Below are 57,551 nucleotides of genomic sequence, written 5' to 3'. Positions count from 1 at the left end.
ATAATTTTCGTGCCGTTCGATCCGCAATAGGATCCGCCCTTGATTTTATGGCAGATGCTCAAGGACGCTTGCCAGCCACAGCTGGCGAGCCCATCTGACAGACAAGACCACTGTCTGGCGCCGCGCCACAACCAAGTCGAGTACGATGGCGCTCAGGTTGCTGGATCCAATGCAACTCCAAAACAGCGTTGTTGCGCCACACCGGGCAACCCGATCGCGCCCATCTTCTGGGTGGATAGCGTCTTTTCTCGATGGTCGGCGCGATCCGGGGACATTCTTCTGCACCGATCTGTCGGAGCACCACGCATCATCCTGGAATTGTTCAACCGCAACTGGGAAATGAATACAGCTATGAAGAGAATCTGGCTGATCTCGGCATTAAAACCCCGCGACAGTAAGGCGATGCAGCGGTGGTCCGAACCGCCTTTACGTGGTTGGGTCTTTACTCATTGATTACGCTGTAAGTCCATCAGAATGCCGGCCGCGTCGCCCCGACGCGCCATCTGGTGTCCGAAAACAGCGCTCTTATTCGCCCACGCTTCGGCATGGTTGCACCAGCACCTGCGGTTCGAACAGACCGTCATGTCGCCCGCTGAAAGCGACGTGCTCAGAACACCGCCACCTCCTCCGACGGCCCGTCGACGTTGCTTCCTACGGGCAGCCCTTCCCTAATATCCATACCATTGCTGGACTTGTGAACCGGCTCCTAGCGAGACGACAATCCGAATTGCGCAAAGTCCATGACCACGTTCATGTAGCTACCTTTCAGGGCTGAACGATCCTGCCGGCTTCGTCGGTTCGCCGCCAATCGTCGATGATCGAGGCATCGCCCGCCAACCTCGCGACCGTATCCACCGCGTAGGTGCTGAGGGTGATCCTCTGCCCTCGCGTTATGGTCGCCGAACCCGACCGAGGCAGGCGCCCGTCCTTGGTCCAGCGCAGCCGTTCCCGGGCGGTGATGCCCAGCATTTCTTCGATCTGGCGGCAAGAGAATGGGCGCGTCGCGATTCGTTCGATCGCACCGTCGAGGTCGTCAAGAGCCGCCTGGGCAATCGCCACGGCCTCAGGCTTCGGTGCGAGCGTCAAGGAATGTGCCTGGGCCGGCCCTTCCAACGGTCCAAGCCGCTTCAGCACAGAACGGATCCGGCGGCGCAACTCCCGTTCCCGAGTCTTCAGGCCGAAGCATTCCTCCAGGCAGCGTTTATGGGACACGGCCACCGTGCGCCCGCATGGGCGGATGTCCAGAAAGCGGCTTGTCCAGATGCCGGTGCCATCGGCGAGCATGCTGCGGGTCCTCGATCAGGCCGGAAGGCGGGCGACCGGATAAGGTTCGAACCGGCTGAGACTTTCGTCAACCGCCACGGTGCGCCCAATCGGCGGAAAGGCGCGTTGCGGGCAGGCCGGACGTTCGCAAACCTTGCAGCCGGCTCCGATCGGCGTGGCGGCGTCCGGGTCGCCCAACGCCAGCCCGCGGGAATAGACCAACCGGCCGGCGTGCTGGATGTCGCAGCCGAGCCCGACCGCGAAGGCCTTCGCCGGCGCGCCGAAGCCGCTGCGGCCATGGGCCACCGTACGGGCGATCCACAGGTAGGCCCGCCCGTCCGGCATTCGCGCCAGCTGCGTCAGCACGCGGCCGGGTGCGGAGAAAGCTTCGTAGACGTTCCACAGCGGGCAGGTTCCGCCGACGCGGGAGAAATGGAAGCTGGTGGCGGACTGGCGCTTCGACATGTTGCCGGCCCGGTCGACGCGGACGAAGAAGAAGGGCACGCCGGGCGCGCCCGGCCGCTGTAGCGTGCTCAGCCGATGGCAGACGGTCTCGAAACCGGTGCCGAAGCGCTGACCCAGCAGATCGATGTCGTAGGCCAGAGCCTCCGCGGTTTCCAGGAAGGCACCATAGGGCATGACCAACGCCCCGGCATAATAGTTGGCGAGACCGATGCGGGCGAGCGAGCGGGCCTGTGGGCCGGAAAAGCGACCTTCCTCCACCAGCCGATGCAGGAGGTCCGGTTCCTGATGGAAGGCGAGTTGGGTCGCCATCTGGAAGGCGCGGCGTCCGGGCTCCAGCGACCGGGCGATCCGCAACGTCCGGCTGTCGTCATCATACTGGCGCAGCGCGCCCTCCGGCATGGCCACGTCGTCGGTTACCGCCGTGCGGATGCCGTGACGATCGGCCAGCAGCCGCTCCAGTCCGCGGTCCACCGTCCCGATCTCCAGCCCGGCCCCGGTGAACAGCCGTTCGGCGGCTTCGTCGAGTGCCGCGATGTGGTTGTGGTGGCGATAGAAGAAGTCGCGCACCTCCTCGTAGGGCATCGGCGGCGGCAGTGCCCGGTCCTCCCAGGACGGCAGCGCATCGGAGGCCAGTGCATCCAGCCGTTCGGCCAGCCCGCGCGAGCGCCGGTGCAGCGCCACCAGCGCCCGGCCGACCGCCGGCATGTTGGTGGCGAGCGCCTTGATTTCGGCCATGGCGATAGCCTCGCCGGTTCCGGCTTCCGTCAGCGCCTCGCGCAGATCGGCGACCAGCCGGGCCTCCTCATCCTCGGAGAAGATCTGCACGTCGACGCCGAAGGCAGCGTTGATTCGCAGCAGGAGCGGTACCGTCAGCGGCCGCTGGTTGCGTTCGAGCTGGTTCAGGTAGCTCGGTGAGATCTCCAGGATGCGGGCCAGCGCCGTCTGGGTCAGCCCCCGTTCCTCACGCAACCGCTGCAGCCGGACTCCCATGAACGCCTTGGCCATGTCCAACGCCCTATTTGCAAAATTCGCTGACCCGCTGCAATGGCCTCGCAAAACGTGGCAATTCCGGCAGTCATCCGAGAAATCGATCTGCGTATATTGCAAACTGTGCGAATGCCGGGCAAGTCTTGCCATCGGCTGGTTCAGGGGCGCGATGGCGAATTGGTCCGGCTCAGCGGTAGACGGGAAAAGCCCGCGTGAGCTGCCCGACCCGCTCGCGGACGCGGGCGTTCACCGCCTCGTCCTCGGGAGCCTCCAGCAGGTCGGCGATCAGACCGCCCACGATGCGGGCTTCCGCTTCCTTGAAGCCCCGCGTCGTCATGGCGGGCGTTCCCAGCCGGATGCCCGAGGTCACGAACGGCTTTTCCGGATCGTTGGGAATGGCGTTCTTGTTGACGGTGATGTGGGCGCGGCCCAGAACCGCCTCGGCCTGCTTGCCGGTGATCCGCTTGGCGCGCAGATCGACCAGCATGACGTGGCTCTCGGTCCGGCCGGAGACGATCCGCAGGCCGCGCCCGATCAGCGAGTCGGCGAGTGCGACCGCGTTGCGCACCACCTGCCCCTGGTAGGCCTGGAACTCCGGCGTCATCGCCTCCTTGAACGCGACCGCCTTGCCGGCGATCACATGCATCAGAGGCCCGCCCTGCAGGCCGGGGAAGACGGCGGAGTTGATCGCTTTCTCATGCTCGGCGCGCATCAGGATCACGCCGCCACGCGGGCCGCGCAGGCTCTTGTGGGTGGTGGTGGTGACGAAGTCGGCGTGCGGCACCGGGTTGGGATAGACGCCAGCGGCGATCAGCCCGGCGTAATGCGCCATGTCCACCATGAAGAAGGCCCCGACCGCCTTGGCCACCCGGGCGATCCGCTCGAAGTCGATGCGCAGGGCGAAGGCGGAGGCGCCGGCGATGATGAGCTTGGGCCGGTGCGCGTGGGCCTGTCGTTCCAGCGCCTCGTAGTCGATGTCCTCCCGGGCGTCGAGGCCGTAGCTGACGGCATTGAACCATTTGCCGCTTATGTTGAGCGCCATGCCGTGGCTCAGATGCCCGCCTTCGGCCAGGTTCATGCCGAGGATGGTATCGCCGGGCTTGAGCACGGCGAAGAACACCGCCTGGTTGGCCTGGCTGCCGGAGTTGGGCTGGACGTTGGCCGCCTCGGCCCCGTAGAGCTGCCGGACGCGGTCGATGGCGAGCCGTTCGACGACGTCGACGTGCTCGCAGCCGCCGTAGTAGCGCTTGCCGGGGTATCCCTCGGCATATTTGTTGGTGAGCTGCGACCCCTGCGCCGCCATCACCGCCGGTGATGTGTAGTTCTCCGACGCGATCAGCTCGATGTGGTCTTCCTGCCGGCGGTTCTCATCCTCGATCACTGCGAAAACCTCGGGGTCGATCCGGTCGATGGTGTGGCGGCTGCGCTCGAACATGGCGTGGTTTCCGAAAAATGCGTTGCGACGAGGCAAGGCGCGAAGGCAGGGAACGGAATCGGGGTGGTGGACGCGTGTGGGGAGGGGGTGCTTCCACCCCTCCCCACACCGCCGAACACGTCAGGCGACGGTGGCGCGCAATGTCTTCGCCGCGCTGACCATGTTGGTCAGGGCCGGGATCACCTCGTTCCACTGACGGGTCTTGAGACCGCAGTCCGGGTTGACCCACAGCCGTTCAGCCGGAATGCGCTCGGCCGCCTTCCTCATCAGCCCGACGATGTGCCCTTCGGTCGGGATGTTCGGCGAATGGATGTCGTAGACGCCGGGACCGATCTCGTTGGGGTACTTGAAGTCGTCGAAGGCGTCGAGCAGCTCCATGTCCGACCGCGAGGTCTCGATGGTGATGACGTCGGCATCCATGTCGGCGATCGAGGCGATGATGTCGTTGAACTCCGAATAGCACATATGGGTGTGGATCTGCGTTTCGTCCGCCACGCCGTTGGCGGTGATGCGGAACGATTCCACCGCCCAGTCCAGGTACGCCTGCCACTGCGACCGGCGCAGCGGCAGACCTTCACGCAGGGCCGCCTCGTCGATCTGGATGACGCCGACGCCGGCCGTCTCCAGATCCAGCACCTCCTCGCGAATGGCCAGCGCCAGCTGCCGGCAGGATTCCGAGCGCGGCTGGTCATCGCGCACGAATGACCAGTTGAGGATGGTTACCGGGCCGGTGAGCATGCCCTTCATCGGCTTGTCCGTCAGCGAGGCGGCGTAGGAAATCCACTCGACCGTCATCGCCTTGGGACGGCTGATGTCGCCGAACAGGATCGGCGGCTTGACGCAGCGCGAGCCGTAGGACTGGACCCAGCCGCCCTGGCTGAAGACGTAGCCGTCGAGCTGCTCGCCGAAATACTCGACCATGTCGTTGCGCTCGGCCTCGCCATGGACCAGCACGTCGAGCCCCAGCGCCTCCTGCTCGCGCACGCTGCGCGCGATCTCGTTGCGCATCGCTTCGGTGTAAGCCGTGGCGTCGAGAGTCCCCGCCTTGAACTGGCTGCGCGCCTGGCGGATCTCCTTGGTCTGCGGGAAGGAGCCGATGGTTGTGGTCGGGAACTTCGGCAGGTTCAGGCGGGCAGCCTGCTTGGCGGCGCGCTCGGCGAAGGGGCTCTTGCGACGGCCCAGCTGGGCGTCGATGGCGGCGACCGCCGCCTTCACCGCCGGGTTGTTGACCCGCGGCGAGGTGCGGCGGGCCTCGATGGCGGCGCGGTTGGCGTCCAGCTCCGCCGCGACCTCGACCCTACCTTGGGCCAGCGCGGTCGCCAAGACACGGATCTCCTCCAGCTTCTGCACCGCGAAGGCCAGCCAGGAACGGACCTCCTCGTCCAGCTTGCGCTCGTTGGCGAGGTCGACCGGCACGTGCAGCAGCGAGCAGGACGGCGCGATCCACAGCCGCTCGCCCAACGTCTTCGCCACCGGTTCCAGCCAGTCGAGCGTCGCGCCGAGGTCGGTCTTCCAGATGTTGCGGCCGTTGACGACGCCGAGCGAGACGACGCGGTCGGCCGGAAGCGCCGCGATCAGCGCCTCGACCTCGTCGCGGGCGTTGATCGCGTCGAGATGGACGCCCTGGACCGGCAGCGCACAGGCGAGCCACAGATTGTCCTGGAGCTGGCCGAAATAGGTGGCCAGCTGCAGCTTGACCGCACCGGTGTCGAGTGTCCGGTAGGCCTGGGCGAAGGCGTCCCGCCACGCCGGCTCCAACTCGGTCACCAGGATCGGCTCGTCGATCTGCACCCACTCGATGCCCTGGTCGGCCAGTGCCGTCAGCAGCTCGACATAGACGGGGAGCAGGCGGGGCAGCAGCGCCAGCTTGTCCGAACCGTCCTTCGCCTTGCCCAGCGCGAGGTAGGTGACTGGGCCGATGATCACCGGCTTGGCCTTGACGCCCTGTGCCTTGGCCTCGGCGAGCTGCTCCAGCAGGCGGGACGTGTCGAGTGCGAAGGACGTCGCCGCGTCGAACTCGGGGACGATGTAGTGGTAGTTGGTGTCGAACCACTTGGTCATCTCGCCGGCGGCAACGCCGCCGCAGCACCCGCCATGCTCCTCGGCGGTCTCGGCCGAACGGCCGCGCGCCACGCGGAAATAGTTGTCCAGGGCGTCGCCATGGAAGCCGCGCACGCGCTCAGGCAGGTTGCCGAGCGTGAAGCTCATGTCGAGGACCTGGTCATAGAAGGCGAAATCGCCCACGGGAACGAGGTCGAGCGCGGCTTGATCCTGCCAGTGGCGCTTGCGGAGGTCGGCGCCGACCTGGACCAGTTCGTCGCGGGAGGACGCCCCCTTCCAATAGGCCTCCAGGGCGAACTTCAACTCGCGCTTGGCGCCGATGCGGGGGAAACCGAGGGTATGGGTCGTTGCCATGGGGTTCGCCTTGAAAGGAGAAATCGGCTCGGACCATACGGACTTCATTCCATGAATGAAAAATGGTATGATTTCATCGTTCAATAAATTTCATTCATGGGTTTCTCTAGGCCGAGGTGAGCATCGTGGCGATCCTGGAACGCATCCATCTGTCGATCATCCGCGAGGTCGATCGCCATGGCTCGCTGACGGCGGCGGCCAGCCGGTTGAACCTGACCCAGCCGGCGTTGAGCCACGCCATCCGCAAGCTGGAGGAGCAGTTGGGCGTGGATGTGTGGTATCGCGAGGGGCGCAGGCTGCGACCGACCCAGGCCGGGGAGTGGTTGCTGGCGGTCGCCAACCGCCTTCTCCCGCAATTGGCCCATGCCGAAGAGCGCCTCCTGCAATTCGCCCAGGGCGAGCGTGGGACCCTGCGCATCGGGATGGAATGCCATCCGTGCTATCAGTGGCTCCTGAAGATCGTCGCACCCTATGTCGATGCTTGGCCAAGGGTCGATGTGGACGTCCGGCAGAGGTTCCAGTTCGGTGGCATCGGCGCGCTGTTCGGCCACGAGATCGACATGCTGGTAACACCCGACCCGCTCTTCAAGCCCGGGCTGTGCTTCGAGCCGGTGTTCGACTACGAGCAGGTTCTGGTGGTCGGGCCCCGGCACCGCCTGCGCGGTGCCGCGTTCGTCGAGCCGGAGCAGATGGCGGACGAGGTCCTGATCACCTACCCGGTGGCCCCCGACCGCCTCGACATCTATACCCAGTTCCTCATGCCGGCCGGGATCAGTCCGCGGCAGCACAAGCCGATCGAGACCACCGACATCATGCTGCTGATGGTGGCCCACGGTCGCGGCGTCGCCGCCTTGCCTCGCTGGCTCGTCGAGGAGCAGAGCGCCAAATTCGAGGTGCATCCGGTGCGTCTGGGCCGGGATGGCGTCGCCAAGCAGATTTTCCTTGGCTTCCGCGAGGCTGACGCGGAGATCGGTTATCTGCGTGGATTCATCGATCTGGCACTCGCCCATCGTAGCGACAGGCCGGACCAGGCATAACCCGGCGCTCGGCAGCCACCTGTCATCCACCCGGCCGGAAGCTGCCGATGGCGTTGCGCAGGCCGAGCGCGATAGTCCGGTGGTCCGCCGCGTCTCCGTCTGGTGTCAGCCAATGGTCGACGCCGCCGTCCTGGTGCAGCACGAATTCGGCGATGCAGGGGTTTGCTGGTTGGCCGGCTTCGGCGCGGGCCTGTTCGACAAGGGCGCGGGCGATCTCCCGCAGCGTGTCCGCCGCCGCGATCAGTCCGGTGGCGTCGAGCGGAGCCGACGTTCCACGCAGGGACCAGCGTCCCTCCGCCGCCGTCAGGACGAAGGGGGCCGACCGTTCGACGGGAGCCGGCGGCATTGGGCGCCGCCGGAACGCCAGACGGACGAGATTGGACGGACCGGACATCGGCTTGGACATCGGCTGCGGCACCCCTCGCTTCCCCAAGGACGACAATGGGGGCGGGAATGGGGACGGATACCGGCACGGCGCGGAAAACTCCGGCGCCGCCGCACCCGCCGGGACACCCCGCCCGACTCGTGTTCGACGGATCCGGCAGGTCTCCTGGCTCGCGGGTCACAGCAGGCACGTCCGGCCTTCCCAATGCCGACCCATCCCGGAACGGTGGGGGCATCAGTGACGCTGGAACGACGCACCTGCTCTCCGCTTACAGTTGCGGGGGCAGCGCCGGCCTCATCCATCCTCATGACGAGGATAGGGGTTCACCGGCTTCCCTCTTAGCCCCGGACGCCCTGAAGCGAACGGGGACCGTATCCGCCCGGAACGGTAGGGGGCGTGCCTTATGGCGTCAAGCACGAGCGTCACCTCGGGCATCTTTCGCAAACTTCGCAGAACCGCATGCGAGGCTTTGCCAATTTTTGCCAGTTTCCGCCTGATTCCCGCTGATCATCAGCGTATCTTGCGAATGCTCAGGACAGGATGAGGACTATCCCCAGCATGGACGACCGCCGAGACGACGCCGAGACGATCTTCGCCGCCGAGTTTCCCCCGGCGACGCGTGAGCAATGGCGGGCCCTCGTGGAGAGGGGGCTGAAGGGTGCGGCCTTCGAAAAGCGGCTGGTCACCCGGCTGTACGAGGGTATCGCCGTGCAGCCGCTCTATACGGTCGAGGATTGGGCAGCGGCCGGCGATCCCTCCGGTTTTCCGGGATTCGCCCCCTTCACGCGTGGTGGCCATGCCGGCGGGGCTGGGCCGGATGGCTGGGATATCCTGACCGAACATGACATCCCGGATCCCAAGGCGGCCAACGCCGCGATCCTGACCGACCTGCTGCGCGGAGCCACCGCCATCCGGTTGCGCTTCGATCAGCTGGATCGTCCAGGCATTGCCATCGACCGGCTGGACGATCTCGACCGCGCACTGGCGGACGTCTATCCGGAGATGGTGCCGCTGTCGCTGGACGCCGGGGCCGACGCCGTCGCCGCGGCGGTGCTGCTCACCGCCCTGTGGCGCCGCCGTTCGGTCTCTCCGGACAAGGCGCGCGGCGCCTTCAACGCCGACCCGATCGGGACACTGGCAGCGACCGGAGCGCTGCCGGGCAGCCTGGAAGCCGCCCTGGCCGGCACGGCGGCCTTGGCCGCCTGGACCGCAGGCAGCTTCCCGCAGGTGACTGCGGTCGGGGTGGACAGCTCCCCCTGGCACGACGCCGGGGCCACCGAGAGCCAGGACCTCGCCGCCGCCATGGCGACCGGCGTCGCCTATCTGCGCGCGCTGACGGCGGCTGGGATGGACATCGATACCGCCTTCCAGCAGATCGCCTTCACCCTGTCGGTCGGCTGCGACCAATTCCTCTCCATCGCCAAGCTGCGCGCGGCGCGGCGCCTGTGGGGGCGGATCGGCGAGGCGTCGGGTGCATCGGAAGCGGCCCGCGCCATGCATCTGACCGCCCGCACCGCGCGGCGCATCATGGCGCGGCGAGATCCTTGGGTGAACATGCTGCGCACAACGGTGGCGGGCTTCGCCGCCGGAGTCGGCGGGGCCGACGCGGTGGCGGTGCTGCCCTTCGACGCGGCGCTCGGCGCGCCGGACGAGTTCGCCCGTCGCATCGCCCGCAACAGCCAGATCCTGCTGAAGGAGGAATCGTCGCTGGCCCGGGTCGCCGATCCGGCCGGCGGCTCCTGGTACGTCGAGACGTTGACCGAACAGCTGGCGCAGGCAGCCTGGGCCGAGTTCCAGGACATCGAGCGGCGCGGCGGCATCGCCGTCGTGCTGGCCGACGGCAGCCTCGCCCGCGCCATCGCCGAGTCCTGGGCACAGCGCGAGGCCAACATCGCCCGCCGCAAGGACCCGCTGACCGGAGTCAGCGAGTTCCCCAACATCTTCGAACAGCCGGTCGTGCGCCCGGTGCCGGTAATACGCGAACGCACCGTCACTCCTCACACCCCGGCGGTCATCGGGTCCGGCTCCCTCGACGATCTGGTGGAGGCCGCTGCTGGTGGGACGACGCGGGCTGGGCTGACGGCGGCGTTGGCGCGGGGCGCTCCCGCCCGCGTCGAACCGTTGCCGCGCCATCGCCTGCACGAGAACTTCGACTCGCTACGCGACGCCGCCGATCGCCACAAGATGGCCAGCGGGTCCTGGCCGGCAATCTTCCTCGCCAACATCGGGCCGGTCGCCCAGCACACGGCGCGCGCCACCTACGCCAAAAATTTCTTCGAGGCCGGCGGCGTCCAGGCACTCGGCAACAGCGGCTTCGCGGATGCTGAAGCCGTGGCGGCGGCCTTCCGCGCTTCGGGGGCCCGCATCGCCGTGCTGTGCGGTTCCGACGCCCTCTACGAGGCCCATGCCGCGCCCTTCGCCCATGCCCTGAAGGCGGCGGGCGCCGAGTACCTGTTCCTGGCCGGCAACCCCGGCGACCGCCGCGGCGACTACGTGGCGGCCGGCATCGACGAGTTCGTGTCGGTCGGATGCGACGTTCTCTCGGTCCTGCGCGCGACCCTGGCCCGCTTGGGAGTGCCCCTGTGATGAGCAACCTGCCGGACTTCACCACGCTGTCCCTGGACGCCGCCGCTCCCAGCGCCTCTCCCGCCGACTGGAACCGCCGGTTCGCGGCGGAAACCGGGACCGACGCGGCCAAGGCGCTGTGGCGCACGCCGGAGGTGCTCGACGTCAAGCCGCTCTACACGGCGGCTGACCTCGACGGGCTCGACCATCTGGCGACCATGCCGGGAATGGCGCCCTTCCTGCGCGGTCCCTACCCGACGATGTACGTCGAGAAGCCGTGGACGGTGCGGCAGTACGCCGGCTTCTCGACCGCGCAGGAATCCAACGCCTTCTACCGCCGCAACCTCGCGGCCGGGCAGAAGGGGCTGTCGGTCGCCTTCGATCTCGCCACGCACCGCGGCTACGACAGCGACCACCCGCGCGTCGCCGGCGACGTCGGCATGGCCGGGGTGGCGATCGATTCCATCCTCGACATGAAGACGCTGTTCGACGGCATCCCGCTCGACCAGATGTCGGTGTCGATGACGATGAACGGAGCGGTGCTGCCGGTACTGGCCGGCTACATCGTCGCGGCGGAGGAGCAGGGGGTATCCGCCGACAAGCTGAGTGGCACCATCCAGAACGACATCCTCAAGGAGTTCATGGTCCGCAACACCTACATCTACCCGCCCAAGCCGTCGATGCGGATCATCTCCGACATCTTCGCCTACACCTCGCAGACCATGCCGAAGTTCAACTCGATCTCGATCTCCGGCTACCACCTGCAGGAGGCGGGGGCCACCGCCGACCTGGAACTGGCCTATACGCTGGCCGACGGGGTGGAATATGCGCGCGCCGGGCTGGCCGCCGGGCTGACCATCGATCAGTTCGCGCCGCGCCTATCCTTTTTCTGGGCCATCGGCATGAACTTTTTCATGGAGGTCGCCAAGATGCGCGCCGGGCGCATGCTGTGGGCCAAGCTGATCAAGGAGTTCGCCCCGAAGAGCGACAAGTCGCTGTCGCTGCGCACCCACTCCCAGACCTCGGGCTGGAGCCTGACGGCTCAGGACGTCTTCAACAACGTGACGCGCACCTGCATTGAGGCAATGGCCTCCACCCAGGGCCACACCCAGTCCCTGCACACCAACGCGCTGGACGAGGCACTGGCGCTGCCGACCGACTTCTCCGCCCGCATCGCCCGCAACACCCAGCTCTTCCTCCAGCAGGAGAGCGGCACCTGCCGGGTGATCGACCCGTGGGGCGGCAGCTACTACGTCGAGCGGCTGACCCGCGAGCTGGCCGCCCGCGCCTGGGGCCACATCCGCGAGGTCGAGGAGACCGGCGGCATGGCCAAGGCCATCGAGACCGGCATCCCCAAGATGCGCGTCGAGGAGGCCGCCGCCCGCACCCAGGCCCGCATCGATTCCGGCCGCCAGACCGTGGTCGGCGTCAACAAGTACCGGCTGGAGCGCGAGGAGGCCATCGAGGTGCTGAAGGTGGACAACTCCGCCGTGCGCGCCCAGCAGGTCGCCCAGCTCGAACGGCTGCGCGCAGAGCGCGATGCGGTGCGCTGCCGCCAGACGCTCGACGCGCTGACCAACGCGGCGGCGGCCGGCAGCGGCAACCTGCTGGCTCTGTCGGTGGACGCCATCCGCGCCCGCGCCACGGTCGGCGAGATCTCCGACGCGCTGGAAAAGGTCTTCGGCCGGCACAAGGCGGAGATCCGCACCATCACCGGCATCTACGCCGGCGAGGTCGGGCGGCAGTCCGATGCCATCGCCAAGGTCCGGACGCTGGTGGCGGAGTTCGCTGAGCAGGATGGCCGGCGCCCTCGCATCATGGTGGCGAAGATGGGTCAGGACGGCCATGACCGCGGCCAGAAGGTGATCGCAACCGCCTTCGCCGACCTCGGCTTCGACGTGGACGTCGGCCCGCTGTTCCAGACGCCGGAAGAAGCGGCGCGGCAGGCGGTGGAGAATGATTGCCACATCATCGGCGTCAGCTCGCTGGCGGCCGGCCACCTGACGCTGGTTCCGCAGCTGAAGGCGGAACTGGAGCGCCACGGGGCCGGCGACATCCTGATCGTCGTCGGCGGCGTGGTGCCGCCGCAGGATTACGACGCGCTCCATGCGGCCGGAGCCACGGCGATCTTCCCGCCGGGCACCGTCATCAGCGAAGCGGCGGTGGACTTGCTTCGCATCCTTAACGAGTGCCACGGCTATGCACCGAAAGCGGCTTAGACCAGGGGAGAGTTCGATCCGGGGTCCGTGGCCCTGACCCCCAGCATCCGGCAGACGGCGAGGGTCAGGTCTGAGCGGTTCAGCGTGTAGAAATGGAAGTCCCGGATGCCCTGGGCCTGGAGGGACTGACACTGCTTCGCCGCCATCGTCGCGGCGACGAGCTGGCGGGTCTCCGGATCGTCGTCCAGCCCCTCGAGGGTCTCGGCCAGCTTCGCCGGCATCGACGCACCGCACTTGCCGGCGAACTCCACCGCGCGGGCGAAGTTGGTGATCGGCAGGATGCCGGGGACGATCGGCACATGGATGCCGGCCGCCGCGCAGCGGTCGAGGAAGCGGAAATAGGCGTCGTTGTCGAAAAAGAACTGGGTGATGGCCCGGGTGGCGCCGGCATCGACCTTGCGCTTCAGGTTGTCCAGGTCGAACTGGGCGTTCGGCGCCTCCGGATGGCTTTCCGGATAGGCGGCGACCGAGATCTCGAAATCGGCGATGCGCTTCATCCCCGCCACCAGATCGGCGGCATAGGCGTAGCCGCCGGGGAACGGCTCGTACCGTCCGCCGACACCGCCCGTGGTCTCCGGCGGGTAGCCGCGCAGCGCCACCAGATGGCGGATGCCGGCATCCCAATAGGTACGGGCGATGGCGTCGATCTCGTGGCGGGTGGCGCCGACGCAGGTGAAGTGGGCGGCGGCCGGAATGCCGGTCTCGTCCTGGATGCGGCAGACGGTGGCATGAGCGCGCTCGCGAGTCGAGCCGCCGGCGCCGTAGGTCACCGACACGAAGCCGGGCGACAGCGGAGCCAGCCGGCGGATCGCCTGCCACAGGCTCTGTTCCATCCTCTCCGAGGGCAGCGCGATAAGTGTCAGCTAAACAACGCCGCCATTATCAACAAAACACAGTAAGGCGTAGCTCTTCCAGCGCTTACGTGCGACTCTCAGCCATCAAGCACGGAGGGGACGATGGGATCGGTGCTCGAAGAGCTGACGGCCATTCGGACCGTGGCGGAGATGACCGAAGCGTTCCGCGACGAGGCGCGGTGCCGCCGGCTGGTTGAGGCGATGGTGTGGCCGAACGGACGGTTCTGTCCGGCCTGCGGCTCGCGGCGTTCGATCACCCTGGCCGGGCGCGACATGGGACGACGGTCGCGGCCTGGGCTTTATCAGTGCTGCAATCCGGATTGCCGCTTCCAGTTCACCGTGACGACGCGAACCCCGTTGCATGGAACGAAACTGCCGTTGCGGACCTGGCTCATGGGGCTGTGGTTTATCCTGCAATCGGACAAGGTCATCTCGTCTATCCGTCTGGCCGAAGCACTCGGCGTCAGCCAGCCGACAGCATGGCGGATGGGTCACGTCCTGCGGCTCCTGGTGTTGCGCGACCATCCGCTGGGTGGGACGGTGGAGATCGACGAGTTCCACTTCGGCGCCAAGCCGCGCCGTGATCCCAACCCTCCCAAACTGGGGCGTGGACGCAAGGGCCAGCCCCGCACGACGAAGACACCAGCTCTCTCGGTCGTTCAACGGCCAAACGGTCGGGAGCCGGGCACACCGGCGGGCGAGGCCCGTGCCGCTGTGGTCACCGATCTGTCGCTCGACGAGGCCGAGCGGGTGCTGGAAGCCGCTGTCGATCCCGACGCGCACCTGATGAGCGACGAATGGAAGGCGTTCGTCGCCATCGGCAGCGCATTCGGTGCGCACGATACGGTTCGCCATTCCCAGCGCGAGTATGTTCGCGGCAGCGTGCATGCCAACTCAGCCGAGGGCTTCAACGATCGTGTCCGGCGCACGATCGCCGGCGTTTTCCATCACATCAGCCCTGACCACGCCGACCTGTATTTTGGCGAAATCGGCTTCCGCTGGTCCCAGCGCACGGTAACAGGTCAGGCCGAACGCCGGACCCGCAAGGGGCGGACGGTAATCCAAACCCTCTGGTCTCGTGTTCCCCCAGCCCTCCAGCTTCCGGCCGTTTTTCGTTACGCTGTCGGGCGTCAACTCCGGCGGTCCAAGGATGGCGGGATCAATATCCGCTCTGCTGTAGCTGTCTTTGGTTGATAATGGCGGCGTTGTTTAGCTGACACTTATCGCGCTGCCCTCTAGTTTGCGCAGCTCGCCGGCGAACTGGTCGAATGCGAAGGTGTTAGCATATTCCTGAAAACCGAGCACCTCGCCATCCAAATCCGCAATGATGAGATGTATGTGGGACTGGCGGGCAAGGCTGTCCAACCCGTCACGAGCGGCCTCGGAAAAAGGATCGAAGGCGAGCAGAAATTCATCCACCACCGACCCGTTGCCGCCGTCCGCCAGCTGTATCAGGACGAAAGCAATGACGGCGCCGTCAACTCTCACAACCCCACAGGTCGGATCGCAACGTAGGCGTTTCAACGAGCCGATCGCCCGTCCATGGGACGTCTCAGCATTGATCAGGAACGCGATCTCCGTCGGCATGGACGGCGAAAGCGTGAGCTGGAGAAAGCGTATGCCAGTGGTGCCCGGCTGGTTCAGGAAGCGATCGCCAAGGTTGACCTTGCCGTCTTTCCACGCCGTGTCAATGACCCCGGTAGCAGGTGCGGAGCCATCGGCGCTCCACGCCTCCAACTCGATGGGCCGCCCGCTCACATAGTTCTCAATCACCTGGAAGGTTCCGTCGATCAGATCAGTCCATTCTAAAACAAAGAGGCTGTCGGCGTCGCCTCCGCGAACGACGACGCAAACCTCCCGCGCGTAGTCGATTTTGGGCAGGTTCGCTGGTGGATCGATGATGGCGGTTCCGATGCCCCCATCCGCACCGATGTTGATGCAGGGCAGTAACCGGCCGGCGCGCAGCATTTCGTCGATCCCTCTGCGCAAATTCGACGCCAGGCACCCGCTGATCGCCGACCAGCTCGCCGGCGTCGCCGCCCTGCAGGCGCGGCGCAAGGTCAAACAGGCGGCGCCGATCCTGCCGGATCTGCTCAGGCGGCTCGTCGCCGCCCAGCCCGACAGCACCGCCGGACGGCGCAACGCCCAGCTACTGCTGCTCGGCTTCGGCGCAGCGACCCGGCGCAGCGAGTTGGTCGGGCTGGACGTCGGGGATGTGGTGGTGGTGCCAAGGCGGGGGTTGGAGGTCACCATCCGCGGCGGCAAGACCAAGCGCGGCCGTACCGCCGCCATTTGGGCTGCCGACGACCCGGCGGTCTGCCCGGTCGAGGCGCTGCGCCGCTGGCGCACCGTCTACACCGTGGAGGAGGCCGACGCGCCGCTGTTCGTGTCGGTGGGGAAGGGCGGGTCGTTTGGCGGTCGGCTCTCCGAGCGCACGGTGGACCGGCTGGTGCGCGAGACCAGTCAGGCCATCGGCGAAACCGACGCGGATCTGATCCGCTGGACCCAGGGGCCGGAGATGGCGCAGCGCCTGGGCAGCCGCTTCTCCGCCCACTCCTTGCGCAGCGGCTTCGCCACCGCCGCCGCTGAGGAGGAGGCGAGCCTGAAGAAAATCATGGAGCAGACCGGGCACCAGAGCAGCGACGTCGCGCTGAAGTACATCCGCCATGCCAACCGCTGGCGCGACAACCCCACCGAGCGCCTGTTCCGCCGCAAGCCCGACGCGGACTGACGGCGCACAGCGGGGGGGACAGGCCCCGCTCAGGAGCGAGCGGGGCCTGTCTCGCTGCTACGCCATCTCGTAGGCGCCCACATACAGGTAGCCGCCCCTGGTCCTGGCCATCGCGCGCAGACGCGGGTTGACCGGGTGCTCCAGGGTGTACGGCTGGTCGCCGTTGGGGTTGATCCAGGTCTGGTCGCACAGGGTCTTCAGCCAAGCGGTCACCTCGTTGTCCAGGAACGTCTGGAAGTCGGGGCTGAACGGGGCCTCGGCCGGGAGGAACGACTTGCGGTTGGAAAAGAACTCCAGCGTCTGGCGACCGTAGTGGCTCTGCAGAATGGCGCGCAGGCCAAAGGCGCCGCGGATCGGCGTGTTGTCCGGCGGCGGCAAGCCGAACCAGTGATCCTTCGGGGCAAAAAGCATCGGGTCTCCTGTGGTCGGCCGGGGGTTGGGGCCGGCGTCGCGCTGGGATATGGATCGGTTGGAAGCCGGGAAGGGGCTGGTCCGAAAATTTTTCGCAAATCGGTCCGGTCTGGTGCGCCAGGGGCCCGGAAGCCGTCGGTGCGACTTCAGCGTCGACCGGATGTCCATGCTGTGGCCCGACGAGGAGCAATGACGGTGGCGTATGACGACGTTCGGCCGTGACACCCCGGGAGGCATCCGCGCTACCGACGACGACATCAAGCATGCGGCTGGGGGCCTGCGTACCGCATACCCCGGAGATCCTAGCGCTGATTGAGGTCACTCCCGACCTCACGTTGGCCGAGATTGCGGCTCATCTGAAGAGCCAGCACGGGCTATGGTTTGCGGTAAGCACGGTCTGGCGTCTGCTGAACCGGCACGGCTTGACGGTCAAAAAACGCGCACGCCAGTGAGCAGCAGCGGCCGGACGTGCTGCGCAGTCGACGCGCGTGGTTCGACCTCCAACCCGGCGTCGATCGTGAATGCTTCGTGTTCATCGACGGAACCGGCGCCGAGTTGTGCTTCCTGCCGCCATACAGCCCCGACTTCAATTCGATCGAGATGGCCTTCTCCAAACTCAGAGCATTCCTGAGAAAGGCTCCGGCGCGGACGAAGGACGCTCTCTGGGAGGCCATTCAACAGAGCATCGACGCAATCACACCGACGGAGTGCGCAAACTTCTTCTCGGCCGCTGAATATGTCCGTGATTGAGAGGAAAATGCTCTAGCTGGCTTGATGAGTCGCCGCACGCAACGAGAAGGGGGATGGCCCCAATCGCTAACGCCCTTAAACCAATCATCTTTCCAGGTCCTCCCGTTCTTTCGGTCTTAGCATTGTTTACCGAAAAAATTTCGCAATATCCTTAAGTACAGCTCACAATACCTCCAGACTTTCATATGATAAAAGTCGAATGACACCGGTAAATTTAATATTGACAGACGCAAAATTGCCTATGCATCGTAAAGATTGTCTCGTGGGAATAAGCTATGGAGTGCCTTTCAGTGTAAAAGTAGAACTATTCGGAGGGAAAATGTCGCTCCAAGTCATAAAAAAGGATACCGAATACGTTTTCAACCATTGCACAAAGCTTCTCGCGCGCGACAACGAGGACGCGCGGCACAGCTTCTTCGGAACATACGACGGGCAGTCACGGCAGAGCATCAGCGAATGCTGGCGTCTTCCGATCATTGACGCCCACGACGGCGGAGGAGCCGACGCTGGCGAATGGAACGATGTGACGTTTGTCTACGCCCCGCCAGGAGGCGCCCGGCCCGAGGCCGTATCCCTGGTCTGCACGGCCCACCGCCTGAACGAGCCTTTGAGGCTGGAATCGTTGGACGGGAGCCGGTTCTTCGCGCTTTCGGCCAAGGTGCCGCGCGGGAGGCGGTTCCGCTACCTGTTCGTCGTTGACGACCGGGCTTCCCTGGACCCGATCAACCCCCAGGTCGAAACCCTGCCCAACGGCGACGTCTGGTCGAGCTTCTTCACTTGGTCGTACGCCCAGCCCGTGAGCTTCGAGCCGTGGGAGTACGCGATCCTAGACCGTCTGGTGCGGCACATACTCCCGTTCAATTCCGACGATGCCATCAACCTTCTCGCTCGCGGAGCCGACGAGAACAAGGTCGACCATCTATACAGGCTCGACATATCGGTCGGCGTCGCGAATTTCATCGACAAGCTGGTCGCGCGCGAGGAGAGGCATCGCCTCGACACTTACAAGACCTGCTTGGAGATGATCGACGGCATCCTCAGGCGACGTCACCAGGGCCGCGACCCGGCCTTGGTCGAGGAGTCCGCCTACGTCCAGCTCTACGGCGATCTAGCGGTGGGAGCCCCGTCGCTCTTCGAGGACGGATGGGACAGGGAGCGCTACGGCAATCCCTCGTATTTCCTCTGGCTTCTCCGCCGGCACGCGTGGACCGGGGCGTTCTCGCACCCGAAATACGGGGGCAATCCGGGGGGCATGGCATGGGACTATCTGGCCGAGCGGTTTCGCTCGACAGCGGACCCAGCCGTCACCGCCTTCGCTTGGCGGCAGGCGATCGAGCCTCCGCTTGGGACCAGCGCCGAGTACCGCGGCTGAGTCCAGGAAGGATTCTGTTCCATGGATGATACCTACGATGTCGTCATCATCGGCAGCGGCGCCGGCGGCGCCCCGATCGCGCACGACCTTGCGCGAAAAGGACGCAAGGTCCTGGTGATCGAGAAGGGACCCCTCCTGCGGACGCAGGACGAACGCCATCCCGGCTCCCTGTCCGACTTCAAGCGCGACGAGATGTTCAACGCCGGCGCCGAGCGGATCATCACGGTCCCCGGCATGAGGAACACGGGCGATTCGTTCTACGCAAGCCACATCGAGCCGGACCTGAACGACGAGCCCCATATCTTCTCCGACTTGGACGGCGGCAAGCCACGCGTGACCGTCGAAGGGTATACCGCGCAGGTCGTCGGCGGCGGCACGCAGTTGTACGGCGCCGTGTCGCTCCGGTTTGCCGAAAGGGACTTCCGCCTGAAGTCCGCCAACCAGGGCCGCCGGCTGGAGGACAACCCCGATGGCGACGCGATGCGGCACGTCCGCGATTGGCCGTTCGGGTACGACGTGATGGAGCCCTACTACGCCAAGGCGGAATCTCTCCTCGGACTCAACGGCACCGTCTCCGGGCAGGCGAAGCCGTTCCCCTCGGGAGACTGCTACCAGAAGCCACTCGCGCCGAACCCCATCAGCGAGTTCGCGCGGGTCGGGATGCACGCCCTCGGCTTCGAGACGTACCGGACCCCGCTCGCGGTCATCACCGAGGACCATGAACCGAGCGGGCGCAAGGCCGGATTCCCGGCGGTCGGCTACTTCAACCGGTACGGCGACCCCATGGGTTATAAGTCGAACACCTGGGTGGCCTTGCTCCGTCCCGCGCTGCGGAGTTGCAACACCCTCGAAGTCCGGCCGAACTGCAACGTGACGCATCTTTCAGCGGACGGACGGCAGGTCACACGCGTCCACTACCGGGACGCGGCCGGAGAGCGCCGGAGCGTGGTCGGGCGCACCGTCGTTGTCGCCTGCTCGGCCATCGAGTCCGTCCGCCTGCTGATGCTGTCCGCCGAGGAGGACAAGGGCGGGTTCGGCCGGGCAGTGCGCTATCGCGAGGACGGAAGCCTTCTCGGCCGCTTCTTCCTGACCCACGCCTTCGGGGGCGCGGAGGTGGCCGTCCCCGGGCAGAGGTTCGACAAGTCCGTCAGCCTCGACTCCGATTTCGCGACCGACGCCTGCGCCGCCGAACCGTTCCTCGACGAGAACCGGATCTGGGCGGCCGGGGCAATCTACAACAACACGTCGGACCAGTCCCTGCCCGTCACCCTGGCCAGGACCGACGGCAGCACGGATGGTGACACCTTTTGGGCGGGGTTCGCCGGCGACAGCGGCAAGCGCGGGGACGCCATCGTCAAGTGGCTGGAGAATGACTTCGGGACGCGGCTATCGGTCAGCTTCATGGCCAACCAGATCCCGAGGCTAGAGAACCGCATCGAACTCCACCCGGTCCGCGACAAATGGAACCGCCCCTGCGCGCACATCATCAAAGACTGGCACCCCCACGACGGCCGAGTCATGGCAGTCATGGCCACCGTCTGCCGCGACATCCTGGCGAGGGGAATACCGAGAGTGGAGCCGGCTGATATCGGGCATGGGTCCGTCTACGGGAACGCCGTCCGCATCGCCAACCACATCCTCGGCGGGATGCGGTTCGGCGACGATCCCGAAGATTCCGTCCTCGACCCCAACTGCCGCGTTTGGGGCCTCGACAATCTCTACGTGACCGATGGGTCGTTCATGCCGACCTCAGGCGGAGCCAATCCGACCTTGACGATTCAGGCGAACGCATTCCGCGTGGCCGACCACCTCGCCACGCTCTGACCGGAGACAGGCCATGGATCCGCGTTTCAGCCGAATGGTGACGGACCCTTGGAACCAAGTGTTCCAGGTCGTCTTCTTCCCCGACCGTATCTACCACGCTCAATACCTGAATGCGACGCGCAGCCCTAGGTACCGATACAACGTCCGGGAGGTGCGTGGAAAGGCGGACATTAACGTCCTCAAGGGCGATGTCCACATCGACGGTTCCAAGATGTCCAACTTCGTCCGCGTCGAGTACCGGGCCAGCCGGCTCACGGAGGCCGCCCGCGAAAGGGGACGATTCGTCCGCGATGGCGCACTGGCCTACGTGCAGCTGGTCACCCTCGACGGTGAGTCCGTCGGCGCGACGTGCCACATGCAGTACTGCCCGTGGATCGACGCGTTCCAAGTCGAGATCTGGCAGAGCCTCGAACCACCGCCCGGTCACCGTCATGACTTCCAGGTCACCGACATGATGGGGCACCGCGGGTCCATCACCTGCGTGCCCGCATTCGCTGGGGCGCTAGCGGACGTGTCGGCCATCGGCCGGGTCAATCTTGCCTTTCGCGAGAGCGACGTTCAAGGTCCGGGCGGGCGCCACCTGTCTGAGCAAGAGGCCCGCTGGGACAATTTCTTCGAGCGCAACATCCAGGTTCCGAACACGGACCATCCCAGCGACGACCGGAACACGGTCAAGACGCCGAACTACGGCGTCGACTTCCAGCGCGGGTGGTTCATCGACGACGTTCGGAGCGACGTGAAGCCCGTGCGCTACCAGAACGCGATGATGGAACGGGAGGACCCGAACTGGCGGCAGACGCCCAACATCGTCGAGATGCGCTGGATTCTGCAGCAGGAGTTCGGAGGCAGCCTCGTCTTCTTCCACGAGGTGAAGGTTCCGCCGAAGACCGTCGAAGGAACCCACAGGCACATCGGGAGCGAGGAGCTCTACTACATCACCGAGGGAGCCGGGGTCGCCTACCTGGGTGAACTGGACGATCCCAAGCTGGCCAACCACCCGACCGTGGATCGCCACGTGTACGGGTTCGGGATGAAGCGGTGCAAGATGGTCGAAGTCGGGCCGGGCAGCGTGATCTTCACCAAAAGCGGCGGCATCCACGGCATCGAGAACCGGTCCGAAGACAAGGACCTGCGCTTCGTCGCCTTCCTATACCACAGCGCCTGAGCCCCCCCCCGAAACCGTCAAGGGAGACCGCACCGATGCGCATCAACGACGGCGAAATCGAACTCGTCCGCCTAGTGGAGCCCGGGACCTCTCCGAACTACAACCGGAACAATCCGGTGTCGAAGGTGATCGGCTTGGTCGAGGGCGTCGATCTGGCGGCCGAGCGGCAGCACTATCTGGTCGACAGCCTACAATACCTGTTCGGGGTCGGGCGGATGTTCTTGTACGGACCTTCCGGCGGGGATTGGCAGGTCCGCGATCCCCGCCTCCAGGACAACAAGGACGATTTCCAGAAGCAGAACGTCGCCGGGTTCACCACCGCGGCCACGCAGATCATCCGGGGATACGCGAACGCCGGGGCGTGGACGGGGCCTGTCCTTCAGATCGCCTACACGGCGGCCCTCGGGTCTCCGCTCGCCGGGTCCGACGGCGTCTGCCGTTCGCCCTCGCTGAAGCTGTTCCTCAAGGTTGGCGCCGTCGAGGCCGACGGCCTGATCAGCGTTCCCTACAACGAGGCCACCGGACGCTATGAGGTCGAGCTCTGGGGTTATCCCGGCGAAGACCTCGCGAGCCACCTCTCCGGCAAGGGGTTGTCCTCCCATCGGCGGGGCGCCCTGCTCGTCCGCCCAGACTTGGTGCGCGGCGCATTGGAGGACTTTCAAGGACCCGGGTTCGACAAGGTCCGCGACGATGCCGGCCTGTCCGGTGTGGCGATGTTCGACTACCTGCCGGACCACGCGATGCACCCCGTCCGCCCGCTGCGGGTCGAGTTCGCCTGGGCGGACGAGGCGGGGGAGCGCTGGGACTCGCGGGACGGGAAGAACTACGTCTACGAGTTCGCGATGAGCTTTCGCGGCTGGGCGAACTATGTCGGCATCGGCCCCAGCTCCAATCCGCACGGCGGCCTTGGTCGGCTCGAGTACCGGAACCTCTACTCCAACTACTTCGGGCACGAGGCCCGCCGCCGCGAGGCGCTTGGCCCGTCCTGGCGCAGGGAGCTTGGCCGCGACCTAGATGCATGGAATTTCGACGCCGACCGGAACAAGCCGCCGGCTGTGGCCAGCGAACCGTTCATGGCCGTCGACTACATGGACCTGCACGTCCTCGAACCCGGGTGCTCCATCGGCATCCATCGGCATCGCGACAACCAGGAAGTCTTCCTGCTGCTGAACGGCAAGGCGCTGATGATCACGGGGGACTGGGCCGAGTATGACGGCCGCCAGCGCGCGATCGAGGTGCGCACGATGCGCGCCGGCGAGCTGGCGCTGGTCAAGGGCGGCCAGATGCACGCCTTGGTTAACAGCCTCGACGAGCCGTGTTCGCTCTTCATGTTCGGCGGGTACGACTGACCCGCAGGGCCGCCACCCCATCCGTTCCCGTCATTGCCGACGAGCCTCGACCATGCCGATTTCGCAGGAACACATTACCGACCGGACGCCGATGGGTGCGACTGTCGCGGAGGGCGGCGTCACATTCAGGGTCTGGGCCCCGGCTGCCCGTCGCGTCTACGTGGCGGCCGACCAGTCCAAGCCGACGGCCGGGAGGGATTGGACCCCGACGGAGGAGCATGCCCTTGTCCGGCGCGGCGGCATGTGGACCGGGTTCGCTGCGGGTCTGGGGGAGGGAGCGCTCTACCGGTTCTGGGTGGACGGCGAGGGCGGGTCCGGCTTCAAGCGCGACCCCTATGCCCGCGAGCTTGGAACGGACCCTGCGTTCCCAGACTGCGACTGCATCGTCAGGGCGTCCAATTCCTACCCTTGGCACGACCAGGGATACCGCCCCCCCGAATTCCGCGACCTTGTGATCTACCAGTTTCATTTCGGCGTTTACCAAGCCGGGGACGGATCGGCGGCCGGCGCGCGGGGGCCGTCGATGGGCAAGTTCCTCGACCTGCTCTTCCGCATCGACCATCTGAGGGATCTCGGCGTCAACGCGGTGCAGCCGCTCCCAATCCAAGAATACCCCTCGGAGTTCAGCATGGGGTACAATGGAACCGACTACTTCTCACCGGAGTCCGACTACCAAGTCGAGTCCGACGCGGATTTGGCGCGGTACATGGACGAGGCGAACCGGATTCTGGCCGCGCGCGGCCAAGGGCCGATCACCGTCCGGGATTTGCGACCCGGCCCCAACCAGCTCAAATGCGTGATCGATCTCTGCCATCTCAACGGCATCGCGGTGATCCTCGACGTCGTCTACAACCATGCCGGGGGCGGGTTTGATCCGCAGAGCATCTATTTCATGGACCGCCAACCCGCGACGACGAACAACAACAGCCTGTACTTCACGGAGCGGGACTGGGCGGGCGGCCTCGTGTTTGCCTTCTGGAAGGACGAGGTCCGGCAATTCCTGATCGACAACGCGATGTTCTTCCTGGACGAGTACCATGCCGACGGCTTCCGCTACGACGAGGTCACCGTCATACACCGCTACGGTGGATGGAGGTTCGCCCAGGACCTCGCCGCGACGGTCCGATACGCGAAGCCGAAGGCGATCCAGATCGCCGAGTACTGGGGTGACGAACGCGCGTTGGCCGTGTCCGCGCCGCCGCAGGGAATGGGATTCGACGCCGCGCTGTCCGACCGCCTGCGCGATTCCGTGCGCCACGCAATTCGCCAAGCCTCCTTCGGGTCCGATGCCCACGTCCCGATGGACGCCATCGCCGCCTCCCTGCACGCACCGCCGGGCTTCCCGGCAGCATGGCGGGCGGTGAACTGTGTGGAGAACCACGACGTGGTCCACGCGGGACGGGAACCACGGATCGCCGCCCTCGGAGATGGCCGCCCGGGCCGGAGTTGGTGGGGGAGGAGCCGCGCGCGGGCGGCGTCCGCCTTGCTGCTCACCGCGCCGGGCATCCCGATGCTGTTCATGGGCCAAGAGATCCTTGAGGACAAGCAGTGGAGTGACGATCCGCTCCACAGCCGCAACACGCTGATCTGGTGGGACGGCCTGCACACAGACCGCGCGATGCAGGACCACTTGGCCTTCATGCGCGACCTCGTCGCTTGCCGCCACCGCCATGCCGCGTTGCAGAGCGACTTCGTCAACGTGTCGACCGTCCACAACGAGAGCCGGATACTGGCCTTCCATCGCTGGACCGACAATGGCGAGGACGCGTTCGTAATCTTCAGCCTGAACGACGCGACTTTGACAGGCTACGAACTGGGGTTCCCTCGCGGCGGATGGTGGCGCGAGGTCTTCAACAGCGACTTTTACGACCACCTACCCAATCCATGGGTGTCCGGCAACGCGGGCGGCGTGTCTGCTGCCGGGCGAGCGATGCACGGGTTCGAACAGTCGGCGTCGGTTACTATTCCCGCCAACGCCGTCCTCGTGTTCGTCGGCTCCTAATCGGGTTCGAGTCGGTTTCGCGCCACTTGGCCGCTGGCGTGATGTTTGCTTTCAGGGTCATCTCTATCCACGAGGTGACCAATGCACTGCGCACGCAGTTCCGTCGCCGAGCCTGCGGGCGCTGTTTCATAGCGTGTTTGTGTGAAACGGCGCGCGGCTGGGGTTCATCCGCGCATTCGGTGCTGAGGTGGCATAGGCCGCAGTAATGGCCGGCGTGGCAGTCGTCAGGCGGTGCATAAGACGCGCTGACGGAGCAGATCGAACTTGGCGCGGCCGAACATCTGCCGCTTGATGAGCTTCAGGCGGTTGATCTGCCCTTCGACCGGGCCATTGCTCCAGGGCTCCTGGAGAGCCGCTTGCAACGCGTTGAGATCGGCGGCCAGACCTTGAGCGAAGTTGCGCAGCGCTGTCGCGGAGGCCGCCTCCAGCCACGCGGCGAGGGACCTCGCGCTCTGCCGGCGGAGGAGTTTGCCAAAGTCGTTGATGAGGTCTGCCACCTCACGGATGCTTGGCGCGATCGCCCTCACGGTGTCGACGAACCAGCGGTCGGCACGGCTCAGCGTGGTCGGGTCACTCGTCAGCAGGCGGGCCGCGCGGCGGCTGGATGGCACCCGCCACGACGGCAGGGGAGCATCAGGTCGCTCAGCATCGGCCATTCGCCGCCGTTTGGCCCAGCGGCGCACGATGTCAAGCCGCCCTCGAACCCCTGCTCGACAAGGGCGCGCCAGATGGCGGCGGCGTTGCGCCGTCCACTGCGCCATGCGGCCTCGGCGAAGGACGTGTAGCGATCCAGCAGGCTCGGCCCCGGAAACCGTCGATATGGAGCGGCTTCGCCGGCACGAAGCCACCGGCGCACCGCGTTGCGGGCTACCCCGGTCCGGCGGACGATCTCCTTGATCGGGAGCCCCTGCGCGTGCAACTGCGCGACCATGCGGTAGCGCACCTGCCGCCGGGCGTCGGCATTGCTGGGCGACGGTTTCATGGCGTCCGGTGGGAAGGCGCATGCGGACGGGCGAACACCGGAGCCGCACAGCCGTGCAGCTTCGCGCAGTTCAGCGTGGTGGCGGTCCAGGAAGGAGCGCAGGGCGTCCGACGCGTTGACGAGCAGGTGCCACCGATCCGCCACCTGCACGGCGCCCGGCGCGCCGGTGCGGATGGCTTCGGCATAGGGGCCGGATCGATCACGGCTGACCAGCGCAACGGTCGGGTGTCGCTTCAGCCACGCGCACAGAGGAGCGGCGGAGCGATCCGGCAGCAGGTCGATCACCCGGCCGCGTTCCAGGTCGCACACGATGGTTCCGTAGCGCCGGCTGCGGCGCCATGCCCAGTCGTCGACACCAATCACCCGCGGAGGCGGACACGGTGGTGGCGGCAGTTTGCGGATGAGGCGCAGGATGGTATCGCCGCTCACCGGCATGGCCAGCTTCGACGCCAACCGCGCCCCCGGCTCGCCGCCCAGCACCAGGCCGATCTGGGCTTGAGCCAACGCCAGCCGCCCCGTCTGCCGCTCCTTGCGGGCAATCTCGGGCAGGCGCTCGGCAAAGATACGCGATCCGCAGTGCCGGCAACGGAAGCGACGAACCTGAACCCGCAGAACGATCTGACGTCCCTGCCACGGCAAGTCAGCGATGGTGCGCCAATAGTGGCTGTGAACGTGGTCCGATCCCGTTCCGCAGGTCGGACAGGTTGCCACCGTTCCAATCGTTCCGGCAGTGACGACGATGCGATCCTGCTCAATCATAACCGCCGTCGCCTGAAGGCCGGCCGGCACCAGCGGCAGGGCGTGATCCGAGATCTGCATCATGTGAATCTCCCCGCTTCACATGTGCACCAACAGCTACGAGCCGTCCGTCTCAGCACCGAATGCGCGGATGAACGTAAGCGGTCCATCCGCATTCCCGGTGCATTGGAAGGCTGGAGCGCGGCCGTTCAGGCGGCTTCGAGGACGCGATGGCGCAGCAGGTCGAAATCGCCGCGGCCGTTCATCGTGCGCTTGGTCGTTTTTCAGTTTGCTGATCTGCCCCTCCACCGGCCCGGTGCTCCAGGGCAACGACAGTGCCGCGCGCACCGCCGCCAGATCGCGCTTGAGGCCTGCGGCGAAGCCGGCCAAAGCCGTCTCGCCGGCGGCGGTGAGCCAACCGTCCAAGGCGTCCTTCTGTTTGCCGCGCACCAGGGCTCGAAATGCCCGCGCCACTGCGATGGTCCGTGTCAGCGTGGGCGCTCCGGCGATCAGGGCCGCGACGAAGGCGCGTTCGGTCGCCTCGATCTCGTCGTCATCGGCCACCACCAGCCACGCCGCACGCCGCCGTGAGGGCGTCCGCCAGGAGGCCGCCCCGCCGGATGGCGCAGCGGGGATGGCCCGCCGCCGTGGGCGGGCCCAGTCCCGCACCACGCTGCGCTGCCCGGTGAAGCCAAGGGCGCGGATCTCCCGCCATAGCCGGGCGGCGTTGTGGCAGCCTTCATCCCAGCGCCGGGACAGGTGGTCGATGAATGGATCGAGCACGCTGCCTTGCGCCGGTTGATCCCAGGACGGCGGTTGCCCGGCACGCAGCCAGACCCGCACCGTCTTACGGTCGAGATCGAGCGTCTGGGCGATGCGCGTCTGCGACCAGCCACGGGCGTTCAGCGCGGCGACCTCGTCGTACCGGGCGAGCCGGGCGGCCCGGGTTGCCGCCCGCCGCCGCTCGGCGCGGGTTGCTAGCCGAGCTTTTGCAACCGGTGGCGCCGCCGGTGTGTCGGCGGCCGGGGCAACGGCCCGTTGGGCGGCGATGCGAAGGTCCCGCTGGTGACCGGTGAGCACCTCGCCCAGTGCATCGCCGAGATTGCGCAAAAGATGCCAGCGGTCTGTGACCCGGATCGCATCCGGCGCGCCTTGGCGAATGCCGTCGGCGTAGGCTCCCGCCCGATCGCGGGCGACGATCTCGACCCCAGGGTGCGCCTTGAGCCACGTGGCCACGGTGGTGGCCTGACGGTCGGGCAGTAGGTCGATGGGCCGGTTGCGTTCTAGATCGACGATGATGGTGCCGTAGCGCTTGCCCCGGCGCCACGCCCAATCGTCGATGCCGATGATCCGCGGCGTTTGCCTTTCCGGAACGGGCACCGCCCGGATCAGGCGCAGCAGCGTGTCGCCGCTGACCGGCATGGCGAGCCGTGTAGCCAGCCGAGCGCCGGGCTCGCCGCCGGCGCGCAAGGCGATGGTGCGTTGTGCCTCGGCGAGCCGGCGGGTCCGCCGGACCCGGGGAGCCACTACGATGGGCAGGCGTTCGGCGAAGATGCGGCGGGGACAATCCGCCGTCGCACAGCGGAAACGGCGAACCTGCAGATGGAGTTCGCCGACCCGGCCCTGCCACGGCAAATCGCCCAGGCGGCGGGTGTAGCGGCTGTGGACCTGGCGCGACGTTCGCCGACACAACGGACAGGCGGCCGCGGCGGCCCGCACATGGGCGGCCACGACGACGTGGTCGCCATCAACGGTGACCCGGTCGACGGCAAGGCCGGCCGGGAGCAACGAAAGCAGCGATGTGGACAAGGAAACGGGCACTCTGAAGGGGAAATCGTCCCTTCTATGTGCTCATTCCGGCCCCGATCCGCATCCGCCATGCACCGGGAATGCGGATGGACCAGTATCCAATCGGCACTGACAGCCAGCCCGTGAAGCCGGCCAGATGCCGTTCGGGATGCTCGCCCTTACGATCTCGCGAATAGTGGAACAGCGCTGCCGGTGGTGCTTGGCCGGCAAATGGCCGGTCATCACGCACATACACCTACAGCCGTCCGGTGTCGGTCTTGCCCTTTGCCAGCACCGGCACCGGGGTATCGTCTCCATGCAGCCGCCCGGCCGCCATCACATGCGCGGCGATCAGGTCGTGCAGCGGCTTCAGCACCGCGGCGGCGGCGCCCACCTGGTCGGCCAGGGTGGACAGGCTGAGCGGCACCCCCTCCCGTGCGAAGCGTTCTGCCTGCCGGTTCAGCGGCTGATGCTGGCCGAACTTCTCGAACAGCAGGGTGGCCAGCAGGTTAGGGCCGGCCCAACCGCGCGGGGTGGTGTGGAACGGTGCCGGCGGCTGGCTGATCGTCTCGCAGGCCCGGCAGGAGAACCGCTCGCGCACCGTCTGGATCACCTTCCATTGCCGCGGGATCACCTCCAGCGTTTCGGTGATCGTCTCGCCCAGCTTGCACAGCTTGTCCGAGCCGCAGCACGGGCAGCTCGCCGGGGCCGGCACAACGACGCGTTCGCGCGGCAGGTGGTCGGGAAAGGGCTGGCGCGATTGCCGTTTGCGGGTGAAGGCCGCCACGGCGGTCGTTCGAGCAGCGGCCTGCTCGGCCGCCAACTCGTCCTCGCTGGCCGTCGCTTCCAGCTCTTCGAGTTGGAACTCCAACTGGTCCAGCAGGCGCGCCTTGCGCTCGGAGCGCGTGCCGTAGAGTTCACGCCGGAGCTTCTCGATTTCCTGCTTCAGGCTGGCGATCAGCGCCTCGGTATTCGACGCCATCGCCCTGGCCTGCGCCGCTTCGGCTTCAGCCGCATCCGCCCGCGCCTCGGCCCGCGCCAAGGCGGCACGCAGGCTGGCAATGTCGTCGGGCAAGGCGTTCATAGGGCCCGATTATACCCTGAAACCCGCATCGATCCTTGCTCTTCCTGCCTGATGGCGGCGGGCTGATCTCTTGGCGTAAAGCGACATGCCAAGCCCGTCGTGCCACAGGCACTTCACCATGTCGCCGCGACACCCACGGAAGACGTATAGATCGCCGGCATGAGGGTCGCGGCCAAGCCCTTCCTGGACCTTCAGCGCCAGCGAGTTCATTCCGCAACGCATGTCGGTGACCCCGCCGGCCAGCCAGACCCGCACGCCTGACGGCACCGGGATCATGCTGACCGCCCCGACAGCGCGGCGATCACCGTTCCGACCAGAGCCGGATCGGCCGGGCCGGTGATCCGCAGGCGGGCGACCGCGAACTCAACCTCGATGATACCGGCGGGTGGAGTGCAGGAGACTGGGGTCGGTTCCGGCGCGTCCTCCGGCGACGGTTCATCGGTGGCGACGGTGATCGGCACGAAGGCCGGCAGCCGGGGTTGCGGACCGAAGAACTGGCGGCGCCAGCGATACAACAGACTGACGTCGACACCTTGGCGTCGGGCAACCTCAGTCGCTTTGACGCCGGGCTGGAAAGCCTCTTCGACCAGCAGCAGCTTCTCATCGTCAGTGAACTGCCGCCGTTTCTCCAGACCCGTAATCACCTCGACGCGTTGGATAGTCATAGGGACTGCCATAGGGATAGCCATAGGGACAGGCCCCATGATTCAGCTTCCCAGGGCCGTCACAAGGCGGCACTCGGCGGAGGGATACGGATGAACCCCGCTTCTGAGCCGATTCACACTCATTGAAACCGCGCCCACACCCCTGGCAGCGGAAACGGCGGTAGCCGTGGGTCGTCCGGTCCGAACGCTCCATCGTCCTGATCGAGTGGCAGTGTGGGCAGCGCATCGGTCACCTCCAGAGGGAAGGTGATCCTCTACGTCAGCCCCGCGCCGTCAAACAAGTTAGCGCGAAGGCTGACAGAACCGGCTCTAAGGTACAGGACTAGAAAGTTGTTTTGCAATTTTTTCTCGATTATCCAGAAAATCTTTAAGGAGCTTAATCCCGCTTTCGTCACCATCGGTCATTACAATATTCATAGCAAGAAGACGCATCAGAAAATTGGGGTGGGTGTCTCCATTCTCAAGATATTGGCGTCGTAAGCCCGCTCCACTTTTGTCAAAGAGCGCGTATGACCAGAGTTGAAGAGGCTGAAGGGCAAGACCGAGGCACGCCTGGCCAACGAGATCGCGAATTTCTTGAGGCGAAAAAAAGCAGGATTGTCTAAGGGTTACCGCAGCGTAAGCATCAGAACGCATTTCTTCTTGCTATTTTTCATTGAGCCCAGAATGGGTGCGTTCGTAGAGTGCTGCCCATGCCGGGCTCGGCTGCAACCTGAATGCCTTGTTCAGGTGCCCGACCTCGTGCAATGCATACCAAGGGATATACCAAGTGAGCGGGACAATAGGCTTGCCGTCATCAATAGACGGGCCGATGATAAGTTCGAATTTTTTGAGATCCTCTTCCATCAGAATAACGCAACGGCAATCGCTTTCCGTAGCTGCGCTATCCACTGCGGAAAAATTATGGACGACTCCCGACGCGAGCCTCGCAATTTCGGTCCCAGCATACATCAGCGGGGCGCAAGGGTCTATGTCCTTGCAATCCTCATAACGGGGATCGACTGTCACTGTGGCCAGAGCAGAGCGAAATTTCCCGACCGCTGCTTGGGCCAAGGCAATCCCTTCTACGGTTTGATGGATTGGGAGGCGACGGCGTAGAAGATAAACCGGAACTTCTTGCGGTCCGCCTTTGCTGACAGGCTCCTGCCAGGTAGCCCGTAGCACGAACTGATTTGCCATGCCCAGGGCGGCATTCGCGCTTGCGATGGCTTCTTCAACCTGGGGCCGGAGGTCGCTGGAGGCGTCTTCGAAATCGAAAACACGTCGCGGGTCCGTTGCTTGGTCGAAGCAAGCAGCAAGGCCGATGCCACAGGCGAGAATCACCGCGGTAAGAGTGCGTCTACGAACAGTCACGGCTTGTGCTGTCCCTAAGGCGAGTCAGCAAAACGATCTCGTTTTGTGGGACATCCTTCAGGCTCTGGGCTACCTCCGTGATCCGGTCGCGCATTTCCTTCGCGCAGGCAAGTGTAGCCGATGTCTTTGTGCCAAGCTGCGCCCCTAAGAGTGTGCAGACGGACGCGACCGCCGCAAGGAAGCCAAGGGCGTGAAACCGTCCCGGGCGCCGCTGTCCTCCGCCTCCACTTCGAACGGCTTTGTCTCTCGCTTTCGCAGCCCCCCCTGGCCAGGGGAGGTTAAATCCGCCGGTGATGAGGGTGATTATGGCAGTGGCGCAGAAACTCGCCCAGGTGGCGAGGTCGGTTAGCCAACGCAGAGTGTTATAGCTTCGATTGACAGCATCCATGCGCACCCGTGCTTCCTGCAGCTGCTTTTCGACCTCTGGAGAGAAGTCAAACGCGGCGGCGTGCTGCTCTCCAAAGCCGAAGAGACGTGGTGCCTGAGGACGGCCAATGATGCCGAGGCCGGTGGCGACGATCCACGCAATGAGAACAAGTGGCAGGAGCCATCCGCCAAACTGCAACGCTATGGCGGCGATACCCTTTCGGGCTGAGGGGCTTCCGACCGAAAGCTCATTTTCGGCTCCTGACATCACCAATCTCCTACTGACTGGCTGAGGATAAACATCTATTTCCCGACAGGTTGTCCCGATTTGCCACGGATCGGCCAGGAGGCCCCACTTGTCCGTACGGAAAATTCTGTCGGAATAATTTGCTGCACGGAAGCCACTCTTCCGTGAATTGCCGCACAACAGCGGGGGAGGGCTTCAACATTCACGATGAGGACATGGCGCGCCTGTCGCCTCTCGCCTATGGGCACGTCAATATGCTAGGCGCGCTATGCGGTGCTGCACCTCTGGTCAATGAATACGCTTGTATGAATTCGTGTTCCGATGATCTTCGGACCGGAGATTACTATGCCCGCTCAAAGATCAGACTGCTTCCTATGCGCCACCCCACAACACTGCCCTACATGATCGCCACAGCAATTCCGCGCTCCCCAGATGGACGGCACATCCACCTATCTGGTGGGGCGGTACACCCGCTCCAAAGGGGTGCGGAAAGCGCTTGCCGCACCCCTTTGTCGGCCAAGACGTTGCTGATCGTGGACATCCGGCCTTTGAAGCCCACTTCCGGCGCGTTGGCTGGTCAAAGCGCAGCACGGCGGATGTACCTCGCCTGTCGCCGAGCCATTGCCGAACCACTCGGTCGAAGTCAACATGGTATTTTTTGCTGTTGACGAGTTTTTATTGCATGGACATCATTTTCAAGAATTTGCGCCGTCGACTGACTGTCCTCCCTCACGCGATGAAAAGTGTGAGGGAAACTGATGAGCTATGCTGCGCTTTTCTGTTGCGTCACTTCTCCGTGCCGCCTTCTCCGTGCCGAATAGAACTGTTCTGCATCCCTGCCTTGATCAGGTTTTGCTTCAACGGTCATTCTCAGCCGGTTCGGCTGCGGCGTTCTCCGCCAGCACGGCTCATGATGCTGATGGCATTTCAGGATCAAGCAAGCGCTCGAAGAGGAGGAAACCATGACACACGCCTTGAATCTCACCTTGCCCATCAAGCAGGATCCCGAGACGCTGGCGAAGCTGGCCAATCTTGAGAAAATCTTCGCAACGAAAATACAAAAAGATATAGAAGATGCGTTACGAAAATCAGGGTTGGTGCATTTCGCACGTATTTTAGTAATTGATAATTTATATATACAGGTTATTACCGAATACGAGGGAGATCACCAAGAATATACCGAGTTTTTTAGAAAAGAACTGACGAACGTATTCAGGGAAATATTCTCTCTGGTCGATAGCCCGGTCGATGTGAGCGATCCTGCGGCGTTCTGGAATTTCAGCAGGGATCGAAACATCAGAAGCCTCGGGATGACGACGGGCAACTCCACGACCATGGACGGAAAACCTGCGGGCTGGCTCTTTTCCGCTTACAATCATAAATCGGTGAAAGAGATTCAGGGCGCGATACAGGATCATCCCTGATCGGCACGGGTTCGCATTGCGGACCGCCGGGCATCTCCGCTCCAAGCGCGTACGGGGAATTTGGGAAGGCGGCGCCTGGATCGCGCCTTTGCGGCGTTCGCACGCCCATGCCCCCGTGCCGCACAATTCTCCCGCAAGCCTCATGGGCCTCACATGCCGGATCTCGCCCGTATCCAATCGGTGATCGTGCACAACCCATCGCAGCGCTTCTGCGTCGTACCCCTGTTCCGGATCGACGGCCCGCCGGCAGCAGCACGCCGTTTCCTGCGCTGGTGCGCACCGCGCGTCCCGAGCGGGGCGACCGGTTCTGGGACCGGCGTGAAGGCTCCTCTGTTCCCGTCCTTTTCATGGAAGGGTCTTGCCCATCTCTGCAGTTCCGGCATCGGCTTGGACCCGGCGCAGGGGCTTCGGGAACTCGAACCGTGGTTTGTCGAACAGAGGCCGGACCATCCCGCGGTCGCCCCGGGCATGGGATTCATCAACGACAGTGCGCCGGAGCACTGGTGGGGGCCGGGTGTGCGCGGCGGCGACATCCACATCGCCGTCCACGCCTATTTCGACAGCGACGGTGAGGCACGTGACGGACTTGTCGCTATTCGTGCCGCGGCATCGGATGCCGGTCTTACGGAACTCCGGCTTCCACGGTTTCCGGACGGTGCCCTTGGCGGTGCAAGGCCCGAAGGTGGGATTCTGCATTTCGGCTACCGTGACGGCATCACCATGCCAGATGTCGATTGGGCCGGGACCGGAGCCCGTCCGGTTAATTTCCGGGAATTCCTGCTGGGATATCCCAATGGGGATTATCCTGTCGCGCCGGTGCGGGAGGGACCCTGGCGCGAGCTGATGCGTGATGGCTCCTTCGCCTGCATCGCCTGGATTCACCAGGATGTCGCAGCATTCAACCGCTTCCTCATCCAGGAGGGCGAACGTTTTCCCGGCGGTCCCGAGAGGTTGGCTGCAAAAATGATGGGGCGCTGGCGGGACGGCCCTCCCGTCGTGACATGGCCGGATCTGAGACCGGAGTCCTGGGGTTCTGACAATGGCTTCGGATATGCCGGCGACCCGGATGGCCGTCGCTGTCCGCTGAACGCGCACATCCGCATTGTCAATCCGCGCGACACGGAATTGACCTACCCCAATCAACGACGTTTCCCGCAAGGGCCGCCACGCTTCATCCGCCGGGGCTTTACGTATGGCCCACGGCTGGATGGCACCGTCGACGACGGGCAGGAACGCGGCATCGTCGGTACCTTTTTCTGCGCGAGAATAAACGAGCAATTCTATACCGTGCTGCGCTGGATGCAGAAGACCAGCTTCGCCACCGGTTTCGAGAAGAAGCCCCACTCGACGCTGATGCAGGACGCCCTGTTCGGCAATCGGGGCGGCGCAGATGCCGACGACCGCCTGCTTCCTGACGGGAACGCACAGAACCTCGCGATGTCGCTCCGGAACTTCATCACCTACCGGGGGGTGACCACTCTGTTGATGCCTAGTCTTCCAACCTTGGAACTCCTCGGCCGTGACGAATAGGGCGTGACACCGGCGGACGGCGAAAACGACCAACCGAGTGAAGGAGAACGCAATGCCGCGGCATATCGGGTCGAAGATCACATTCGAAGAGCTAGAAAAGAAGTTTGCGGATCTTGATGTCCCGGAAGAGCAGCTTGCCTTTTACTTCGAAGGCGATCCGAGCATGAGCGTTCGCCTCAGGCCGGGCCTGCGACCCGACCCGAAGAAGGTCATTATGACCGAGAACGATCGGCGCACGGCGTCGCGATTGCACGAAACGAAGGAAGAGGTGGTCGAGGGCGCTATGGCGTTCGACTGGCTCAACGGCTATCTGACGTGGCGCCGCCAGAAACGGTTCCTCAGCAAGCCGGATGACGGGCGGCCCATGCTGGTCTTCGAGGGGGATTCCTGGTTCCAGTTCCCGCTCCTCCTCGACGACATCGTGGATGTTCTGCTTGACCGTTTCGGGCATGTCGGCTGGTGCATGAGTTCCGCAGGGGCGGAGCTGAGCGAGATGGTCAAAGGGGGAGGCGAGTATCGCGGAGCCCTCGACCGGTTCAAGGACCGCTGGAAAGTCTTCCTGTTTTCCGGTGCGGGCAACGACATTGTCGGAGCGAAAGCCACTGGCGACGGCTCCGTTCTGGAAGACATTGTCGCGCCGTTCGAGCAGGGAAAGCCAGCCAGGGATTATCTCAAGAACGATGCCTACCGGAGGAATATGGAAGGCCTACGTGCCAATTACGAACTTATTCTCGATGACATCACTGGGCACTATCAGGGCCGACCGATCCTCCTGCATGGGTATGCCCACGCATGGCCCGGCGGATTCGACGGCGATCCCCGGCGCGTGATCTATGCCGCTCAGGATCAATGGATCGGACGGTACATGCGGAGCGAAAAGCTGAACATTAAGGATCATATCCTTCAGCACGAAATCGTCACGCTCATGATCGACGACTTCAACGACATGCTGAAGAGCCTGTGCGGCGGTAACAATCCGAGAGGTAAATACAAGGAGGCGTATCATGTCGACTTCCGCTCCTTGCTCACCAATGTCACGGACTGGAACGATGAGCTGCATCCGACCGACGCAAGCTTCCTGAAGATCGGAGCCGCAATGGACGACATGATCCGGAAGGTTCTGGCGACGGTCTGAGCGGGGCTCGCCGGACCGAGCCACAGCCATGGCCCGGCGAGCTTTTGTAAAAGAACGGCGTCGAGGCAGAAAACGATATGCCCCACGATGACCATCGCATCGCTTCCCAAGGCAAGGGGGGACCTTCCGGAGACGGTGGCGCCGACGCCCGGTATGTCCGCCCCGATCCGACTGATTTCCGAGATTGCGTCTATGAGCCTCGGCTGACGGATGTCGCCCTTCGCATGATGCCGCCGGCGGGCATCTCCATCCGAGTGCGCGACCAGGGCGAGAACGATCCGTCCTGCACGGGTCAGGCCCTGGCCGCCCTGATCGACATCCAACGGGCGAACCGGTTGCGAGTAAACGGAACCGCCGGGAGTGAGTCTCTCGAACCGGTCAGCGCCAGAATGCTGTTCGAGATGGCCAAGGCCTACGATGGATTCGACGACGGAGCCTTTCTCGGGTCATCGCTCCGCGGTGCCCTGAAAGGCTTTTATCACAATGGCGTCTGTTCGGAAAAATTGGCGCCGTTCATATCCGGTGAACCCTTCTGGGCATTGACGGTGGACATGGCCAAGAACGCCCGGAACTGCGGCCTTGGGGCTTATTTCAGACTACGTCATGTGCTGTACGACTATCACGCGGCGTTAAGCGAGGTCGGAGGGGTGCTGTGCTCCGCCTTGATCCATCCCGGTTGGGATTTGGCGGAGCTTGAAAAGAACAGGGGCCACATCGTTTCTCCGCCGCCAAGCGTCGGGACGCGCGTCGGACATGCGTTCGTCCTGGTCGGTTACGACGACACTGGGTTCTATGTCCTGAACTCCCAGGGCGGCAAATGGGGCGGAGTGGAGGATGCGGACGGCAAGCCCCGGCTTGGCATCGCCCATTGGAGCTACGAGGATTGGGCGCGCCATGTGATCGACGCCTGGGTTCTTCGCCTGGAGGTTCCAGCCCCGGAGCTTTTCCATCTGACCGGGGGCCTCGATACCCGGACACGAAAGTGGGGGGCACGGGTGACGACGCCACGCATCCACATAAGCGGCCATTACGTGAATCTGAAGGGCGGCCGGTTCGTGTTGAAAGGTACGTATCCCAGCGATGAGGCGTACATCAAGGAAACCGGTAGATTCCTGGAGAACAGCAAGGCCGATAAGCCGATCGACTACAAGGAATTCCTGATCGTCGTGGATAGCGGGCTCGAATCCCTGGAGCGAAGTGTCGAACGGGCGGCTCTCCTGACGCCCCTGTTCAAGGGGAATGGAATCTATCCGATATTCGTATTCTGGCATAATGACCTTCTGGAGCGGATCGCCGCGCTTCTCGACCATCAGGCGGCCGGTCTGACCGCGAAGTACGGAACCGCCGGCGCGGAGCTTGATCGCGCTTTGGAGCGGTTCGGCAACGATCAGGCCTGTTCCCTGTGGGGCGGCGTTTACGAGGACGCCACGCGCAGCGCCTTCAAAGGGCGTGCTCCGCGCGCGACCGATGAATTCCTTCTTCCAAAGGAAGGGGCTGGAGACGCGTGGAACGCCTGGACTGCGCTGACCGGATCGGCGCTGCTGAATAAGGCGGGGCTGAGGATCCATCTCGCGGCGCACAGTTTCGGCACTGTTCTTCTCGGCCAGCTGCTTTTGCGCGCCCGGCTGGAACGTACCAGCCTGAGCGGCTTGGCCTCGCTCAGCCTTTTTGCCCCCGCCTGTTCCATCGGCTTTTTCCGGCACCGCTTCTCCGGCGCGCGCTCGGCCTTGAAAGCGGGTGGGAGCAAGGGCCGGCTCAACGTCTATACGCTGACTGAAGACCGGGAGGCAATGGATCGGACCGGTTCATACGGCGGCTCACTGCTACGCTATCTCGCCGCCACCACTAAGGCATCGGACCCGCCGTTCGGGCTGGCGACGGCGGGCTCCGGCCGGCTTGGCCGCAGCATCCGGCGGATCGTCGCCGGGACGCCCAATCTGGCGCCCGAATTGCGGACCCACAAGGACTTCCTCGACGACGAGGCGGTGCTCAGGGATTTCATCGGGCGTCTGCTCTCCCGGCGGTAGCCCGGATCGTGCGGCGATGGATGACGTTGTTGCATCGAGGCGGCGGAACTTCTGACAGCGTGGCCGACGCTGTTGATTACGCGATGCGGACGGAGTCCGGGCGTCCGAGGTCGAGCATGCGGTTCAGGACCAGGATGGCGACGCCGATCTCGGTCTGCTGCCGGTCGTCGGTATGGAAGCGCAGACCATCCCCGATCACGTGTTTGTAGCGGCTGAAGGAGGCTTCCACGAGCGCGCGTAAGTTGTAGCCGGATGTTGCCTGCCACGCCCTGCGACCACCGTCAGCGATGGCCTGCAGATGCCGGTCCCGCGGTGTCGGATCGCTCTGCGCGGTATCGCTCGGCACCGCGGTGGAGCGCGGCGGCACGACCACGGCCGCCCCTGGGTGCCGCTCGTTCACGGCCTCGTAGACGTCGCTCTGGTCGTAAGCGCCGTCGGCGATGACGGCCTTGAGTGGCTCAGCGATCTGGTTCAGCAGTGGGCCGACTTGCGAGGCGTCATCCACGTCATGGTCGGTCAGTGTCGCGGCGACGATGCGCCCGGTGGCGGCGTCCAGGCCGATGTGCAGCTTGCGCCACGCGCGGCGCCGGCGCGTGCCGTGCTTCTCGACTAGCCAGTCCCCGGGGCCGCACAGCTTCACACCGGTGCTGTCGACCAGCAGACGCACCGGTTTGTTGGCTGTTGCCAGTGGGACCAGGACGGTGACGGTCTTGGCCCGGCGGCTGAGCGTGGAATGATCCGGCACAGCCAGATCGAGCCCGAGCAACTGGACGAGGGAGGCGACCAGACCCTCCGTTTGCCGCAGGGCCAAGCGGTACACCGCGCGCAGCGTCAATGCTGTGAGGATCGCCAGGTCGGAGTAGGTGCGCTGCCCGCCCGGTGTGGATCGGGTCTCGGCCCGCCAGCGCTCCACGGCCTCGTCGCTGAACCACACGGTCAGGCTGCCACGCGCCGCGCAACGCGGCATCATACTCCTGCCAGTTGCGAACCCTGTATCGCTGCTTGGGGATGTGATGACGGCGCACGGCGTTGGCTTTGAACGGCATCGGCTGGATCAGAACAGGGAAAGGTCAACGACGCCTCCCCTACGATGCCACCCCGCCAGCCGCAATCCCCGCCTCGCTGCAACAACGTCCTGCAAGGTCATAAACATCATGACCTCCTTGGGCATGCTGGTCACCCGCAAGGTCGCTTGATCACCACTGCCCGCCGGTGGACCCTGCCCTCTCGTCGATTTGTGCGCCAAGGTCGCCTTGAGGTGGTGCGTCGCAGAGTAAAGGCATAGGCGGCACCGGCAGCCGGACGCCAAATTCTGTCCCGGGACAGAATTTGCCGTCACGCCGCGTCATCACCCAGGCGCTTCTTCAACTCCGCAATCTCCACATCGATCCTGGCTCGCTGCCCGATCAGCGACGCCAGCCGCTTTTTATCCCGCACGCGGATGTCGGCCTCCTCATCGTGCGGGCGCATCCGCTTCTTGAACTCCTCGATCGCCCGGCGGGTCACAGCGGGGGTCACGAGCCCCTCTTTCAGCGCTACTGGGCGCTCATGTTCGTAGAGAGAGACCAGTTGGTAGGCGACCGTGTAATTAGGCGGCAGTGCGTCCGCCGGGTAAATACCTTCGTCGACCGCGCGGGCGATGGCCATCAGCCTGTCGGCGATGTTATGCGAGAAGGGCAGGCGCTGAGATGTCAGCACCATGAAGTCGCCGTGAGCCAGCTTTTCCTTTGCGCGGTTCAGGGCGCGTCCGGTTTCGATAAATGCGCGGCCGGCGTTGCCCCACAGGCGACCAACCTCGTCGGAGAAATCGTCGACGGTCTCCAAATCCTTCGGTGGCGCAGCTACCTCAGCGCCGGAATCGTTGTCTATGACAAGCGGCGCGTCCTGCTTCGAGACGCTCGGCAGCTTGGCGGCGAACGGGTTGATCTCGCTTTTGATTTTCTCCGGGTCGAACTCCTCAACCTTGAAACTGCGACGTCGGGGCTTGTTGGCCACTTCCAGGCCGGCCATAGCCTCCTTACGCGGCGGCATGACCAGCCTCCATCAGGTCAGCAATCTGGTCAGCGAGTGCAGCAATGTCCTCTTGGACGGCCTTGTCGGCAATCGGCACGCCGGTATAGGACGCCTGCTGGTAGGCCGTCCGCATGGGGATGTCCACCGAGAACATTGGCACCTTGAATACCGTCAACTGATCGACCGTTTCGGCAGTCACCTGGGCGCGGCGGTTGACCTTTGTCAGCAGCACTGCATGCGGGATGGACCGGCCTTTGATCTCCTGCGCCTGTTGGATGATCATCTGCGTCTTGACCGCCTCGATCACATCATTGCGATCCGGGCTGCACGGGATAATGACCACACTTGCCGCCGCCACGGCGTAGAGCATACCGCGCGTCAGCACGCCGGCGACGTCGACCACGACGATCTCGGCCTCGGCTTGTGCCGCCTTGACGGCCGCCAGCAAACCTTCCTCCTCGACCACCTCAACCGGCACTTCCGACTTGCTTAGCCGCTTGACCAGATTCTGATTGGGGTCGCTGTCGATAGCTTTGACGGTGTGGCCCTCACGCAGGAAGTGGTGGGCGATGCAGGCCGCCGTCGTGGTCTTGCCCGGCCCTCCCTTGGTTGACGCAAAAACGAATACGGCCATGGTGTCCTCGTTTATCGCAAGATGCCACAGGCAACCCTATCGCAAGATGCCACGCGGCGCTTTTTCCGGTACAGGGGATGGCGAGTGGTGTAGCACAACGCCGTCGCCTTCAAGGGTGACTTTCGCATCGGGGTAGACCGCTAGCACGAATTTGAGAGACTCGATCAGGCGAGGCTTGAACTGGAAGAGGTTCTTGTAGCCAGCACCGAATTGGGCGTAGAGCGCGCTCCAGGTAATCGGCATCGGCTTGCTGAGGCTGTGCAACCGGTAGGAGAGCCAAACATAAAGGTCAATGGCCATCGAGCGACTGGAGATCGACTTCAGCGCCGGCTCCCAGATCGGGACGGGGTGCTCGCGCAAAGCCTTGAAGAAGCTTGCGCTCAGCCGAACGGTATCTACCCACAGCCGTGGCTGGGTGTCGTCATCCTCGTAAAGCTGGATGCCGCCGTCTACGATGGATTCCTTCGAGAATTTTGCGCCGCGGCCGGCGTCCGGTCCGTGCCAGCTGAACGTCAAGTGGCATGCTGAGATGCGGTCGGCTTGGTCTCGGACGACCCTATAGCTGCTACCACCAATCGGCACGCCCATGCGACTCATCCAGTCGCGCATGGAGCCGCCGAGTTCAACCTCCGGGCAGCCAGTTTGGATTGCCCGCGTCTGGAGGTACAACATGATGAGCCTGGCCCGGCTGCCATAGGGCACGCCGAACTGCTTGAACCCGCCACGGCCATCGGGTAGCGATCCGGGCTCAATCAGTAGGGAGACGTTGTGCCCCTGTCGCTCCCACTTGGCGCTATCATCAAGGGCCTTGTGTGGCAGTGCGGTGAGGCAGAATCCTGAATAGGTGATATTGAATGCCGAACTCGGATTCGCCAGGATCTCTGCCGCAAGATCGACCAGCCGGCGGTCCTCTTCCGGCACCAACTCACGAGCAGCTTCCCTACCGTGATCACGAACAAGTTGGTGGATCGTGCCCATGAGTCCTCCAAGCGCTAACTGATGCACATCATCGTCAGCGGCGCGAGGAAAAGCAATTTGGCATCTTGAGATGGAGCTAGTAGGGCCTGTTTTGAGAGTCTTTATTTGATTCATCGCAGGATGCCACGGGATAAGCCGAGTTGTGTCGAGTCGTTTATCGCAGGATGCCAGTGGAAAATCGCAAGATGCCAACTGCTACCTGTGGATGATCGATGCGAATCGGTTCGCATCTCAAGATGCCAATGGCGAATCGGAGTTCGCCACTTATCGCAAGATGCCACGTTTCTACTGGCCATATCGGGGCTGTGAGCCATCGCAGGATGCCAATGGCGGTCGGTTGGTGCACCCGCTTATCGCAAGATGCCACTTCACTGGGTCCGCGGATTCTCGACCGGCCGTTCACGAGGAAGATCACCTTCATCGTGTGATAACCTCCATTTCGCTGTTCTCGAACATCGGATCGGTGTCAGCTTGTTGCATGGAGGAGGCTGGTGTCTTAGGCGGAAGGAGACCTCGTTCCCATTCTGGTGATCCCCTGTGTCACATTAAGCTAACGCTGCTCGTCGTCATCACATCCTTCGACCAAGCAGAAGGTGACAAACTGCGCGGAGTACGATGCCGCCTTGCGCCAACGTGGGAACCTGAGGGTGTGGGGCAGTAACGAGGCCATCGCCGGCTGGAAGGCGGCAACTCGCACGAAGCCGGGTGGACAGCCCAGTTACTCCGATCTGGCGATCACGACGGCCTTGATGCTGCGTGCCGTCTTCCGGCTGGCGCTGCGCCAGACTGAAGTATTGATCGGCTCCGTCCTGTAGCTGCTCGGCCTCGAGCCATCGGTGCCGGAGCCCGCAAGGGCCTGCACAGCTACCATTCCACCATCGCCCGTCGCACCCGGACGGTGACGCTGCCAGAAACGCCGCGTTCGAGCGGCGCTTCCATTCACCTGCTGGTGGACAGCACCGGGCTGAAGCTGTGTGGGCCGGGCGAATGACTGATCGAGAAGCATAGTACCAAGAAGCGGCGCTCCTAGTACGCCTTGCACATCGGCATGGACGCGGGCGGCGGCCTGATTGTCGCCACCACGCTGACCGACCGCGGTGTTGATGACGCTTCGCAATTAGGCCCCTTGCTCAATCAGCTCGCCGGACCGGTGGCCTCGCTAACCGGCAAACCCGCTCATCCCTGCCTCCGTGCACCAATACCTGCATGAGCGCCATTCCGAGGCGGCCGTGGTGGCGTCGCCCCGCAGCGATGCCGTGCTCAGCGACACCGCCGAGACTGTGCCCACCCAGCATGACCGTCACATCCAGACAATCGCGCAGCAGGGGTGAATGGCGTGGCAGTAAGCCAGCAACTACAACAAGCGTGCGGGCGTGGAAAGCTAAATGGCGCGCTGGAAGGGTGTCCTCGGCGAGGTGCTGCGCTTCCGCTGTGACGCGGCGCAGGCCATCGATGTCACCATCGGCGTAGCGGTCCTCAACCGCATGCTCGACCTTGGACACCCGAACTCTGTCCGTGTCGTCTGAGGGCTGGGGCAATCCCTTCCTCAGCTCACCTCGCTGTAACACGCCGACGCGGGGCCACACGGCGCGGTCGCGGCAATCCCCGCCGTTGGCGGAGCGCGTCCAGGGCATCGTCCAGCATGCGGCTGGCGGCGACGGAACGTCCGCCCACCAGGTATGCTTCCGCCGACCGTGGATCTCGTTGGTCGAGCTGATGCTGGACCAAGGGTAGGCGCGTGGTGTCGGCGTTCGCGTGTGACGTGGCGTAGCACGTCCGTACCATGTGCGGCCCGACCGCCCGACCGAATCGGCGCATCGTGTGCAAGGTCAGCTGGCGCCAGAATTGGTGATGTCCGAGCGGTCGTCCGTCCCGTCCGATCCACAGGTTGCCGTGGTCCTCCACGGTTCCGAGCAGTACCGGCCGGAAGCGCGACCACCATGCCGTATGATAGGACTGCAAGGCGTCCGGGAAAGGCACCTGCGACGGGTCGCCGTTCTTCGTCGTGGCGAAGACCAGCGCCTCGACCGTCCCGTCCGGACCCAGAAGGAGCTGCTCGCCGACGCGGGTGCTGGCGATGTTGCGTAGGCGCTTGGGACGCAGGCACAGCAGCGCCAGCATGTAGCCGTCGCGGAACAGCAAGGCGCTGAACGCGGTGGGAAGGCGCCGGAGCGCCGTGTCCATGAGCTCAACCGCCAAGCGGTACAACTCGTCAATGGGCACATACCGGCTGGCCTTGTCCTTCACTGGCACCGCGTACTGCTTGAGGGCGATCCAGTCCTCCTTCAGCCACGTCCAGTCCTGATCAGGATGCATCACCGTCAGAGCGCGATACACTTCGAAGAGGTAGGTGGCCACCGAAACGACGGAGGTACTGCTTGGGCGCTGCCAGCAGTCTTCGACGAAGGCCTCAATGGCGGCGCGTGTCACTGGTCCGCCATTATGACCGGAGGCCGCGGCCCACCCCAGGTACCGTCCCCATCCCCGCTGCACGCGTGCTTTGTAAGCCTCGCTCCAGGTCCACGGCGGCCGTTTGCTTTCCGGCATATCGGCGAAAGCCTCGTCGCTCGGTGCCGCGGCGCTCGGTGCCGAAGCAACGCGGTGCGCGCGGCGGCGGAAGCGATCGGTCAGAGAAGACCGCGGCGGTTCGACGGCACGAGCCCAACGCGCCTGATCGTCCGGCCCCCAGTTGGAATATGGCAGCGACAGCGGCTCGCGGACGGCATTGGGTGCTGCAGGACCGGGGCCCGGGGGCAGGCGCTTCGCCCGTTTCTGGCGGTACAGATCCAGAGCCAGCTGACCGTGTGCTGGATCAGGGTCGATGACGAGCAATGCGTATCCCGTCAACTGCAGGCCCTTTTCGGCCGAGGTCGGGGCGAGATGCGTCTCCAAAGCCTGTCCATACGCGACAAGAGCATCCGCCAATCTTGCCTTGCCGTTTGCCCCGCAGCTCCGAAACCCGAGGAACGCTCCATAAGCGCGGGTCACTTCGGCCCGAAACGTCGGCCTCCAGCCTCCAACCACCGGATGCGATATCCAGGTGGTCTGATCTGCTTGGGACCACTCGGCGAAGGGCACGGCGGGCCAGGGGCGTTTGCGTCCGGTCATGCAGTCCTCCTCAGAACCAGCCACGGCGCTTCGGCCGCAACGTGGACGGCGTGGATTGGTCGATCAGGCGCGTCACATGGGTGTCGAGCTCCGCCGCCGCCCACCGCGTCTGCATCTCGACGTAGACCTTGGTTGCGCGGGAGCCTCGGCTGTGCCCGAGCAGGGTTTCCACCAGCTCCATGTTCTTGGTCTGGAGCAGCAGGTAGCCGCCCATCAGCTTGCGCCACAGGTGCATGTTGATCGTGTAGCCGAGCCAATCGCGGACGAAGGCACAACACCGGCGTGACACCGCTCCGAGAGTTTTGTGAGTCCCCGGACGCGCTCCGGGGAACAGGTGGGGGTTGGCGTTGTCGGTGGTGAGCAGGGGGCGGTAATGGCGGAGGTGAAGGCGCAGCAGCGCGACCTTCCACGGGGCCAATTCCGCCTGGATCGCCTTGCGTGTCTTGGTTTGATCGGCGCGGTAGGAGAGCAGGCCCGGTGCTCCGCGCCGGGACGGCAAATCAAGGTTGAGGGTGATGTCGGTGCGCGCGAGCGTCGACAGGCGGACTGGCAGGGTCTGTTCGATCAGACACATGATCGCGGCCTCGACGTCCAGCGCCATCTCGACGGTAATGGGGAGCTTGCGCCGGCGCCGCTCTTCGGCCGCCTCGATGATCCCTGCCGGCATGCTCACCAGACGGGCCATGGCCTCTGGATCATGGAACTGCGCCAGCCGTGTCCGGTCTTCCTCCGACATGGAATCCTTGTCGAGGCCGTCCTCCACTTCGGCGCGCAGCTTGGCGAAGTCGTCGAGTTCGGCCGCCGTGATCCCGTCGACCCAGCGCCGGGCCACGGAGCCGAGAACTTTGACCACATTGCCAGCGTATTGGGTGTGTGTGCCCAAACGGACCTCGATGTCCCGTTCGACGACCTCGGCGGCAACGCCGACGTCGGCCACGTCAGCGAGACCACGGAACTCTTCCGGCGCCATGGTGCCCAGCCGGACCATCGCAGAGGCGGCGAAGAGGATCGTGTCGACATGGTCTTTTATGGTCCGGGGAGCGAGCGGTTCCAGCAGCTTGCGGCGCTTCTCGCCAGGATCCTTCGCTCCACGCCGCGCGCGTGCCCGCTCCAGCAGAGGCTTGCTGGCCTCCTCGGCATGGCCGCGCAGGCCGCAATTGTTTCGATACGCCATGAGGTCGGAGCGAAAGGGCTCGGGGAACGCAGACAGCGGTAGGTTGAGGTTCTCGCGGGTCCTCGGCACCGGGATGGTCACCGCGGGCCAACCGGGGACCTCGCGCACGGCCTGGTTCCAGGCATACCGCGCCTCGCGTGCCTTGGCAGCGACGCGGTCGGTGAGGGAGTGACGTTCCCGGCAGCCCTGATAGTCAACAAAGGTCTGCTCGGTGACCGTGTCCGGCGCGATGCCGGTGGCGTCGCAGTAGCGAACGAACGGCGACAACGCCGGGGCAAACCAAGCCTTCGTTGACGTCGTCCGGCCCGTGCGCTTGTCCCTGACCGTCACCGTCGGAATCGCGTCCCACAGGCTGCGCCACGCTGGCGACAAACTGTGGATCGGCTTGCGCTGGATCGCCACGGTTCCGGCGATCTCAAGTGCGCGCCGCACGTTGGACAGCACGTTGGACAGCGTCTTGTCCGACACGCCGAACCGTGCTCCGGTCCACGCCGCGAAGGTCGTGCGCAGAGCGACCGGGTCAGCAGGAACGGTTGCCGGATCACGGTCCAACCACACCCAGCACACCCGCTTCACATCGGCCACGATGTCCGCGCGACGGACTTCCGGGAGGTCGGCGCTCTCCACAGCACGGATGACCGCATCCAGGTACAGGCAGCGCCGCTGGCTGGCCGCGACGCCGCGCTCGGCGGCGAGTTCAGCAAAGGCAAGACCGGTCTTTACGGCGAGTGCCCGGAGGACGGTGTGGTCGGGATTGCGATTCCGGCCGTTCACGATGTCGGCGACAAGCTTTTCGCCCCGCCCGATGGACAGGCTGAGAGCCCGCATCGAAACCCGCCGGTCACGGCAGAAGCGCGCCAGCTGATCCGCCGCGGTCGGCAGCGCGGGCCGGTCCGCGTCACAAAGAGGGATCATGGCCATCAGGGTTCCTTCCTTTGGTGAGGGGGCGAACAGGGCAGGGGATCGGGGCGGGGATCACTCGGGACGCCGCCGGACGACAGGGGACGACAGGGCCCGCCAGAGGGGATAAGGGGGTGCCGGCATCCCGTGCGGATGACACTGGGCCCTCCTCCCCCGACCCGTCCAAGACCCCGACGGAGAACGACAATCTCCGACAGGTCCCGACACGCCATCACGAGATCACATCGCCGCGCCGCATCCGCTCCTCGACCAGCAGCAGTTGCTCGCGCGGGATCAGCACCCGCCGTGCCGGATGGTCAGCCGGGACGAAGACACGCTTCTTGATCATGCGTTCGACCGAACGAACGCTGCACCGCAGCCGGCACGCCACCTCGGCCTTGGTCAGGAAGGACGGCAACTCGCCCAGGAGGATCGCGGGAGTGTCCTTGCGCTGCGTGCCATGCTGGGCGCGCTCGGCATGTGCCTCGGTCTTAGTCGTTGCGAGGGCCACCCACGGGCGCTGGCGCCGCGTCGGCTTGGGATCAACCATGATACTGCTCCGCTTGAGGTGTGCACCCTTGACCGCGGGGCGGAATGCGCCGCATCGTGGGAGTCTGTGGGTGTTCCTGGCGAAGTTTGTGGGAGTGTGTGGGAGTATGTCAACCGATGACCGGGCGCTGATCGGTGCGCTGATCGAGTTGCAGGGCGGCATCCGCCGGGTTGCCCGAGCGACCGGCCTGGATCACTCGACGCTTGCGAAGTGGCTCAAAGGCGAGCAGGCCACGCTCTCGGCTGCGAAGGTTGCCCTGCTGCGCGATGCCATCGGGCTGCCCGAGGAAATGCCGGACGATGCGAGGGTCCATGTCTGGTCACCGCGTATGGGCATGGACGCGTTGCGAAGAGCGGTCAGCGCGTTTTTTCCCCAAGGTGCTGCCGTCGCGCGGAGCTCGTGGTCCGCACCGAACCGCGACCGGCTGCGCAACCTTGCCCGGCTCACGTTTCCCGCGGAGGTCTACGGTCTGTACGATGGCCGCCGCCGGGCAGTGGTCCGAAACCCGCCTGGGGTGTTTCTCGACGTGGACACGCTGCCAGGTTTGCGCTGGATTGGTCCGGCCGGTGCCCGCTCGCTCAGGATTGACGATGCGGAGCGAGACGTTTGGATGAAGGGGACTCTCGATCTTGCCCTGTTCGATGCCGCTTGGCCTGGGAGCGACGACAGCACGGACGCGGAGGTGATCGCCGTGATTCGGGCGCTCGGCTTGAGCAACAGGGACGCCATCGGGGTCTTGCGGGAATCAGCAGCGGAAGCCAATCCACCAGAAATCCCTCCTGCACGTCGGTGAACCCGTAGCGAATGCCGGACAGGGCCTATGCGCTTGCCGCGGGAGGTTCATATCTGCGGCCACCAACCCGACGACGGCATAGGCCTGTCCTGAGCCGGATCGGATGCGCAACCGCACGGAAGGACCTTCGAGTGGCGCTCGACCCTGTTTCTTTCGCCGAATACGCCGCCCAGACCGGTTCCATGGACGTGGATCGCGGGCTGGAGCCCCTGTCACCGGCAGACCAGCACACGAACAAGAAGACCGCTTCTGGGAAGACCGTTGTGCCGTTGCGGCCCCGGTCGACGCCCGGCATCGAGCGCGACCATTTTGGGGAGTTGCCGCGCGGGGTTTATCGCCTGACGGCCGAGCAGGCCGCTGGGGCGGGTCTGCCGTCTTGGGCTGACCTGCTGCCGCCCGAGCAGGCCCGCGCCAAGCTCGACGCGGCCATGCGGGATACCATTGCCATGATGGCCGGTGTGCGTGCGGATGGTGCCATGCCAGCCGTTCTGGTTCGTGCCACCGCCGGCCTCGGCAAGAACGACGCGCTTTGGAGGGCGCTCGGGGAGCGCGCGCCGCTGGAATTGCCCGCCCCGGCCAGCGGCCGAACGGTGTCTGGGAGCGACCCCGGCCGTATTCCCGTCCTCTATCTGGCGCCGCGCCGGGATCTGGCGGAGCAGGAACTCAAGCGCGCTGCGGCTGCCGGGCTGCGCGCCCGTCGCTGGCGTTCGCGGCTGGACGCGGCCGAGGATGGCGAGCCGATGTGCGTGATGCATGATCAGACGCGCGCGCTGTACGATGCGGGCCGTGGTGCCGATGTGGGCCGGCTGTGCCAGACGGTGGTATGCGGTGCCGATGGTCGAGAGCAAACCATACATTGCGACGCCTATGGCGCATGCCGCTTCCGCCGGCAGGCCGACGACGTCAAACACCTCGCGGCCGCCGGCGGGATCGATGTCCTCATTGCAACGCACCGCTATCTGACGCTCGGCGCTCCGGCCGGCATGGTGCCGGGGCTCGTGGTCGTCGACGAGCGTTTCGACGGCCTGCTCATCGGCGAAAGCCGGATCGGCACGGCGGCACTGGCCGCGACGACGGCGAACGGTCGCCCAGGCGCTGAACTGCACGCGATCCGCGACCGTCTCGCGGCATGGATGGCAGCGCACATCGAACGTTGCGAACCGGGAACTGGTTTCGACTTTGCCGCGGCCGTCCAGGCGTTGCTCCAGACCCCGTTGGCCGCTTACGTCGGCGAGGCGCTCCTGGCGTGCGAAAAGCGCGCGGACTTTGGTCCGTACATCCGCCCGAACATGGCGGTGGCGGATCTGCCGCTCGCTGGCGCGGATGGGCCGCGGGCAGCGGTCGAGGCCCGGAGCGAATGGCAGTTCTGGACGCTCGTCGCGCGCGAGATCGAGCGGCAAGCCGGCCTCGGGCCTGATCGCATCGCTCCGAACCGACAGGTCAAACTGCTGCGGGTGCGGGCACGCACCGACTCCGGGGAGGCTGTCATGGGGCGCGTGCTGCGGCTGTCCTATCGTCTGGAACCGGCAAAAGAGTTCCGCGAGAGGCCGCTGGTTGCACTTGATGCGACCGGGGATGTCGAGATGCTGCGTCCGCATTTTCCGGATCTCGCATGGTCCGTGGAGCGCGTGGATGCCGCGCAGCCCGGCATTCGTCGCATCCTTATCCCCGACTCCGTCGTTTCCGACACGCAGGTTTTGGGCGGTGGGCCGGGTGCATCGTCCAAGACCATGGTCGCTCAGCTTGTCCGGACGGTGGCGGATCACATCCGAGCGAGCCGGCAGTGTGTCGCCATCGTCGCGACCACGATGGTCGAGCGCATGGTCGGTGCGCGCCTCGCCGCCGATCCCGACCTCCGGGGTCGCTTTCTCCTGAGCTCCGAAGCGGTTGCGCGGCATGGGGCAGCCGACGCCTTCCACGCGTGTGATGCGATCGCCCACAGCGGCACGCCGCTGCTCAAGAACTTGGTTGAAGAGGTCAAGGTATTGGCAGGGCGCCATCAGCGGCTGGCTGTTCTTGCCACTATGGCGGTGGAGCGCGCGATCGTGGCGCTGCTGACACTCTCCGGCGACATGCCGGCGAACCTGGTGTTCGGCCACTTCGGCGCCCAGCGTGGAATGAACATGATCGCGGACTGCGACGGCTACTACCTCATCGGCCGGTTGCAGCCGCCTCCGGAACAAATCGAATCGGGTGCGATGGCACTCTGGGGCGATGCCGCGGAGCCTCCGCCGTGGCTCAACCCGACTGGGGGCGAGGAGACGCGCTATCCGCACCACGTCGGCTACTACCACATCGACAGCGAGGTCTTGGCGCGCGCTCATGTGCCGATGCCGGAGGATGCACGCATGCGCGCCGTGCTCGCGCAGATCCGCGAAGCCGAGCTTATCCAGGCGGACGGGCGGGCGCGCGGGGCTCACCGCACGACGCCAGCTTACGTGTATCACCGCGGTGCCATTCCGCTCGAACTTCCGTACGATGAGGTGCTGCCCGCCGCCGCGATCGTCGGAGGCTACGGCCGCCTGGAGACGGCGCGCCGCAAGCTTGGGGGTATTCTGCCGGCGAGCAAGACCCTCCTGGCGGAGTTGTCCGCGCGGGCCTTCGGAAGACCGCTGTCGGAAGATGCCGCCAACCAGATCCTGCGTCGCGCCGGGCTGACCGGCATCGGCGAGATGGTCGAGGGTTGGCGGAGCGGCGCCGACGACGCGGAGCAAAAGGGTACGGACAGCTATAGGAACTCTTATGGAGTTCGTACCCTTTTCGCCGGACTGCGGATCGCGCGTGTTTCGTGGCAGGGTGCCCGTGGGCGTCAGCCCTACGTGCTGATCGACCCTGACATCGCGGAACCTGAAGAGGCTGTGCGCACGTTGCTGGCCAGCGTCGGCAAGACCATGACGATGTGCCGTCTCGAGCGCCGCCGGGGCGCCACCCTGGTTCATTTGAACCGCCCGCATCGCGCCTGACACACACGCGATGGCACAGGCAAGAGGACGATCCTGGCGGCCGCCGGTCCAGGGAGGACTTCGGCCGAAGGGCGGCTCACCGCCGTCCGGCCCTTCAACGGTGAAGGCCACCCTGCCGCGCAAGCACCGCCTGCGCGGCACATCGAGGGAGGGCACCCCGTCGGCCGGCGGACCGGGCGATTCAGGCCGGCACCGTGTCTCGGCTGGTCCAGCACGCCGATGCGGCGGGCAGGGTGAGAGGCTCTATCCGGCGTAGCGATCCCGAGCCGCATCCGACGAGGCGGGCGACCGCAGCAGGCGACACACCAGCTCGGTGCGGCTCCGGACGCGCAGACCGCGGAAGATCGCCGTGCCGTGGACCTTGACGGTGCCCTCGCTGATGCCAAGCCGGCCCGCGATCGTCTTGTTGGGCAATCCCTCGGCGATCAGCACGGCGATGTCCCGCTGCCGTGGGGTCAAGCAGGCGAGATCGGCGCCGAGCGGAGCGGTCTCTGCGCCGGTGATATCGGCCGGAGGCGGCGAACAGGATACGGACCGTGCAACAGTGGCCGGCACCATGCAGAACCCGGCCGCGATGCCGGCGAGGGCGGCTTGAAGGGCGTGTGGTGTTTCCTGGCCCGTCAGCAGCAGGTCGGCGCCGGTCGCAAGCAGGGTGGTCGGATTACCGCTCCACGCCGACGGTATAGCGAGAGCGATCACCGGCGGGTGGCGCAGCGTCCGCAGGTATGCGATGTGGAACTCTGTCTCCATGTCCGGTGCAGACACGTGGAGGACCGCGAGGCCGGGGTCGGCCGAGCGATCGAGGCTCCAGATCGAGTCCAGCACCTCGACGTAGGCGTCGGGGACCGCACGTTCGATGAGTCGGACAAGCCCCTGGCCGGCCAAGAAGTCGGGGCTGATGATGGTGGTGCGTGTCAGCGGAGAAAGCTGCACGGCCGGGGCGGTCACAGCGGGAAGGTTGGATGACATGCGATGTGCTCCATAGCAAGGGGCAGGTGTGCGGCGGAACGCGCGGTGGTCAGAAACAGCCGGTGGGCTGGTGGACGCTGGAAGGGCGGCCATCAGCAATTCCGCTTAGTGGAACGCGGAAGCGCACCAACCGGCAGACGTCTCTGGCTGACGGCATCCACTTGACCGCTGTGCCCGCGCGGCGTGGAAATGCAGGACGATCCCCCGCAGCCCTGAGGCCAGCGTCCACGAGGACTCGGCAAGAAGCGCTGTGGTCACGGTGTCGCTGATCAGCGCCGTTGCTTGCGCGTAAGCGGTCTCCCCTACGGCGATCGATGCGCGGTCGTCAGCGCAGACCGCAACCACGGAGGTGACCGTGACGACCGGCTTGACCGCTACCGGCGCTGCTAGCGTCGCAGTGGCCAGACCGTGGACCTTGGTGCCGTGAAGCCATAGGGGGGCGGTGGCGTGAAGGGCGGCTGGAACGTCGGCGAGGCGGCGGCGGAAACGCTCGGTGTCGAGGTCCCCACCCGCATGGGGCGGAGCGAGCAGGTCGAGGGCGACCAGTTCCGCGGGGAGGATTCGCATCAGGTCGCTCACCCACCCTGCGGCCCGGGCGTGGAGCGGGATTTCGAGGCGGCAGGCGTGACCGTCCAGCCTGAGCACACCGTCGGCGTAGAACAGGTGGACGGGGTGCGTGTGCGCGAGGGCGTGCGAGAGAGAGCGCATCGGTTGTCTCCGGTGAGAAGAGGTCCGACGCGGCGTCCGGTGGGTGACCGCCGTGGGCCGCGCCTGCACGGCGCGCGGCCCACGGCGGTCACCCACTGGATCCTTCATGATGTGATGTACGGGGAAGTGGCTGCTGGCATTTCGATACGCACCCGGCCTCCACGACTGCGACAGGCTGCTTACGTGTCGTCCACTTCCGTCAGCGCGGCGACCTCATTCAAGCAGTTGCCCATATGGCTTCCCGGATCCGCATCCGCTTCGAATGCCAATGGACGCCGCACCTGCAGCCGTCGGGACAGCCACCCGGTACGAACCGTCATACCGACGCTGTGCGAAGGCAGCTTAAAATCTCTGTAAATCCAAGGACCTGTATTCCCATCCGAGAGCCGGAAGTGCTGTACCGACAGCGAATATTACGTCATTGACGAAAACAACTTGCCAGGCGTCCTGCCGCCCGTCATATTTCGTAAGTGACAAAATCGGTGTGGGTGGCGGAAGCGAAGAATGGCGCGCAAGAAGACGACCCGACCCCCAGGACGCCCGCCGGTTGGCGAGAAGGCGATGACCGGGGCTGAACGGATGCGCCTAATGAAGGAACGGCGGGCGCTCCTTGATTTCAGGATGGCGCAGGCCCTTGTGGCGTTGCGGAAGGCGGCGCCTGACGTGGATGTGGACGACGATATCATCGCGTGGGCGACCGACCAGATCGAGACCAGGAAGCTTGAACTGCAGGCTGAGGCCCTCGCCCGCACCTACAAGACGAAGAGCACGCGGCCCGCCGATGTCCGTGCCGCGTTGACCAGCGAATACAAACGCCTGAAGACGGAGACCGATCCGTTGCGTGCGGAACGCTCTCGGCGTGAGAGAATCCGCGAAGAGACATCGGAGTGAACGCAGCGACGCTGAGGTCGGCGCTTCGCCAGCAGAACGGAATAAGTCAGTGACGAAACGCCACCCGCTGGAATGGCGCAACGGCCTTCAAGGGCTCGAATTGGCCTGGACGCTGCCCCGGACCATCGTCGTGTCAACCCTCACCGACCATGGCATGGACGTGGTCTCGCGACGTGGTTTTCTGCTGAACCAGGTCGACGGGCCGGTCGATGCCATCATCGCCGATGGCACCAACAACCAGCGCGGGGCCTGCGTGGCGGTGACCGAGCGGCGGCGCCTGCAATGGTGGTCGTTCTTCTCCTTCACGCGCAAGACGGGCGCTGCCACCGAGAGCCAACCCACCCAGCGCGACCGGCACCTGTGGGTGCCGCCGATTTCGGGCGCATGGCGTGGAGGATCAGTTCACTTTACAGCCTACGTGTTGTCGTGGAAGCCTGCTCCAGCCGTTACACCCACGTGATCGGTGACGGCGTACGGTTCCATACCGACGCTCGGCAACAGACCGAGATCGTAGTCGCCATACTGGTCCTAAACGGTATGCGCGACACCTTGAACACCCGGACTCTGTCCGCGCCGGTTGACCAGAGGCGCTGCCTTGCCGGCGCGACGTTCGCCACGCGGGTGCAACAGCGTCCCTGTTTGCGATCTGGTCATCGCTGCGGAGGTGGGGGCTGGTACTATGCTGGGGTTCGACCGGCCGGACCTGCGTCGGGCGCTACACCCCAAGGCTCCAGCGCGGAGGCGTTTGTGAGGCCACCGCAGGCGACCGCAAGCCAGTCGACCGCTTCCGCCTCGCTCCGAGCGGAGGCTCGGCGTCCGAAACCAGCGGCTTCGCCACCGCCTGAACCGCGATGCCTGCCGGCAAGGCTCTGCTCCTCATCCATATGGGGCAGGGCGCTGCGAAGGCATTTGCTTGCGCAGAGCATAGGCAGCCCGAAACCTGAGCAATTCCAGGCGCCTGGAGATGACCCCGTGCAGCGGACGGCGCCCTTCATGCGTCGTTGCGTTTTCCCCGTCCAAGACGCCCCATAACCCCGTACAAACCACCCCGCCGGCGCTCCATTCCCCGGACAGCCCACACCGCACCCCCGTACTTTTCACCCCGAAGCCCCGTCGTCTCCCAAGGCTGCTGCGGGTTTGCGGCGTTCGAAAGTCTTGGAACAACAGAGAGGAACAGTGCAACGAAGTTCCTCCTCTCAGGGGGCGGTCCACCCTGTCCCACCACCGCCCCGCTGGCCCTGGCGGGGCATCACACGGACAGAGCACCCGACGATGCCCCCGCTTGGACATCAAGCCGCTGGCGTGCAGGGGCTCGTGGCCGAGATGGAGCCATGGGTGGTGGTCGGCGAGCATGCCGTCGCCGGCCAGCTGGTCACGGTCTTGTTCGGCCGTGGGGGGTGGTGGAGGCGGGCCGGCGTTCTTGTGGCGGGGGTGATGGTTTACGAGCCGATCGCATCGGCCGGTGTGTGCTGGGTGCCGGAGCGCCAGGAGATCCGAACCGGAGCGTGGTTGCGGATGAAGGTGACGGGGCATCTCCCACCCCATCGACGGGGCGCCCTGGTGCCTGGGCACGTGATCCGGGGTGGAGGCGGACGGACAAAGCCACCAGGGCTCGTGTCCGGACGGCTGCGGTGCGGCATTCCGTCGCGGCTGCTTCGGAGATCCCGAGCGCCTTGACGGCAGCGCTCCCGACGGTGCGATGGCGATGTGCCGGACGCGGATGTCGGTCAGACGTCTCCGCGGCCGTTTGCACCACGGTATGCCTCGTCCTCGACGATCCGTCCGGTGGTCTTGACTGTCGTCCTCGGCCACACAGGCCGGGCATGCCGCCGGCTAGTCACGCCGAAACCCGTTGAGATGGGCGCAACGGACGAGGCGCGTTTTCACGCGTCCGGCTCACACGGATGAAGCAGGGGGTTGTCCGCAGAATCCACGGACAATATTCGCCGGCGCCATGGCCTCAGCCCCGCGCTCCGCGAGGCTACGACGCATGGCTTCACAAGGATCGCCATGTCCAATCTCGCTTCTTTCGACAGCATCGCGTTTCCGGTCACGTCGCCCGTCGGCGTGCCGTTCGCTTGCCACTCGAACGCTACGCCGGTGGCGTCTCTCGGCCCCCGTTTGCTGGGCACCCTTTCCGAAGAGGAGCTGGCCCAGGCCTTCACTTCGCTTGATCGGGTGGTGAAGGCGGCTACGACCCACCCCCGCTTTCTGAACTGTGTCGCCGGGCTGCTGCGCCAGTTCGGCGACGCGCACCGCAGCATCCTGATCAAGGCGCTCTGTGGGGCCGGTCCTGCGCATGGGCTGGGCAAGGGCGAAGCCGAACAGCAGGGCATGATGCTGGTCGCGGCGCTGCGCACGTTGCAGGATCTCAAGCAGCGGTCCCAGCTGACGTCGGTGCGCCATTCAGCGTATGTCCTGCCGGCGGGAACGCCTATGGAGCGTCTGCATGCCCGGCGGATCCTGCGCGTCGAGACGGTGACGCGGGCGGTGTTCCGCAAGGCCACGCATGGAACCTCCTGCACGGTTAGGCTCACAGACGATCCGGCGGCGGTTGGCTTCACTGTCAGGACCGGTCAGGTGTATCCGTACCGTGGTCGGTACAAGACCATTTCGGCCATCAGGCTGTTCTGGACCGTCACGGTTCCCCAGCGGTGGCTGTCGCGGGTGGACCGCCGTGGGCTGGCAGTTGTCGGTGGCCTCCTGACGCTCGACGCCCAGCCGCTGCGTTCGCCGGTGGCCGGCGTCGAACTCTACGCGGCAGTGTGGGCCGCTCAGACGCGTGGGCTGGACGTGCGGGTCGAACGCGGGTTTATCGCCCGGCAGGGTGCGACGAGTTATCACGGGTCGGACGTCGCTCGGGCCATCGCCGGCTTGAGGCGTAAGATGAGTCAGGAGGAGCGGTGGGGCTTCTCGCCGGACGAGCGCGCTGAACGTCGGTTGCAGTGCCTCGTCACCTTCGCCCGTCGCTTTGGCGATGAGCCGGTCACCTTGGACGACAGCGCAGCAGTCGGCAATTGTACCTACGGAACGCGGAGCTGGTGCTACGGGGTGGGGATTGATCCAGACGCCACCGCCACGACGCTGGCGCGTGTGCTGGAGGGCTACCGTCAGCGGCCGCAGGACGACGCCTGGGCGGTGGTGATGCGTGTGGTGCAGCGTGGCCGGTCGCGGTGAACCGGTGTGCCTGGTCCTGCCGTCCTCGGATGGCGGGGCCAGGCTCCGCGACCCTGTCAACGTGGCATCCGGTATCTGGAGACGTGACGGTGGATGTCGGCGGGAGGGTCGCACACCCGGTGGGC

46 protein-coding genes, 5 pseudogenes and 1 riboswitch are annotated in these 57,551 nt (G+C 65.2%); of the genes and pseudogenes, 25 read left to right on the top strand and 26 right to left on the bottom strand.

What is annotated here, in order from left to right; translation table 11 throughout:
* The first annotated feature begins 39 nt into the window (after positions 1–39).
* Complete coding sequence (locus ABNQ39_RS37030; RefSeq protein ID WP_376967933.1) at positions 40–453, top strand: hypothetical protein; 414 nt, start codon at positions 40–42, stop codon at positions 451–453.
* A gap of 312 nt (positions 454–765) precedes the next feature.
* Here the strand turns inward: ABNQ39_RS37030 and ABNQ39_RS37025 are convergent, their stop codons facing one another.
* The 4 genes from ABNQ39_RS37025 to metE form a co-directional block, all read right to left on the bottom strand.
* The gene (locus ABNQ39_RS37025; RefSeq protein WP_376967931.1) at positions 766–1,284 is read right to left on the bottom strand and encodes a hypothetical protein; all 519 of its coding nucleotides are present in this window, start codon (positions 1,282–1,284) and stop codon (positions 766–768) included.
* Positions 1,285–1,299: 15 nt separating this feature from the next.
* Positions 1,300–2,733 (bottom strand): short-chain fatty acyl-CoA regulator family protein, encoded by a 1,434-nt coding sequence (locus ABNQ39_RS37020; protein ID WP_376967929.1) that lies wholly within the window; start codon positions 2,731–2,733, stop codon positions 1,300–1,302.
* A gap of 169 nt (positions 2,734–2,902) precedes the next feature.
* Complete coding sequence (gene glyA, locus ABNQ39_RS37015) at positions 2,903–4,150, bottom strand: serine hydroxymethyltransferase (RefSeq protein ID WP_376967926.1); 1,248 nt, start codon at positions 4,148–4,150, stop codon at positions 2,903–2,905.
* Positions 4,151–4,270: 120 nt separating this feature from the next.
* A complete protein-coding gene (gene metE, locus ABNQ39_RS37010; protein ID WP_376967923.1) occupies positions 4,271–6,565 on the bottom strand; it encodes a 5-methyltetrahydropteroyltriglutamate--homocysteine S-methyltransferase in 2,295 nt (764 codons plus the stop codon).
* A 125-nt stretch (positions 6,566–6,690) separates the two neighbouring features.
* Here metE and ABNQ39_RS37005 point away from each other — a divergent pair, with 125 nt between their 5' ends.
* Entirely contained in the window at positions 6,691–7,602 is a 912-nt protein-coding gene (locus ABNQ39_RS37005) for a LysR family transcriptional regulator (protein ID WP_376967920.1), read from the top strand.
* A 22-nt stretch (positions 7,603–7,624) separates the two neighbouring features.
* Here ABNQ39_RS37005 and ABNQ39_RS37000 read toward each other — a convergent pair whose 3' ends face one another.
* Complete coding sequence (locus ABNQ39_RS37000; RefSeq protein WP_376967918.1) at positions 7,625–8,008, bottom strand: hypothetical protein; 384 nt, start codon at positions 8,006–8,008, stop codon at positions 7,625–7,627.
* A 117-nt stretch (positions 8,009–8,125) separates the two neighbouring features.
* Positions 8,126–8,376: riboswitch (cobalamin riboswitch) on the bottom strand.
* A 169-nt stretch (positions 8,377–8,545) separates the two neighbouring features.
* Here ABNQ39_RS37000 and ABNQ39_RS36995 point away from each other — a divergent pair.
* Positions 8,546–10,573, top strand: coding sequence for a methylmalonyl-CoA mutase family protein (locus ABNQ39_RS36995; RefSeq protein ID WP_376967915.1), 2,028 nt, complete (start codon positions 8,546–8,548; stop codon positions 10,571–10,573).
* On the top strand, positions 10,573–12,771 hold the full coding sequence (scpA, locus tag ABNQ39_RS36990; RefSeq protein WP_376967913.1) for a methylmalonyl-CoA mutase: 2,199 nt from the start codon (positions 10,573–10,575) through the stop codon (positions 12,769–12,771). The genes ABNQ39_RS36995 and scpA overlap by 1 nt, the downstream gene beginning before the upstream one ends.
* Here scpA and metF read toward each other — a convergent pair.
* Complete coding sequence (gene metF / locus ABNQ39_RS36985; RefSeq protein ID WP_376967910.1) at positions 12,768–13,604, bottom strand: methylenetetrahydrofolate reductase [NAD(P)H]; 837 nt, start codon at positions 13,602–13,604, stop codon at positions 12,768–12,770. The two genes, scpA and metF, sit on opposite strands and share 4 nt — an antisense overlap.
* Before the next feature lie 123 nt (positions 13,605–13,727).
* Between metF and ABNQ39_RS36980 the strand changes: the two genes are divergently transcribed.
* Positions 13,728–14,819: an IS1595 family transposase gene (locus ABNQ39_RS36980; RefSeq protein ID WP_376967908.1), complete on the top strand. Its 1,092-nt coding sequence runs from the start codon at positions 13,728–13,730 to the stop codon at positions 14,817–14,819.
* 15 nt (positions 14,820–14,834) lie between these two features.
* Here the strand turns inward: ABNQ39_RS36980 and ABNQ39_RS36975 are convergent, their stop codons facing one another.
* A complete protein-coding gene (locus ABNQ39_RS36975; RefSeq protein ID WP_376967905.1) occupies positions 14,835–15,593 on the bottom strand; it encodes a hypothetical protein in 759 nt (252 codons plus the stop codon).
* On the opposite strand from ABNQ39_RS36975, the gene ABNQ39_RS36970 reads away from it, so the two are divergent.
* A complete protein-coding gene (locus tag ABNQ39_RS36970) occupies positions 15,562–16,356 on the top strand; it encodes a tyrosine-type recombinase/integrase (RefSeq protein ID WP_376967903.1) in 795 nt (264 codons plus the stop codon). The genes ABNQ39_RS36975 and ABNQ39_RS36970 overlap by 32 nt on opposite strands.
* 57 nt (positions 16,357–16,413) lie before the next feature.
* Here the strand turns inward: ABNQ39_RS36970 and ABNQ39_RS36965 are convergent, their stop codons facing one another.
* Entirely contained in the window at positions 16,414–16,767 is a 354-nt protein-coding gene (locus tag ABNQ39_RS36965) for a hypothetical protein (protein ID WP_376967901.1), read from the bottom strand.
* A gap of 263 nt (positions 16,768–17,030) precedes the next feature.
* On the opposite strand from ABNQ39_RS36965, the gene ABNQ39_RS36960 reads away from it, so the two are divergent.
* From ABNQ39_RS36960 to ABNQ39_RS36930, 7 genes are all read left to right on the top strand, one after another.
* Entirely contained in the window at positions 17,031–17,219 is a 189-nt protein-coding gene (locus ABNQ39_RS36960) for a winged helix-turn-helix domain-containing protein (protein WP_376967899.1), read from the top strand.
* Between the two features lie 16 nt (positions 17,220–17,235).
* A complete protein-coding gene (locus ABNQ39_RS36955) occupies positions 17,236–17,517 on the top strand; it encodes a transposase (RefSeq protein WP_376967896.1) in 282 nt (93 codons plus the stop codon).
* A gap of 319 nt (positions 17,518–17,836) precedes the next feature.
* A complete protein-coding gene (locus tag ABNQ39_RS36950) occupies positions 17,837–18,889 on the top strand; it encodes a gluconate 2-dehydrogenase subunit 3 family protein (RefSeq protein WP_376967892.1) in 1,053 nt (350 codons plus the stop codon).
* 21 nt (positions 18,890–18,910) lie between these two features.
* On the top strand, positions 18,911–20,713 hold the full coding sequence (locus ABNQ39_RS36945; RefSeq protein WP_376967889.1) for a GMC family oxidoreductase: 1,803 nt from the start codon (positions 18,911–18,913) through the stop codon (positions 20,711–20,713).
* A gap of 13 nt (positions 20,714–20,726) precedes the next feature.
* Positions 20,727–21,878, top strand: a complete 1,152-nt coding sequence (locus tag ABNQ39_RS36940; RefSeq protein ID WP_376967886.1) for a hypothetical protein — start codon at positions 20,727–20,729, stop codon at positions 21,876–21,878.
* Between the two features lie 35 nt (positions 21,879–21,913).
* Complete coding sequence (locus ABNQ39_RS36935; RefSeq protein ID WP_376967884.1) at positions 21,914–23,227, top strand: cupin domain-containing protein; 1,314 nt, start codon at positions 21,914–21,916, stop codon at positions 23,225–23,227.
* Between the two features lie 52 nt (positions 23,228–23,279).
* A complete protein-coding gene (locus tag ABNQ39_RS36930; protein WP_376967881.1) occupies positions 23,280–25,229 on the top strand; it encodes an alpha amylase C-terminal domain-containing protein in 1,950 nt (649 codons plus the stop codon).
* A 224-nt stretch (positions 25,230–25,453) separates the two neighbouring features.
* Here the strand turns inward: ABNQ39_RS36930 and ABNQ39_RS36925 are convergent.
* From ABNQ39_RS36925 to ABNQ39_RS36890, 9 genes and pseudogenes are all read right to left on the bottom strand, one after another.
* A pseudogene (locus tag ABNQ39_RS36925) lies at positions 25,454–27,009 on the bottom strand (ISL3 family transposase).
* Between the two features lie 149 nt (positions 27,010–27,158).
* Positions 27,159–27,924: pseudogene (locus tag ABNQ39_RS37300) on the bottom strand (ISL3-like element ISAzs13 family transposase); the annotation flags it as partial.
* A gap of 54 nt (positions 27,925–27,978) precedes the next feature.
* Positions 27,979–28,770: pseudogene (locus ABNQ39_RS37295) on the bottom strand (ISL3 family transposase); the annotation flags it as partial.
* A 100-nt stretch (positions 28,771–28,870) separates the two neighbouring features.
* Positions 28,871–29,821: pseudogene (tnpC, locus tag ABNQ39_RS36915) on the bottom strand (IS66 family transposase); the annotation flags it as partial.
* A 9-nt stretch (positions 29,822–29,830) separates the two neighbouring features.
* Positions 29,831–30,097 (bottom strand): IS66 family insertion sequence element accessory protein TnpB, encoded by a 267-nt coding sequence (tnpB, locus tag ABNQ39_RS36910; protein ID WP_376967879.1) that lies wholly within the window; start codon positions 30,095–30,097, stop codon positions 29,831–29,833.
* Positions 30,094–30,486: an IS66-like element accessory protein TnpA gene (gene tnpA, locus ABNQ39_RS36905; protein WP_376967877.1), complete on the bottom strand. Its 393-nt coding sequence runs from the start codon at positions 30,484–30,486 to the stop codon at positions 30,094–30,096. Before tnpA ends, tnpB begins: the two co-directional genes overlap by 4 nt.
* Positions 30,487–30,795: 309 nt before the next feature.
* Positions 30,796–31,122, bottom strand: coding sequence for a hypothetical protein (locus ABNQ39_RS36900; protein WP_376967874.1), 327 nt, complete (start codon positions 31,120–31,122; stop codon positions 30,796–30,798).
* 9 nt (positions 31,123–31,131) lie between these two features.
* Positions 31,132–31,839 carry a hypothetical protein gene (locus ABNQ39_RS36895; protein ID WP_376967871.1) on the bottom strand — a complete coding sequence of 236 codons (708 nt, stop codon included), beginning with the start codon at positions 31,837–31,839 and terminating at the stop codon, positions 31,132–31,134.
* The gene (locus ABNQ39_RS36890) at positions 31,826–32,473 is read right to left on the bottom strand and encodes a hypothetical protein (protein WP_376967869.1); all 648 of its coding nucleotides are present in this window, start codon (positions 32,471–32,473) and stop codon (positions 31,826–31,828) included. The genes ABNQ39_RS36895 and ABNQ39_RS36890 overlap by 14 nt, the downstream gene beginning before the upstream one ends.
* Before the next feature lie 941 nt (positions 32,474–33,414).
* Between ABNQ39_RS36890 and ABNQ39_RS36885 the strand changes: the two genes are divergently transcribed.
* From ABNQ39_RS36885 to ABNQ39_RS36870, 4 genes are all read left to right on the top strand, one after another.
* The gene (locus tag ABNQ39_RS36885) at positions 33,415–33,876 is read left to right on the top strand and encodes a hypothetical protein (RefSeq protein ID WP_376967867.1); all 462 of its coding nucleotides are present in this window, start codon (positions 33,415–33,417) and stop codon (positions 33,874–33,876) included.
* A 153-nt stretch (positions 33,877–34,029) separates the two neighbouring features.
* Entirely contained in the window at positions 34,030–35,406 is a 1,377-nt protein-coding gene (locus ABNQ39_RS36880; protein WP_376967865.1) for a Dyp-type peroxidase, read from the top strand.
* A 52-nt stretch (positions 35,407–35,458) separates the two neighbouring features.
* Positions 35,459–36,541, top strand: coding sequence for a hypothetical protein (locus ABNQ39_RS36875; RefSeq protein ID WP_376967862.1), 1,083 nt, complete (start codon positions 35,459–35,461; stop codon positions 36,539–36,541).
* Between the two features lie 77 nt (positions 36,542–36,618).
* Positions 36,619–38,568, top strand: coding sequence for a hypothetical protein (locus tag ABNQ39_RS36870; protein WP_376967860.1), 1,950 nt, complete (start codon positions 36,619–36,621; stop codon positions 38,566–38,568).
* Positions 38,569–38,644: 76 nt separating this feature from the next.
* Here the strand turns inward: ABNQ39_RS36870 and ABNQ39_RS36865 are convergent.
* The 4 genes and pseudogenes from ABNQ39_RS36865 to ABNQ39_RS36850 form a co-directional block, all read right to left on the bottom strand.
* Positions 38,645–39,614 (bottom strand): annotated as a pseudogene (locus tag ABNQ39_RS36865) (IS5 family transposase).
* Positions 39,615–39,903: 289 nt separating this feature from the next.
* Positions 39,904–40,599, bottom strand: a complete 696-nt coding sequence (locus ABNQ39_RS36860) for a DUF3102 domain-containing protein (RefSeq protein WP_376967857.1) — start codon at positions 40,597–40,599, stop codon at positions 39,904–39,906.
* Complete coding sequence (locus ABNQ39_RS36855) at positions 40,586–41,215, bottom strand: ParA family protein (protein WP_376967855.1); 630 nt, start codon at positions 41,213–41,215, stop codon at positions 40,586–40,588. Before ABNQ39_RS36855 ends, ABNQ39_RS36860 begins: the two co-directional genes overlap by 14 nt.
* 36 nt (positions 41,216–41,251) lie before the next feature.
* Entirely contained in the window at positions 41,252–42,193 is a 942-nt protein-coding gene (locus ABNQ39_RS36850; protein WP_376967852.1) for a replication protein RepA, read from the bottom strand.
* Between the two features lie 647 nt (positions 42,194–42,840).
* Between ABNQ39_RS36850 and ABNQ39_RS36845 the strand changes: the two genes are divergently transcribed.
* The 3 genes from ABNQ39_RS36845 to ABNQ39_RS36835 all read left to right on the top strand — a co-directional run bounded on the left by ABNQ39_RS36845 (position 42,841) and on the right by ABNQ39_RS36835 (position 43,719).
* Positions 42,841–43,008 (top strand): transposase, encoded by a 168-nt coding sequence (locus tag ABNQ39_RS36845; RefSeq protein ID WP_376967849.1) that lies wholly within the window; start codon positions 42,841–42,843, stop codon positions 43,006–43,008.
* Between the two features lie 83 nt (positions 43,009–43,091).
* Positions 43,092–43,184, top strand: coding sequence for a hypothetical protein (locus tag ABNQ39_RS36840; RefSeq protein ID WP_376967847.1), 93 nt, complete (start codon positions 43,092–43,094; stop codon positions 43,182–43,184).
* A 394-nt stretch (positions 43,185–43,578) separates the two neighbouring features.
* Positions 43,579–43,719: a hypothetical protein gene (locus tag ABNQ39_RS36835; protein ID WP_376967845.1), complete on the top strand. Its 141-nt coding sequence runs from the start codon at positions 43,579–43,581 to the stop codon at positions 43,717–43,719.
* Between the two features lie 25 nt (positions 43,720–43,744).
* On the opposite strand, the gene ABNQ39_RS36830 is transcribed toward ABNQ39_RS36835, so the two are convergent.
* From ABNQ39_RS36830 to ABNQ39_RS36820, 3 genes are all read right to left on the bottom strand, one after another.
* Entirely contained in the window at positions 43,745–45,301 is a 1,557-nt protein-coding gene (locus ABNQ39_RS36830; protein WP_376967843.1) for a hypothetical protein, read from the bottom strand.
* A 10-nt stretch (positions 45,302–45,311) separates the two neighbouring features.
* The gene (locus ABNQ39_RS36825) at positions 45,312–47,396 is read right to left on the bottom strand and encodes a hypothetical protein (protein ID WP_376967841.1); all 2,085 of its coding nucleotides are present in this window, start codon (positions 47,394–47,396) and stop codon (positions 45,312–45,314) included.
* Positions 47,397–47,607: 211 nt separating this feature from the next.
* On the bottom strand, positions 47,608–47,925 hold the full coding sequence (locus ABNQ39_RS36820) for a hypothetical protein (protein WP_376967838.1): 318 nt from the start codon (positions 47,923–47,925) through the stop codon (positions 47,608–47,610).
* Between the two features lie 106 nt (positions 47,926–48,031).
* On the opposite strand from ABNQ39_RS36820, the gene ABNQ39_RS36815 reads away from it, so the two are divergent.
* The gene (locus ABNQ39_RS36815) at positions 48,032–48,718 is read left to right on the top strand and encodes a hypothetical protein (RefSeq protein WP_376967835.1); all 687 of its coding nucleotides are present in this window, start codon (positions 48,032–48,034) and stop codon (positions 48,716–48,718) included.
* Between the two features lie 131 nt (positions 48,719–48,849).
* A complete protein-coding gene (locus ABNQ39_RS36810) occupies positions 48,850–51,681 on the top strand; it encodes a hypothetical protein (protein WP_376967833.1) in 2,832 nt (943 codons plus the stop codon).
* 243 nt (positions 51,682–51,924) lie between these two features.
* On the opposite strand, the gene ABNQ39_RS36805 is transcribed toward ABNQ39_RS36810, so the two are convergent.
* Both ABNQ39_RS36805 and ABNQ39_RS36800 read right to left on the bottom strand, forming a co-directional pair.
* The gene (locus ABNQ39_RS36805) at positions 51,925–52,650 is read right to left on the bottom strand and encodes a LuxR C-terminal-related transcriptional regulator (RefSeq protein ID WP_376967831.1); all 726 of its coding nucleotides are present in this window, start codon (positions 52,648–52,650) and stop codon (positions 51,925–51,927) included.
* 105 nt (positions 52,651–52,755) lie between these two features.
* A complete protein-coding gene (locus tag ABNQ39_RS36800) occupies positions 52,756–53,358 on the bottom strand; it encodes a hypothetical protein (protein ID WP_376967828.1) in 603 nt (200 codons plus the stop codon).
* A 504-nt stretch (positions 53,359–53,862) separates the two neighbouring features.
* On the opposite strand from ABNQ39_RS36800, the gene ABNQ39_RS36795 reads away from it, so the two are divergent.
* The 3 genes from ABNQ39_RS36795 (at position 53,863) to ABNQ39_RS36785 (ending at position 57,426) form a co-directional block, all read left to right on the top strand.
* Positions 53,863–54,249 (top strand): hypothetical protein, encoded by a 387-nt coding sequence (locus ABNQ39_RS36795; RefSeq protein ID WP_376967826.1) that lies wholly within the window; start codon positions 53,863–53,865, stop codon positions 54,247–54,249.
* A gap of 49 nt (positions 54,250–54,298) precedes the next feature.
* Positions 54,299–54,709, top strand: coding sequence for a hypothetical protein (locus ABNQ39_RS36790; RefSeq protein WP_376967824.1), 411 nt, complete (start codon positions 54,299–54,301; stop codon positions 54,707–54,709).
* Positions 54,710–56,259: 1,550 nt separating this feature from the next.
* Positions 56,260–57,426 (top strand): hypothetical protein, encoded by a 1,167-nt coding sequence (locus ABNQ39_RS36785; protein ID WP_376967821.1) that lies wholly within the window; start codon positions 56,260–56,262, stop codon positions 57,424–57,426.
* Positions 57,427–57,551 lie beyond the last annotated feature (125 nt).

Source organism: Azospirillum sp. A26 (assembly GCF_042604635.1).
GTDB lineage: Bacteria > Pseudomonadota > Alphaproteobacteria > Azospirillales > Azospirillaceae > Azospirillum > Azospirillum palustre.
Note: the sequence above shows the minus strand (reverse complement) of the source record. Positions and strands in the feature narration are given on the sequence as shown.

Excerpts from the sequence above, each read along its gene's own strand:
- scpA (WP_376967913.1), top strand. The coding sequence starts at position 10,573 with ATGAGCAACCTGCCGGACTTCACCACGCTGTCCCTGGACGCCGCCGCT.
- glyA (WP_376967926.1), bottom strand. The coding sequence starts at position 4,150 with ATGTTCGAGCGCAGCCGCCACACCATCGACCGGATCGACCCCGAGGTT.
- ABNQ39_RS36820 (WP_376967838.1), bottom strand. The coding sequence starts at position 47,925 with ATGGTTGATCCCAAGCCGACGCGGCGCCAGCGCCCGTGGGTGGCCCTC.
- ABNQ39_RS36995 (WP_376967915.1), top strand. The coding sequence starts at position 8,546 with ATGGACGACCGCCGAGACGACGCCGAGACGATCTTCGCCGCCGAGTTT.
- ABNQ39_RS37025 (WP_376967931.1), bottom strand. The coding sequence starts at position 1,284 with ATGCTCGCCGATGGCACCGGCATCTGGACAAGCCGCTTTCTGGACATC.
- ABNQ39_RS36860 (WP_376967857.1), bottom strand. The coding sequence starts at position 40,599 with ATGCCGCCGCGTAAGGAGGCTATGGCCGGCCTGGAAGTGGCCAACAAG.
- ABNQ39_RS36835 (WP_376967845.1), top strand. The coding sequence starts at position 43,579 with ATGGCGCGCTGGAAGGGTGTCCTCGGCGAGGTGCTGCGCTTCCGCTGT.
- ABNQ39_RS36930 (WP_376967881.1), top strand. The coding sequence starts at position 23,280 with ATGCCGATTTCGCAGGAACACATTACCGACCGGACGCCGATGGGTGCG.
- ABNQ39_RS36805 (WP_376967831.1), bottom strand. The coding sequence starts at position 52,650 with ATGTCATCCAACCTTCCCGCTGTGACCGCCCCGGCCGTGCAGCTTTCT.
- ABNQ39_RS36815 (WP_376967835.1), top strand. The coding sequence starts at position 48,032 with ATGTCAACCGATGACCGGGCGCTGATCGGTGCGCTGATCGAGTTGCAG.
- ABNQ39_RS36875 (WP_376967862.1), top strand. The coding sequence starts at position 35,459 with ATGCCGCGGCATATCGGGTCGAAGATCACATTCGAAGAGCTAGAAAAG.
- ABNQ39_RS36785 (WP_376967821.1), top strand. The coding sequence starts at position 56,260 with ATGTCCAATCTCGCTTCTTTCGACAGCATCGCGTTTCCGGTCACGTCG.
- ABNQ39_RS36935 (WP_376967884.1), top strand. The coding sequence starts at position 21,914 with ATGCGCATCAACGACGGCGAAATCGAACTCGTCCGCCTAGTGGAGCCC.
- metE (WP_376967923.1), bottom strand. The coding sequence starts at position 6,565 with ATGGCAACGACCCATACCCTCGGTTTCCCCCGCATCGGCGCCAAGCGC.
- ABNQ39_RS37000 (WP_376967918.1), bottom strand. The coding sequence starts at position 8,008 with ATGTCCAAGCCGATGTCCGGTCCGTCCAATCTCGTCCGTCTGGCGTTC.
- ABNQ39_RS36975 (WP_376967905.1), bottom strand. The coding sequence starts at position 15,593 with ATGCTGCGCGCCGGCCGGTTACTGCCCTGCATCAACATCGGTGCGGAT.
- tnpB (WP_376967879.1), bottom strand. The coding sequence starts at position 30,097 with ATGATCCCGGTGCCGTCAGGCGTGCGGGTCTGGCTGGCCGGCGGGGTC.
- ABNQ39_RS36795 (WP_376967826.1), top strand. The coding sequence starts at position 53,863 with ATGGCGCGCAAGAAGACGACCCGACCCCCAGGACGCCCGCCGGTTGGC.
- ABNQ39_RS36970 (WP_376967903.1), top strand. The coding sequence starts at position 15,562 with ATGCAGGGCAGTAACCGGCCGGCGCGCAGCATTTCGTCGATCCCTCTG.
- tnpA (WP_376967877.1), bottom strand. The coding sequence starts at position 30,486 with ATGACTATCCAACGCGTCGAGGTGATTACGGGTCTGGAGAAACGGCGG.
- ABNQ39_RS36880 (WP_376967865.1), top strand. The coding sequence starts at position 34,030 with ATGCCGGATCTCGCCCGTATCCAATCGGTGATCGTGCACAACCCATCG.
- ABNQ39_RS36965 (WP_376967901.1), bottom strand. The coding sequence starts at position 16,767 with ATGCTTTTTGCCCCGAAGGATCACTGGTTCGGCTTGCCGCCGCCGGAC.
- ABNQ39_RS36900 (WP_376967874.1), bottom strand. The coding sequence starts at position 31,122 with ATGCGTTCTGATGCTTACGCTGCGGTAACCCTTAGACAATCCTGCTTT.
- ABNQ39_RS36800 (WP_376967828.1), bottom strand. The coding sequence starts at position 53,358 with ATGCGCTCTCTCTCGCACGCCCTCGCGCACACGCACCCCGTCCACCTG.
- ABNQ39_RS36855 (WP_376967855.1), bottom strand. The coding sequence starts at position 41,215 with ATGGCCGTATTCGTTTTTGCGTCAACCAAGGGAGGGCCGGGCAAGACC.
- ABNQ39_RS36870 (WP_376967860.1), top strand. The coding sequence starts at position 36,619 with ATGCCCCACGATGACCATCGCATCGCTTCCCAAGGCAAGGGGGGACCT.
- ABNQ39_RS36830 (WP_376967843.1), bottom strand. The coding sequence starts at position 45,301 with ATGACCGGACGCAAACGCCCCTGGCCCGCCGTGCCCTTCGCCGAGTGG.
- ABNQ39_RS36825 (WP_376967841.1), bottom strand. The coding sequence starts at position 47,396 with ATGGCCATGATCCCTCTTTGTGACGCGGACCGGCCCGCGCTGCCGACC.
- ABNQ39_RS37020 (WP_376967929.1), bottom strand. The coding sequence starts at position 2,733 with ATGGCCAAGGCGTTCATGGGAGTCCGGCTGCAGCGGTTGCGTGAGGAA.
- ABNQ39_RS36890 (WP_376967869.1), bottom strand. The coding sequence starts at position 32,473 with ATGTCAGGAGCCGAAAATGAGCTTTCGGTCGGAAGCCCCTCAGCCCGA.
- ABNQ39_RS36960 (WP_376967899.1), top strand. The coding sequence starts at position 17,031 with ATGCGGCTGGGGGCCTGCGTACCGCATACCCCGGAGATCCTAGCGCTG.
- ABNQ39_RS36950 (WP_376967892.1), top strand. The coding sequence starts at position 17,837 with ATGTCGCTCCAAGTCATAAAAAAGGATACCGAATACGTTTTCAACCAT.
- ABNQ39_RS36940 (WP_376967886.1), top strand. The coding sequence starts at position 20,727 with ATGGATCCGCGTTTCAGCCGAATGGTGACGGACCCTTGGAACCAAGTG.
- ABNQ39_RS36945 (WP_376967889.1), top strand. The coding sequence starts at position 18,911 with ATGGATGATACCTACGATGTCGTCATCATCGGCAGCGGCGCCGGCGGC.
- ABNQ39_RS36850 (WP_376967852.1), bottom strand. The coding sequence starts at position 42,193 with ATGGGCACGATCCACCAACTTGTTCGTGATCACGGTAGGGAAGCTGCT.
- ABNQ39_RS36980 (WP_376967908.1), top strand. The coding sequence starts at position 13,728 with ATGGGATCGGTGCTCGAAGAGCTGACGGCCATTCGGACCGTGGCGGAG.
- metF (WP_376967910.1), bottom strand. The coding sequence starts at position 13,604 with ATGGAACAGAGCCTGTGGCAGGCGATCCGCCGGCTGGCTCCGCTGTCG.
- ABNQ39_RS36885 (WP_376967867.1), top strand. The coding sequence starts at position 33,415 with ATGACACACGCCTTGAATCTCACCTTGCCCATCAAGCAGGATCCCGAG.